We start from the raw sequence: 56,548 nt of genomic DNA, 5'->3' as shown, positions 1-56,548 counted from the left end.
TGTCCGACCGCAGCTACATCACGCGCGCGCGAATCGCCAAGAGCTTCGTGGTCAGCGACTACATCTTCAGCCGCGCGGCCAACCTTCCCACCATCATGACCGCGCTTCCGGCCGCCAACACGATCTCCGGCGATCATTCCGTGATGATCGCCGCGATCGATCTGAAATGGATTTCGGAATTGATGCGGCGGCGGACAGATCGCGCCGGCCTTTCCGCCCTGTTTGTCGATAACAACGGCATCGTTCTCGCCGCGTCGCGCTCGCAGGATGCATCCCTGATCGGAAAACCGCTTCAGGAGCAGGCGCTGCTGACGGCGGTCGCCAATCACGAGATCGATACCGCGAAGGATTCCGGGTCTCTCCTTTTTCAGTCCAGGGACGGAAAGAAGGAAATCACCTTCGCCCGCGTCGATGGCACGCAGGCGCGCATGATCGTCTCGATCGACGAAAGCGAGCTTCTCGGCGACATCGATCGCAGCATCCGCACCGCCTACATGCAACTCGGGATTCTGGTGATGTTCGCGTTGCTCGGCGGCTGGCTCGCGGGCGAGCGGCTGATCATCCGCCCCATCGGCATCATCACCAGCCTCGCCAACCGCGTCGGACAGGGAGATCTGTCCTCGCCGGAAAACGACATCCGGCTGCCGCCGGAATTCCAGCCGCTGGCGCGCGCCTTCGGCCGCATGGCGGTGCAATTGCGCGAGCGTGAGCGCGAACTCGTGGCCACCAACGATCGCCTTCAGGTGATGGCCTCGGTGGACATGATCTCGGGCCTCGCCAACCGCCGCGGCTTGCAGAACCGGCTCGAGTTCGAATGGAAGAAGGCCGAGCAGACCGGCGGGCCGGTGTCGCTCATCATGATCGACGTCGATCATTTCAAACTGTTCAACGACACCTATGGCCATCTCGAAGGCGACAAGTGCCTGCGCCGGATCGGCGAGGTCCTGGCGGCGATTGCGGGCGAGGCGGCGGGCTTCGCCGCGCGCTACGGCGGCGAGGAATTCTGCCTGCTGCTGCCCAAGACCAACGGCATCGCCGCGATGGAGATCGGCGAACGGGTCCGTGCGGCGGTCGAAGCCCTGAACGTTCCGCATAGCATGAGCGCCTTCCAGCAGGTTACCATCAGTGCGGGCATGGCCGCCGTGGCGCCGGGACAGGCAACCTCGGTGCAGGACCTGATCGAGGCGGCGGATGCCGCCCTTTATGTCGCCAAGCATCGCGGCCGTAACAATGTGGTCGCCCATGCCCTGATCCGGGCGGACGAAAAGCCGCTGTCGCTGGCGAGCTAGACCTTCCGGACGGCTCACAACCTCGCTCCGAGGCGGTTTCCTCAACCGCCGAAACCCTTTATGAGATGGTCTGCTTTTCTCCTCCGATGCAGGCCGCCTTATCCTTATGAGCACTGAACGCTACAACGCCCGCGAGGCCGAGTCTCGCTGGCAGCAGATCTGGGACGAAAAGGGCGTTTTCGCCTCCCGTAACGACGATCCCCGCCCGAAATACTACGTGCTCGAGATGTTCCCCTACCCATCGGGGCGCATCCACATGGGCCATGTCCGCAACTACACGATGGGCGATGTGGTCGCGCGCTATCGTCGCGCCAGGGGCCATAACGTGCTGCATCCGATGGGGTGGGACGCGTTCGGCATGCCGGCGGAAAACGCCGCGATGCAGAACAAGACCCATCCGGCGAAATGGACCTACGCCAATATCGCCGCGATGAAGAAGCAGCTCAAGTCGATGGGGCTGTCGCTCGACTGGGCGCGCGAGATCGCGACCTGCGATCCGAAATACTACAAGCACCAGCAGCGGATGTTCCTCGACTTCCTGAAAGCGGGGTTGGTCGAGCGCAAGCAGTCGAAGGTCAACTGGGACCCGGTCGACCAGACCGTGCTCGCCAACGAGCAGGTGATCGATGGCCGCGGCTGGCGTTCGGGTGCGCTCGTGGAACAGCGCGAACTGACGCAATGGTTCTTCAAGATCAGCGACTATTCGGAAGAGCTGCTCGCCGCCCTCGATACGCTCGACCGCTGGCCGGAGAAAGTCCGGCTGATGCAGAAGAACTGGATCGGACGCTCCGAAGGTCTGCTCGTGCGGTTCGCGCTCGAATCCAAAACCGCGCCCAACGGCGAGAGCGAAATCGAGGTTTTCACCACGCGCCCCGACACATTGTTCGGCGCGAAGTTCGTGGCGCTGTCGCCGGATCATCCGCTCGCGGCGGAAGCGGCCAAGGCCAATCCCGCGCTCGCCGCCTTCATCGAGGAATGCCGCCGCCACGGCACCGCGCAGGCGGAAATCGACACCGCCGAGAAGATGGGATTCGACACCGGCATCCGCGCGCGGCATCCGTTCGATGCAAACTGGCAGGTGCCGGTCTATGTCGCGAACTTCGTGCTGATGGATTACGGCACCGGCGCGATCTTCGGATGCCCCGCGCACGACCAGCGCGACCTCGACTTCGTCAACAAATACGGGCTCGGCAACACGCCGGTAGTCTGCCCCGAAGGACAGGACCCGAAAACCTTCGTCATCACCGATACCGCCTATGACGGCGATGGCCGCATGATCAATTCGCGCTTCCTCGACGGCATGACCATCGCGCAAGCCAAGGAAGAAGTGGCGAAGCGGCTGGAGAGCGCAACGCTCGGCAACGGCAACGCACCCGTCGCCAAACGTCAGGTGAACTATCGCCTGCGCGACTGGGGCATCTCGCGTCAACGCTACTGGGGCTGCCCAATCCCGATCATCCATTGCGAGACCTGCGGCATCGTGCCGGTGCCGGCGAAAGACCTGCCGGTGGAGCTGCCGGACGACATCAACTTCGACCGCCCCGGCAATCCGCTCGATCGTCACCCGACATGGAAGCACGTCGCCTGCCCGCAATGCGGCGGCCAGGCGCGGCGCGAAACCGACACCATGGACACGTTCGTGGATTCGTCGTGGTACTTCGCGCGCTTCACCGATCCGTGGAACGAAACCGCGCCGACCACACGCAGCGTGGCCGACAAGATGATGCCGGTCGATCAGTATATCGGCGGCATCGAGCACGCGATTCTGCACCTTCTTTATTCGCGCTTCTTCACCCGCGCGATGAAGGCGACCGGCCATGTCGGCATCGACGAGCCGTTCGCCGGCCTGTTCACGCAGGGTATGGTGGTACACGAGACCTACAAGAAGGCGGACGGAAGCTGGGCCGCGCCAAGCGAGATCGCGATCGAGGGCATGGGCGACGCCCGCCGCGCCACGCTGCTCGACGGCGGCGCGCCGGTCGAGATCGGCTCGATTGAAAAAATGTCGAAGTCGAAGCGCAACACCATCGACCCCGACGACATCATCGGTACCTACGGTGCCGACACCGCGCGCTGGTTCATGCTCTCGGATTCGCCGCCCGACCGCGACGTGATCTGGAGCGAGGAAGGCGTACAGGGCGCCAACCGTTTCGTGCAGCGGGTGTGGCGTCTGGTCAATCTCGCAGCACCACATCTGCCGAAAGCATCCGCCGCCGCAAGCGGGAGTAGCGATGTCAAACCCTTGCGCGCGAGCGCCCACCGCACGCTGGCCGACGTCTCGCAGGCCATCGAGCGGCTGCGCTTCAATACCGCCATCGCCAAACTTTATACCTTCGTGGGCACGCTGGCGGAGGCGATCGACGATGCCCGGCTAAAGACCGACCCGGCATGGGCCGCCGCCGTCCGCGAGGCGCTCGATATCCTGATCCGGATGATCTCTCCGATGATGCCGCACCTCGCCGAGCAATGCTGGGAGGTTCTGGGCGGTAAAGGGCTCGTCTCCGAAGCCGCCTGGCCGGAAGCGGACCCGGCGTTGCTGGTCGAGGACACCGTGACGATGCCGGTCCAGATCAACGGCAAGAAGCGCGCCGATGTCACGGTCGGCCGAAATGCGCCGAATCCGGAAATTGAGGCTGCCGTTTTGGCCCTCGATGCGGTAAAAACCGCCCTTGCTGGGGCCACCCCCCGCAAGATTATCGTGGTTCCGCAAAGGATCGTGAATGTCGTGGTTTAACGCCCGCATCGCCGCGCGGCTCGCGGCTGTTGCCCTGCTCGGGGCGCTGACCGCCGGCTGCTTCCAGCCGATGTATGCCGAACGGACCCCCAATGGCGGTCCCGGCCTGCGCGAGAAGCTGCAAGAAGTCGAGTTCGTGCCGCTCAACGTCAGCAACGGCTCGCGCGAGGCACGCATCGGCGTCGCGATCCGCAACGCGATGATGTTCAACGCCTATGGCGCGGCCACCGGCCTGCCGCCCCGCTACAAGCTGACGCTTCGCCTCAACACCCAGCGGCTGTCGATCATCATCAACCCGAACACTGCGCGGCCCGACGTCGAGAATTACGGCATCGACGCCACTTACGAGTTGCGCGAGATCGAGACCAACAAGCCGCTGGTGGCCGGCGCGACGACGGCTCGCGTCTCGTACGACATTCCGGGCCAGGAACAACGCTTCGCCCAGCAACGCGCCCAGCGTGACGCCGAGGACCGCGCGGCCAAGGAAATCGCCGACAATATCTCCACGCGCCTTGCCTCGTTCTTCTTCTCCAACATGTAACGCGCGGCCGTGACGGCGCTGCGCGGCAAAGAGATCGATTCCTTCCTCGCCCGGCCCGATCCGGCGCGACCGGTGATCCTGCTTTACGGGCCGGATGCGGGCCTCGTACGCGAGCGCGCCGATGCGCTGCTCGCTTCCGCCGTGGACGACCCCAACGATCCGTTCTCGATGGTGAAAATCGACGGCGACGAGCTGGCCGCCGATCCCTCGCGTCTCGTCGATGAAGCGATGACGGTGCCGCTGTTCGGCAGCCGGCGCGCCATCCGGATCCGCGCGGGCGCGCGCAATTTCGCCAGCGGCATCGACACGCTTGCCGACATGACGCCGAAGGATTGCCTCATCGTCATCGAGGCCGGCGAACTGCGCCCGGACGCGCCGCTGCGCAAGGCCTGCGAGCGTTCCCGCACCGCGGTCGCGATCGCCTGTTACGCCGACACCGAGCGCGACCTCGCCCGCCTGATCGACGAGGAACTGCGGCCCATTGGAGCGACCATCTCGTCCGATGCCCGCGCGGCTCTGGTCGGCCTGCTCGGCGGCGACCGGCAGGCCTCACGCAACGAAATCCGCAAGCTCGCGCTCTACGCCCACGGCGCGAAGGAAGTGACGCTGGCCGATGTCGCCGCCGTGGTTACCGACGCCTCCGCGCTGGCGCTCGATCCGATCATCGACGGCGCTTTCTCGGGGAAGGTCACGGTAATGGAAGCGGCCTACGCAAAGGCGATCGCGGCCGGCACCTACCCCGGCCAGATCATCGCTTCCGCCCAGCGCCATGCCGCGCAACTGCACAAGGCGCGGCTCGCGCTCGACGACGGCCGCAGCGAGGGCGACGCGCTCGATGGCGGCTTTCCCCGGTTGCACTTTTCGCGACGCACACCGGTCGAAGCCGCGTTGCGAAATCTCTCCTCCGAGCGGCTGCTGCGGATCATCACGCTTCTGGCCGATGCCGCCCTTGAGATGCGCCGGCAGGCCGACCTCGCCGCCACCATCGGCCAGCGCGCCCTGATGGCGATCGCGGTCAACGCCCGGCAACGCCGTTAATCCTTTCGGGGCACGGTGCGCCGCAGCACATTCAAAAGAATTGTCAGGGTTCCCGCGCTGTGATTGGCTGCGCGCGCCTGATCGCAGATCTGCCGGGGATCCCTTGTCTGCCTGTGTGCGTCGATGACCGCTCTCGAAAGGGACCGGCAGGAGAGTGATGGTGCGTTGCTGCGGCGAGCCGATCGATCGCCGAACGCCAACCCGTTTCTGTCCCGCTTCAATCTGTCCCGCCTCGACGGCTTCGACCTCGCCACGCTGGCGCTGCTGGCAACACTGTTCATTCTCGTGGTGCTGACCTTCCGCATCTACGCCGTCACCAACGACGAATGGGTGCAGCATCATTACGGCGAGCTGATCCTCAATTATTACAAAAGCGGTTTCACCGACCGCGCGCTGTTTCAGTTCGATAATCTCTATTTGTATGGCGGGCTGTTCGACATGGCCGCTGTGGCGCTGAGCCATATCGTGCCGATGGAGGTCTACGACCTGCGCCATCTGATGACGGGGCTGTGCGGCATCGGCGGCATCGCCGCGGCGGCCGCGCTTGCGCGTCAGATCGCCGGGCCGCGCGCGGGCTTCCTCGCCGCATTGCTGCTCGCGACCTGCGGAGCATGGTACGGCACCATGTTCAACCACACCAAGGACATCCCGCTCGCCGCGATGATGACCACGGCGAGCTACTTCCTGATCCGCACCGCGCGCGATCTGCCGAAGCCACGCTGGCGCGACGTGATCGGGCTGGGGCTTTTCACCGGCCTTGCGCTCGGCATCAAGGTGCTGGGCCTGCTGCTGATCGGCTATACCGGCGTGCTGGTGCTTGCGAGCATTCCGCGCCCGGCAACGGCACGCGAAGCGTCCGCCTTCATCGGCGCTTGCGTGCTGCGGTTCCTGCCCGCGCTGCTGATCGCCTATCCGATCATGCTCGCCGCGTGGCCATGGGCGGCGCTGTCGCCGCTCAATCCGGTGCGCGGCCTGTTTCAGTTCGCCGAATTCCACTACCACATCGAGACGTGGCTCGACGGCCAGCGCTACGAGATGGCGACCGCACCACGTCTCTACGTGCCGATCTATCTCGCGATCCGCCTTCCGCTGCTGGTGCTCGGCGCGGCCGCGCTCTCGCTCGCTCTCGTGATGCTGCCGCAAGCCATGGCGCGCGTACTGCCGCAACAGCGGCGGCGCGAAACCGCCATGGTGATTTTCATGGTGCTGTTTCCGCTCGCCTGCCAGGTGATCGGGCACGGGCCGGCCTTCACAGGCATGCGGCATTTCCTGTTCGTGGTGCCGCTGCTCACGGTGCTCGCCGCCATCGCGCTCGATGCCGTGATCGCCTCACTGGGGCGTCAACATCTCGCTTTGGCCGCTGCCGCCTTCGCTCTGGTGCTGGCAGATGCCGGCTGGAACACCCGTCAGCTCATCCGGCTGCATCCTTACGAATATCTCTATTACAACCAGATCGTCGGCGGCCTGAGCGGCGCGTCACGGCGTTACGTGATGGATTATTGGGTCGAGATCATGCCGGCCTCGGTGGCGCAGCTCGCCAGTTACCTGAAACGGACCGAGGCCCACAAAAAGCCGGTGCCGCCGGTTTACAATGTCGATGTCTGCGGCGACCGGCATGCTTTCGAGCGTGAACTCAGGGTGCAGCATCTGACTAATCGCCTGCGCTGGACGGACGACTGGGACCACGCCGATTTCTTCATCGCGCCGACCCACGGCAATTGCGACGAATTGCTCAAGGGCCGCACCATCGCCACCATCGAACGCGAAGGCACGCTGATCGGCGTGGTGAAGGACCGCCGCCGCATCACCCGTCCCGCTTTGGTGGAAGCGGAGTAACGCGCACAAAAAAGGCCTGGCAATCCGGGCCTTTTAATTCTCAACCAGGCAATGTCAGCGTCCGCCTTCGAGGCGCCGCAGAATCTCGTCGAGCTGATCGAGATCGCGATAGGCGATGTGCACGCTGCCGCCGGGATCGCGGTGATCGACGCTGACCTTCAGCCCGAGCACGTCGCTGATGCGCTTCTCCAGCGCCAGCGTGTCGGCGTCCTTCTTCGCACCGCCGGAGGATTTGCCGCGTGCCTTCTGCGCGCCGCGCGAAGGCACACCCTCTTCATGCGACAGCGCCTCGACCTGACGCACCGACAGGCCCTGCTCGACCGCCTGCCTCGCGGCGGCGGCCGGGTCCTTCGCATTGATGAGTGCGCGGGCATGACCGGCCGAGAGCTTGCCCTCGGAGATATAGGTCTGCACGCTGTCCGGCAGTTTGGTCAGCCGCATGGTGTTGGCGACATGGCTGCGGCTTTTGCCGACGAGTTTCGCGATGTCGTCGGCGCTATGATTGTAGCTGGTGGCGAGCGCGTGATAGCCGAGCGCCTCTTCCATCGCGTTGAGGTCCGAACGCTGCACGTTCTCGATGATCGCGATCTCGAGCGCCGCGCTGTCGCTGGCCTCGACCGTGACGATCGGCACCTCATGCAGACCCGCCCGCTGCGAGGCGCGCCAGCGGCGCTCGCCGGCGATGATCTCGAAACGATCCGCCGCGCCCTTGGCCGCACGCACCACGATCGGCTGGATCACGCCATGCTGCTTGATCGAGGCGGAGAGTTCGTCCAATTCTGCATCGGAAAACACCCGGCGCGGATTGTTCGGGTTGGCCTTGATGAATTCGATCGGCACCTTGCGCGCGGTGCGCGACGGACGCTCGACATGCGCGGCCTCACCGCCGACATCGCCGATCAGGCTTGCCAGACCGCGACCCAGTCGCGAACGCTCCTCGGCCATCGTCGCCTCCCTCGGACTCATCTCACGCACTCCAAACCAAGATTCTCAATTCGTCATTGCGAGGAGCATTTGCGACGAAGCAATCCATTTTATTTTTACTGTTCTGGATTGCTTCGCTTCGCTCGCAATGACGGCGAAACGATCGGCCTCAATGCACCCGCAGCGCGCGCTCGCGCTGGATCACTTCGGTCGCGAGCTTGAGATACGCATCGCTGCCGACGCACTTCAGATCGTAGACCAGCACCGGCTTGCCGTAGGACGGCGCTTCCGAAATGCGCACGTTGCGCGGGATCATGGTGTCGTAGACCTTGTCGCCCATGAACTGGCGCACGTCGGCGACGACCTGGTTCGACAGGTTGTTGCGCGAGTCGAACATGGTCAGCACGATGCCGTGGATCGACAATGTCGGGTTCAGCGTCGAGCGCACCTGCTCCACGGTCTGCAACAATTGCGACAGACCCTCGAGCGCGAAGAACTCGCACTGAAGAGGGACCAGGATCGCGTGCGACGCCGCCATCGCGTTGACGGTGATGAGGTTCAGCGACGGCGGGCAATCGACCAGCACATAGGTGTAGTCGGCTCCTTCCGCGGCATCGGTGTTGAGATCGGCGATGGCGTCGCGCAGGCGGAAAGCGCGGTCGCGCGCGGTGCCGAGTTCAAGCTCGAGGCCGGACAGATCCATGGTCGAGGCGGCGATATGCAGGCGCGGCACGGCGGTCGGCACGATGGCCTCGCGCAGCTTCGCCTCGCCGATCAGCACGTCATAGGTCGAGCAGTTGCGGTTGCGTCGGTCGATGCCGAGGCCGGTCGAAGCATTGCCCTGCGGATCGAGATCGACGATCAGCACCCGCTCACCGATGGCCGCCAGCGCCGTGCCGAGGTTGATCGCGGTCGTGGTCTTGCCGACGCCGCCCTTCTGGTTGGCGAGCGCGATGATTCGCGGCTGGCCCTTGCGATCCGATGGCGTGTCCTGAAAAATCCCGTCGATGCCGTTCATCTCGCCCCTCCCGCCGCAGTCATATTGCAGCGCAAAATTCCCGTTACCTCGACCACGCACCCGTCGCCGCCGGTGCGGCTCGGGTGCAAGGCGCTCTCAATTGTCCAATATTTAGTGGCTTCCGTCAATTCACTCTCTACATCTTGACCCTTGAGAAACAAGGCTTTGGCACCGTTCCGGACCAAGGGTTCCGCGAAGCCGAGCAACTGGTGTAGCGGGGCCAGCGCCCGCGCGGTGACGCAATCGACAGGCGCGGTACGACTATCCACGTAATCCACGATGTCCCTGTGATGAACTTCGCCCGCGCCCCCTGTGATTCGCAACGCCTCGCGCAGGAAGGCCGCCTTCTTGGCGTTACGCTCGACCAGATCGATGTGCGCGCCCGGCCGGTCCACCAGCGCGCAAGCCAGCACGATGCCGGGAAAGCCGCCGCCGCTACCGAGATCGGCGAAGGTTTTGGCATCGGACGCAAGCTCGAGAAGCTGGAGCGAATCGGCGATATGGCGAGTCCACAAAGTCGGCAGCGTCGAAGGCGCGACCAGATTGGTCACCGCCTGCCATTGCAGCAGCAGATCGACGTAGGCTTTCAGCCGCGCCAGTGTTTCACGTGAAACAGGCATCAGCGCCAGCGCGGCAGCCTTGTCGGCGGGATCGGGCATCGGGAGCCTGACCTTGCTCACGGCAAACCCCTATCCGGCCTTTGCGTCGCGCCGATGACGGGACTGCCGCCGCAGATAGGCGGCGAGGATGCCGAGCGCCGCCGGGGTCATCGCCTCGATACGCGCCGCCTGCCCGATGGTGCGCGGCTGCGCCGCTTGCAGTTTCTGCCGCGCCTCGTTGGATAGCCCCGGCACATCTGCGTAATCGACGCCGGTCAGGACAAGCGCCTCGTCGCGGCGGAAAGCGCTGACATCGGCGGCCTGTCGGGCCAGATACACGTCATATTTTGCATCGATTTCAATATGTTCGGCGATAGCCGGCGACACATCCGCGAGCTGCGGCCATATCCGCGCCACCTCCGCCCAGCCGATCTCGGGATAGGCCAGCAACTCGAAGGCGCTGCGGCGCTGGCCGTCGCGATTGAGCGAAAGGCCGTGGCGGATGCCTTCGGTCGGCGTCAGCGACAGCGACTTCGCGGCCTCCTTGGCGGCATTCAGCGCCTGCATCTTGGCGGCAAAACTCGCGGCGCGGGCAGGTCCAACGATGCCGAGCGCGAGACCGCGCTCCGTCAGGCGCCGGTCGGCATTGTCCGCCCGCAGGGTCAGGCGATATTCGGCGCGCGAGGTGAACATCCGGTACGGCTCGGTGATGCCGCGCGAGGTCAGATCGTCGATCATCACCCCGAGATAGCCGTCGGCGCGGTCGAACACCGCGCCCTCGCCGCCCCCGGCCGCCCGCGCCGCATTCAGGCCCGCCACAAGGCCCTGCGCGCCTGCTTCCTCATAACCCGTGGTGCCGTTGATCTGCCCGGCCAGGAAAAGCCCCGGCACGCGCCTCGTTTCCAATGTGGGTTCGAGTTCGCGCGGATCGACATGGTCGTATTCGATGGCATAGCCGGGCCGGATCATCCGCGCCCGTTCAAGTCCCGGAATCGTGGTCAGAATCGCCTTCTGCACTTCCTCCGGCAGCGAGGTCGAAATCCCGTTCGGATAGACCGTGGTATCCTCAAGCCCTTCCGGCTCAAGGAAAATCTGGTGGCTGTCGCGGTCGCCGAACCGGACGATCTTGTCCTCGATCGAGGGGCAATAACGCGGCCCGGTGCTCTTGATCTGGCCGGAATACATCGGCGAGCGGTGTACATTGGCCCGGATCACCTCATGCGTCGCTAGAGTGGTGCGGGTGATGCCGCACTCGACCTGCGGGGTCGTGATCTTCGCGGTCAGGGTCGAAAACGGCTCGGCCGGATCGTCTCCCGGCTGCCGCTCGACTGCATTCCAGTCGATGGTCGTGCCATCGAGCCGTGCCGGGGTGCCGGTTTTCAACCGCCCGAGGGTGAAGCCGATCCGCTCAAAAGACCCAGACAAGCCCATCGCCGGGGCCTCATCGATGCGCCCGGCCGGCCAGTTTTTCTCGCCAAGATGGATGATCCCGCGAAGGAATGTCCCAGTGGTGATGACCACCGCTCCGCAGCCGAACTCCCGGCCATCGGCCAGCTTCAGCCCCGCGATGCGGCCGTTTTCCAGCACAAGCGTGTCGGCTTCGCCTTCGACCACCGTGAGATTGGGCGTTCCGCGGATTTCGGCCTGCATCGCAGCCGCATAGAGCGCGCGGTCAATCTGGGCGCGGGGGCCGCGCACCGCCGGGCCCTTGCGGCGGTTCAGGACCCTGAACTGGATGCCGCCTCTGTCCGCCATCAGGCCCATCAGGCCGTCCAGCGCGTCGATTTCCCGGACCAGATGGCCCTTGCCGAGGCCGCCGATGGCCGGATTGCAGGACATCGCACCGATGGTCGCAAAACGATGGGTCAGAAGCGCTGTTTTGGCGCCGAAACGCGCGGAAGCCGCCGCCGCCTCAGTGCCGGCATGGCCTCCTCCCACCACAATGACGTCGAATGTCGCGCGCATGCGCCCTTCTACAGCGGGATCAGAAAACCGTCCAAAACAATATTGATTTCAGGAAATCGAGGCGTGTTTCACGTGAAACGGCAACCCAGTTCCATCTGTTTCACGTGAAACAGGCGGACGGTGCGGCGTAAAATGGGTGGAGGGCCTTATATCGTTTCACGTGAAACAACCCTTCATTTACCAATACAGAACTCCCGAAAGATCGAATCCAGAATCTCTTCCACATCCACGCGGCCCAAAAGCCGTCCTAGTGTGTGAATCGCGATTCGAAGCTCCTCCGCGACTATTTCGTCTCCCTCACCTGCCCGCTGACCGGCCCGCCCCAGCGCTTCGACCGTCTCCGTGAGCAAGGTCCGGTGCCGGGCGCGCGTCACCAGCACCGCCTCCCCGCCCCCGAAATAAGTCTGCGCGAATTCGACCAGAGCGCCGACCAGCGGATCGACGCCCTGCCCGGTTGCCGCCGAAATCGCGAACGTGCCCTCGCCTCCCGCTGGCACCGCCGCCAGATCAATCTTGTTGCGGACCACCCAGCGCGGCGCGCCATCCGAAAATGATGGCGGCACATCGTCGTCCGTCTCACACATCCACAAAACGAGATCGGCCGCTTCCGCGCGCGCGCGCGCACGGCGCACGCCCTCCTGCTCGACCGGATCGCTGGTCTCACGCAGGCCCGCGGTGTCGATCAGCGTCACCGGATAGCCGTCGAGATCGAGATGCACTTCGATCACGTCACGCGTGGTGCCGGCGTGCGGCGATACAATCGCGGCCTCGCGCCGCGCGAGACGATTGAGCAAAGTCGATTTGCCGGCGTTCGGCGGGCCCGCGATCGCGACCTGCAAGCCTTCGCGCAGGCGTTCACTTTGCGCCGATGCCGCAAGGGTTTCTTGAATTTTGTTTTTCAGCGCATCGACGCGCCGCAACGCCGGTGCCATCAACTCCGCAGACACATCGCCCTCGTCGGAAAAATCGATGCCCGCCTCGACCAGCGCCATCGCCTCGATGATCTGCCTGCGCCAGTCCTGCGCGCGATGCCCGAGCAATCCCTGCAACTGCCGCAGCGCCTGCCGCCGCTGCCGGTCAGTGTCGGCATGAATGAGATCGTCGAGACCTTCGGCCTCGGTGAGGTCGAGCTTGCCGTTCTCAAATGCGCGACGCGTGAACTCGCCGGGTTCGGCCGGACGCAGGCCCTCGATCTTGTCCAGCGCCGCGAACAGCGCCGCGATCACCGCCCGTCCGCCATGCAACTGGAATTCGGCGACGTCCTCGCCGGTCGCGCTATGGGGCGCCGGAAACCACAACGCGACAGCCTGATCGACCGGGCCAGTATCGGGCGAAGTCAGTGTCGCCAGTGTCGCGACGCGGGGGCCGGGCAGGCGGCCGCACAATGTCCCCAGCGCCGCCGACGCCTGCGGCCCCGACACGCGGACGATGGCGATGGCGGAAGGCGGGCGGCCCGAGGCCAGCGCGTAAATGGTTGGTGGTTGCAACGGCATGGCTTATTTGTTCGACAGCGCGGGCAAGGGCAACCGAAAACCGCGATTCGTCCGGTTTCGCCGCTTTGCTGCGGTGCAATATATTGCTGAGGGAGCCGCAGCATGGAAAATGTTGCATCGCACACAAACCGTCTGGCCGGGGAAACCAGCCCCTATCTGCTGCAACACCAGCACAATCCGGTCGACTGGTGGCCGTGGGGGCCGGAAGCCCTCGCCGAGGCGCAGAAAACCGGCAAGCCGATCCTGCTCTCGGTCGGCTACGCCGCCTGCCATTGGTGCCACGTGATGGCGCATGAAAGCTTCGAGGACGACGCCACCGCGGCGGTGATGAACGAGCTGTTCGTCTGCATCAAGGTCGACCGCGAGGAGCGGCCGGACATCGACCAGATCTACATGAACGCGCTGCACCTGCTGGGCGAGCAGGGCGGCTGGCCGCTGACGATGTTTCTCACGCCCGATGGCGCGCCGGTGTGGGGCGGCACTTATTTTCCGAAGACCGCGCAATATGGCCGCGCCGCCTTCGTCGATGTGCTGCGCGAACTGGCGCGGATTTTCCGCGACGAGCCCGGCAAGATCGCCGCCAACAAGAATGCCATTGAAAAAAGCCTGAGCCAGCGCGGCAGCGCCGACGCTGCATCCATCGGCCTCAAGGAACTCGACAACGCGGCGGTCTCGATCGCGCGCGCGACCGATCCGACAAATGGCGGACTGCGCGGCGCGCCGAAATTTCCGCAATGTTCGATGCTCGAATTTCTCTGGCGCGCCGGCGCGCGCACCGGCGACGAGCGCTATTTCATCACGACGAATCTGGCGCTGACGCAGATGAGCCAGGGCGGCATTTACGATCATCTCGGCGGCGGCTATGCGCGCTATTCGGTCGATGCCAAGTGGCTGGTGCCGCATTTCGAGAAGATGCTGTACGACAACGCGCAGATCCTCGACATGCTGGCGCTGGAGCACGCGCGCGCGCCAAACGCGCTTTATTGCCAGCGCGCCGAAGAGACCGTTAGCTGGCTCAAGCGCGAGATGCTGACGAAGGAGGGTGGCTTCGCATCCTCGCTCGATGCCGACAGCGAAGGCGAGGAGGGAAAATTCTACGTCTGGTCGCAGGCGGAGATCGCACATCTGCTCGGCCCTGACGACGCGACGTTCTTCGCCGCCAAATACGGCGTCACCGCCGAGGGCAATTTCGAGGGGCACACCATCCTCAACCGGCTTGATGATGGAAGTGAAACCGCGACGGAAGCCGAGCAGCTTGCAGCGCTGCGCGCGATCCTGTTCCGCGCGCGCGCGCAGCGCATCCATCCCGGCCTCGACGACAAGGTGCTGGCCGACTGGAACGGACTGACCATCGCAGCCCTTGCGCATGCGGCCAATGCGTTCGACCGGCCGGAATGGCTGACGCTGGCCGCGACCGCGTTCGGATTCGTCACCACCACCATGAGCCGGCGCGATCGTCTCGGCCACTCATGGCGCGCGGGAAAACTGCTGCAACCGGCCCTTGCCTCGGACAACGCCGCAATGATCCGCGCCGCGCTGGCGCTGCACGAAGCAACCGGCGACCATCTGTTTCTCGATCAGGCGGTGCTGTGGCAGGCCGACCTCGATACGCATTACGACGACCCGCAGCATGGTGGCTACTTCCTCACCTCCGACGACGCCGAAGGGTTGATCCTGCGGCCGCACTCCACCGTGGACGACGCAATACCCAACCATGTTGGACTCACAGCGCAGAACCTCGCGCGGCTGGCCGTCCTCACCGGCGATGAGCGCTGGCGGCGTCAGCTCGATATGCTGTTCAAGCATCTGCTGCCGGTCGCGGCCGCCAACATGTTCGGCCATCTCTCGCTGCTTAACGCACTCGACCTTTATCTCGCAGGCGCGGAGATCATCGTGACAGGGCAGGGCGAGGAAGCGCAGGCGCTGCTTAAAGCAGCGCGCGCATTGCCTCATGCCAGCACCATCGTCCTGCATGTGCCGGACCCCGCCAAACTGCCGTCGCACCATCCGGCCACCGACAAGATTACGCCAGGCGGAGGAGCGGCGGCGTTCGTCTGTCGTGGTCAAACCTGCTCGCTGCCGGTGACGAAGCCGGATGCACTGGCCGCATTGGTTCTTCGCGAGAGCGCGCCCGCGAGCCAGTTGTTGCAGTAATCAAAACAAAAGGCCCGGCACATAGCCGGGCCTTGAGAACGAACGGCATATGCCACTCAGGTGTTCATCGAATCGAAGAACTCGGCGTTGTTCTTGGTCGAGCGCAGCTTGTCGAGCAGGAACTCGATCGCATCCATCGTACCCATCGGGTTGAGGATGCGTCGCAGCACATACATCTTCTTGAGCAGCTGCGGATCGGTGATGAGCTCTTCCTTGCGCGTGCCGGAGCGCGCGATGTCGATCGCCGGGAAGGTGCGCTTGTCGGACACCTTGCGGTCAAGGATGAGTTCGGAGTTGCCGGTGCCCTTGAACTCCTCGAAGATCACTTCGTCCATGCGGCTGCCGGTATCGACCAGCGCGGTCGCGATGATGGTGAGCGATCCACCTTCCTCGATGTTGCGCGCCGCGCCGAAGAAGCGCTTCGGGCGTTGCAGCGCGTTGGCATCGACACCGCCGGTCAGTACCTTGCCGGATGACGGCACCACGGTGTTGTAGGCGCGACCAAGGCGGGTGATCGAATCAAGCAGGATCACCACGTCGCGGCCGTGTTCGACCAGACGCTTGGCTTTCTCGATTACCATTTCAGCGACCTGAACGTGACGCACCGCAGGTTCGTCGAAGGTGGAGGAGACAACCTCGCCCTTCACCGAGCGCTGCATATCGGTGACTTCTTCCGGGCGCTCGTCGATCAGAAGCACGATCAGATAGCATTCCGGATGATTGGTGGTGATGGCGTGGGCGATGTTTTGCATCAGCACGGTCTTGCCGGTGCGCGGCGGCGCCACGATCAGCGCGCGCTGGCCCTTGCCGATGGGCGCCACGATATCGATCACGCGCGGCGACAGATCCTTTCGGGTCGGATCGTCCAGTTCCAGCTTGAAGCGCTCGTCGGGAAACAGCGGCGTGAGGTTGTCGAAATTGACCTTGTGTTTGGACTTTTCCGGGTCCTCGAAGTTCAGCGTGTTGACCTTGAGCAGCGCGAAATAACGCTCACCTTCCTTTGGAGATCGAATCTGGCCTTCGATGGTGTCCCCGGTGCGCAGGCCGAAGCGGCGGATCTGCGAGGGTGAGACGTAGATGTCGTCCGGACCCGGCAGATAGTTGGCGTCAGAAGAACGCAGGAAGCCAAAGCCGTCGGAGAGGATCTCGACGACGCCTTCGCCGATGATGTCGGTTTCCTGGCTCGCCAGCAGCTTGAGAATGGCGAACATCAGCTCCTGCTTGCGCATGGTGCTGGCGTTTTCGACCCCGAGTTCTTCGGCGAACGAGACGAGTTCGGCCGGCGTCTTGGCCTTGAGGTCCTGAAGTTTCATTTCCCGCATGGGAGTATCCTGATGAGAAGTAGAGAAGGGGGTTTTCGCCTGCGAAATGCGAAAAGAAAGGTCTCGGTTAGCGCAGGGCCTGTCTGAAGGACTTGTCCGGAATCTCGGGCTGAGAAAGGTGCCGGGCGGCTTCGAGCTTGATGTGGCGACCGGTGAGAACCGGAGCGCATCACATCCGCCTGCGTTCGGAAGGATGAGACGAATATAGAAAATCAGTCCCCGCCGCGCAAGAACATCCTTGAGGCAGCGGAGCCATCAGTTTGCGCAGGATGAAGGCGAAAAGGCGGAGAAACCTTAAAACGGCTTCACCACCACCAGAATGACGATGCCGACCATCAAGGCGGCCGGCACTTCGTTGATTATCCGGAAATATCTGGCGCTGCGCGTGTTGCGATCGGCGGCGAAATCCTTCACCCGGCGCACCAGAATGCCGTGAATCGCCGACATCACGATGAGGAGAGCGAATTTGACGTGAAACCAGCCGGACATGTACCAGCCGCCCTGCCAGACCAGCCATCCTCCGGCAAGCCAGGTGACTACCATCGCCGGGTTGATGATGATCTTCAGAAGCCGCCATTCCATGATCTTGAAGGTTTCGGACTGCTGCGAACCGATCTCGGCGGCGCAATGATAAACCATCAGCCGGGGCAGATAGAGCATCCCGGCCATCCAGGAAATCACCGCGAGAATGTGCAGCGCCTTGATCCACTCGTACATCGGGACAGCCTTCGTCGGAAAAGAAGGACCTGATATCGCCAAAAATCCGGGACCCTGCAACCGCTCATCGTGACTTTCCGGAACGATCCCATCGCAAAGCCGTTACGGAGGAGAGCCACAGGATCGGGTCTTTCCGCATCCATTCCTTCCTCTATCAATCTTTTAGATTCTTAAGGTTTGAGTCTGTGTAACGGTGGATTGCGACGGTTCAAAACCGTCCTGTGTTTCTTGCACCGTTTTCAACATCTCCGGACATTATCCCCGATTCCGGCGCCATCGGCTGCGGTCGATAAAACCATATTTATCGCAACGCCTTGCCAGATTATCCCGGCCGCATTGTTCGAGACAAATCCACATAACCCCGTTACACTTTTTACGGACCGGACGGTTGCATCCCGAAAACAGCGATGTGAACAACCGGCGAGGTTTTACGCAAGCCCCTCCGGGCGACCGGCGAACATGCCGATCTGCCCACACGGATTCACAGCAATGCACAGAGCGAAAACGACGAACGCGGCAAACAGGACGGGAGGCTGAAACGCGATGCCGACCACCGCCAATAATTATTTTCATCTTCACATGATCTCGGACTCGACCGGCGAGACGATCATCATGGTGGCGCGTGCGGTGGCCGCTCAATATTCCAACGTCACGCCTGTGGAGCACGTCTACCCCCTGGTGCGCAGCCAGAAGCAGCTTGACCGCGTGCTCGCCGAGATCGAGGAGGCGCCGGGTATCGTGCTGTTCACGCTGCTGGAAAAGGATCTGGTGGAGCGGCTGGAAGCCAAGTGCAAGGAAATCAACATTCCGAGCCTGTCGATCATCGGCCCGGTGATGGAGTTGTTCCGCGCCTATCTCGGCCGCGAAACATCCCAGCGCGTCGGCGCGCAGCACACACTCAATTCGGATTATTTCAAGCGCATCGACGCGCTGAACTACACCATGATGCATGACGACGGGCAGCATGTCGAAGGGCTGGAAGAAGCCGACGTGGTGCTGGTCGGCGTCTCGCGTACCTCGAAGACGCCGACCTCGATCTATCTGGCCAATCGCGGTATCCGCACCGCCAATGTGCCGCTGGTGCCCGGCATCCCGATTCCGCCGCAGCTTGAGACGCTGGTAAAGCCGCTGGTGGTGAGCCTGCATGCCACGCCGGAACGGCTGGTGCAGGTGCGCCAGAACCGGCTGCTCGGCATGGGCGCGGCGGGTGGTCTCGGCCGGATCGGCGAGGATGCCTATGTCGAGCGCCAGTCGGTGGCGGAGGAGGTTGCGTTCGCGCGCAAGCTCAGCGCCAAATACGACTGGCCGCTGCTCGACGTCACCCGCCGTTCTATCGAGGAGACGGCCGCCGCGGTGATGAAACTCCACGCCGACCGGCAGCGGCAGCGCACGTAAAAGATGACGGAGATTTCCTCACCCCGGTTGATCCTGGCGTCGCAAAGTGCCGCGCGGCAGGCGTTGCTGCGCGGCGCGAACATCGAATTCGAGGCGTTGCCCGCGAACATCGATGAACGCGCAATCGAGCAATCGTCGGGCCTTTCTGATGCGGCCGCCGTGGCCGCATTGCTTGCAAAAGAAAAGGCACTGCATGTCGGCCGCGCGCATCGCGCCGCTTACGTGATCGGAGCCGATCAGACGCTGGCGCTCGGGTCACGGATTTTTGCCAAGGCCGACAATCGGGCGCAGGCGCGCGTGCAGTTGAAATCCATGTGCGGCCGCACGCATGAACTGCACTCGGCGGTGGCGGTCGCGAGAGGCGAGGAGATTTTGTTCGAATCCCTCTCGACCGCGCGGATGACCATGCGGCCTTTAAGCGATGCACAGGTGGAAGCCTATCTCGATCTCGCGGGGGAAGCGGTCACGGCGAGCGTCGGCGGCTATCAGTTGGAGGGCGCGGGCGTGCATCTGTTCGAGCGCATCGAGGGGGATTACTTCACCATCCTCGGCCTGCCGCTGCTGCCGTTGCTCGATTTCCTGCGCGGGCTTGGTCTCGCGCCATTGCGCTAGGGATTGCCGATGTTCGTGCTCGGATTGACCGGATCGATCGGAATGGGCAAGTCCACCACGGCGGAGTTGTTCATGGAACTTGGCGTGCCTGTCTATGACGCCGACGCCACCGTGCATCGCCTGTATGAGGACGAGGCGGTCGCGGCGGTCGAGCAGGCGTTTCCGGGAACGACCGGGGCAGGCGGGGTCGATCGCGAGAAACTGTCCGCGCATGTCGTCGGCAACGCGCCGGCCATGAAGCGGCTTGAGGCGATCGTGCATCCGATGCTGCGCGCGCACGAAAAGGAATTTCTCGCCGGTGCGGAACGGGCCGGCGCGCCGGTCGCGGTGCTGGATATTCCGCTGCTGTTCGAGACCGGCGCGGAAAGTCGTGTCGATGCCGTGCTGGTGGTAAGCGCGCCGGAAGATGTGCAGCATGCGCGGATTCTTGCGCGGCCGAACATGACGGCCGCCAAGCTTGAGACGATTCTGGCACGGCAGATGAGCGATGCCGACAAGCGGGCCCGCGCGGATTTTGTGGTGGATACGTCGAACGGGCTCGATTCCGCGCGCGAACAAATCCGCCATGTTCTGACGAAAGCCGCTACCATGCCGCAGCGCCGTTCCTGATTCCAAGAGATAGCAAAGATGCGCGAAATCGTTCTCGACACAGAAACCACCGGCCTCGATGCGCTGCGCGGCGATCGGCTGGTGGAAATCGGCTGCGTCGAGATGTTCAACCACATGCCGACCGGGCAGACCTATCACGTCTACATCAATCCCGAGCGCGACATGCCGCAGGAGGCGTTCGCGGTGCACGGCCTGTCGTCGGAGTTCCTGTCGGACAAGCCGCTGTTCGCCACGGTGGTGGAGGATTTCCTCGCCTTCATCGGCGACGCGCCGCTGATCATCCACAACGCATCCTTCGACATCGGCTTCATCAACATGGAGCTGGACCGGGTCAAGCGAGCGGCGATTCCGCGCGAGCGGCTGGTCGATACGCTTCTGCTGGCGCGCCGCAAGCATCCGGGCGTCTCCAACAGGCTCGACGATCTTTGTTCGCGCTATGCGATCGACAATTCGCGACGCACCAAACACGGCGCGCTGCTCGATGCCGAGCTTCTTGCCGAAGTCTATATCGATCTGATCGGCGCGCGGCAGTCCTCGCTCATTCTCGCGGAAACGCGAACCACGTCGGTCCGTGTGGTCGAGGTCGAACGGCGCGTGCGTGAGGCGCCGCTGCCGCCACGCGTGACGGCGCAAGAGATCGAAGCGCATCGCGCGTTTGTCGCGACGCTGGGCGACAATCCGGTCTGGCGGGAATTTTCCGGCGCGGAATAAAAAAGCGGGCCGTTGGGCCCGCTCTTCTTCAGTCCGGCTGAGCCTAGTTCGGCTTGGCCTGCTCGGCTTGGCGCGCCATGTTCTGGCGATAGAGGCTGACGAAATCCACCGGATCGAGCATCAGGGGCGGGAAGCCGCCATTGCGGGTCGCGGTCGCGACGATTTCGCGCGCGAACGGGAACAAAAGCCGGGGGCATTCGATCATCACGAACGGATGCAGGCTGTCCTGCGGCACGTTCTCGATCCGGAACACGCCGGCATAGGCCAGCTCGAATGCGAACAGCACCTTGTCGCCGTTGTTGGCCTTGCCCTCGATGGCGAGCAGGACCTCGAAATCGGTGCCGCCGAGATTGGTGGCGCCGACATTGATCTGGATCGAGATTTCGGGCTGCTTGTCCTGCTGCGACAATGATGCAGGTGCATTCGGATTCTCGAAGGAGAGATCCTTGATATATTGCGTCAGAACGCCAAGCTGCGGAGGACCGGCGGCCTCGGCCGGAGCGGCAGTGGTGTCAGTCATCGATCTCTCCTGCAATCTCGTTTGGGAAGCTGGTTTGGGCGCAGTGGCTATCATAGGGCTGCCGCTCTCGACAAGGACGGCTGTCCCGATCGGGGCCAAAAGCTTGGCTGGGAGCAAGGGATTGGGCTAGAATCATAATAATTACCGCAATCGGGAGCCTGACGGCCGCCACGTTAAGGATTTAAGACACGGTGGCGCGGCTATCTTTCGTGCTTACATAACCCCGTGCCGGACGGGAACACGCCAGATCGGAAGTGACGTAACGTGGACATTTACACCATCATCTTTTTGGCCTTGGCTGTCTTTATTTTCCTGCGGCTGCGCAATGTTCTTGGGCAGCGCACCGGCAGCGAGCGGCCGCCATACGATCGCGTGACGCGCGATGTAGCCCCCACGGGCAACGACAATAATGTGGTCCGCATGCCGGGCGCCGCCGTCGATCAGGCGACTTTGGCGCCTTCCGCCGATCCGGTTTCGCCGCGCGAACGCTGGAAGGGCATCGCCGCTCCCGATTCGGAACTGGCCACCGGCCTCGATCAGGTTGCCGCCGCCGATCCGTCCTTCAATGCGCAGCATTTCATCTCCGGCGCGAAAAGCGCCTACGAGATGATCGTGCTGGCCTTCGCCAATGGCGACCGCCGCACGCTGAAGGATCTGTTGTCCTCCGAGGTCTATGATGGGTTCGAGGCCGTCATCAAGGGCCGCGAGCAGCAGGGCGAAAAGGTCGAGACCAAGTTCGCTTCGATCGACAAGGCCGAACTCGTCAGCGCCGGTGTCCGGGACAAGCTCGCGCACCTCACCGTTCGGTTTGTTTCGCAGATGATCACCGCCACGCGCGACAAGGGCGGTGCGGTCATCGATGGCAACCCTGAAAAGCTCACCGATGTCACCGATGTCTGGACGTTCTCACGTGACGTTTCCTCCCGCGATCCGAATTGGAAGCTGGTTGGAACAGAAAGCGGACGCTGACGGACGCTTCCCCTACGGCTCCGCCGCGGCATTGGTGTTCGCGGCGGCGGTTCTGACATGCAGCGCGGTCGCGGATGCCCGCAGCCACCGCCGCGTTTCCCGGCCGGAGCTTGAGGCCACGCACCATGTGCGGCCGCGGCCCCAAAGCATCCACTGGCCGCTTGCCATCCCCGGCGTGCAATACAATCCCGTTGCCTGGAGCGATCTGCGCGGCTGGGCGGATGACGACCAGTTCAAGGCGTTCAGGACATTCAAGGCCAGCTGTGCGCCGGTCCTCGCGCGCAAGCCGAAAAAGCCGGACGATACGCCCGACAAGTTTCTGGGCGATGCGCTGCGCGAGCCTTGCCTCGCCGCGCGCGGAACGAAGGTGCATGACGTCGCGTCCGCGCGCGCATTTTTCGAAGAGCAATTCGCGCCGGTCACGATCTCGCGACTCGGCGAGGATGCGGGCTTCGTCACCGGCTATTACGAACCCATCGTCGAAGGCTCGCGTACCAGGACCGATGTCTACACGGTGCCGGTCTATCGCCGCCCCTCGAATCTGTTCGTGCGCGGATACAGTCAGGCCTCGCCGAGCCTGCCGAACAAGGGTGATGTGTTCCGCAAGATCGGCCGCCGCAAGCTGGTGCCGTATTACGACCGCGCCCAGATCGAGGATGGCGCGATCGCCGGGCGCGGGCTTGAGATCGTCTGGCTGAAAAACGAGACCGATCTTCTGTTCATCCAGATTCAGGGCTCGGCGCGGATCAAGCTGCCGGATGGATCGATGGTGCGGATCAATTACGATTCGCATAACGGGTTTCCATACACCCCGATCGGGCGCGTGCTGATCGAGCGCAACATCATTCCCAAAGACCAGATGTCGATGCAGCGCATCCGCGAATACATGGAACAGAATCCCGGCGCGGCGGATGAACTGCGGCGAACCAACCGCTCCTACATCTTCTTTCACGAAGTGTCGCTCAAGGCGGATGACGAGGCGATCGGCGCGCAGGGCGTGCCGCTGACGGCGGGCCGCTCGATCGCGGTTGACAAGGCGCTGCATGTCTATGGTACGCCGTTCTTCATCGACGGCGATCTGCCGATCGAGAGCGACACCTCGAACACGCCGTTCCGTCGCCTGATGATCGCGCAGGACACCGGCTCGGCGATTGTCGGCCCCGCGCGTGCCGATCTTTATTTTGGCGCGGGCGCGGAGGCGGGCAGGATCGCGGGGCGCATCAAGAACGCGGCACGGTTCACCATCCTGCTGCCGAAATCTCTGGACCCTGTCGCGCGCGGCAGGACCGTGCCGTTGCCGGACGCCCGCCCTGCCGAGGAGAAGCCCAGACCAAAGAAACGGCGCGGCCGCCGCCATGCGGACAACTCATGAAACGCGCGCGCCCGCCCGATTTGTCGCCGCCGCCTTCGCGCCGCCGCCGCGCGCTCGATACCGAGGAGCGTGCGTTGTGGGAGACGGTGACGAAACAGATCAAACCGCTGCGCAAGCGAAAACCAAAGGACGCCGCCGCACCGCCCGATGCGATGGAGACTGCCCCGGTCCCTGAGGCTGAAAAAACGCGATCGTTGCGCATGATCGAAACAGCAAAACCGGCCGCGCCCCAGCCGAAAGCGCCGCCGCCGCTGGTCGCGCTGGGACGGCGCGAGCGCTCGCATCTCGCGCGCGGACGCAAGGAGATCGAGGCGCGGCTCGATCTGCACGGCATGACGCAGGCGCGCGCGCATCGCGTCTTGATCGGGTTTCTGTCGCGCGCAAGCGAGGACGGACTGACCTTCGTGCTGGTGATTACCGGCAAGGGCCGCAGCGGCGCGGCTGATTCCGAGCGCGGCGTATTGCGGCGTCAGGTGCCGGAATGGCTGGGCCTGCCGGAATTCCGCAGCCTCGTCGTCGGCTTCGAGGAGGCCTCCATCGGCCATGGCGGCGCGGGCGCGCTCTATGTGCGGCTGCGGCGGGCGAGATAGATTTCGGCTTGGTGCGTCATTCCGGACATCCCGCGAAGCGGGATGATCCGGAATCTTTATGTTGTTCGCGAGAGATTCCGGGTTCGCGCGTTTCACGCGCGCCCCGGAGTGACATCTACAAAATAAACCGGCTCAAATCCGCGTTCTTCGCCAGATCGCCGATGTGCTTCTGCACGTAGGCGGCATCGATGATGACGGTCTGGCCGTGCAGATCGGGCGCCTGAAACGAAGCGTCGTCGAGCACACGCTCCAGCACGGTCTGCAAGCGGCGCGCGCCGATATTCTCCACGCTTGCGTTCACTGCCACGGCGACATCGGCCAGCGCGTCGATGGCATCGTCGGTGATGTCGAGCGTCACGCCTTCGGTCTCCATCAGCGCGACATATTGCTTGATGAGCGAACTTTCCGGCTCGGTGAGGATGCGGCGGAAGTCGTCCCGCACCAGCGCCTGCAACTCGACGCGGATCGGCAGGCGGCCCTGCAATTCCGGCAGCAGGTCGGAAGGCTTGGCGATGTGGAACGCGCCCGAGGCGATAAATAAAATATGATCCGTCTTCACCGGCCCGTGCTTGGTGGAAACCGTGGTGCCCTCGATCAGCGGCAAGAGGTCGCGCTGCACGCCTTCGCGCGACACGTCGCCGGTGCGCGCGCCGTCGCGCACGCAGATCTTGTCGATCTCGTCGAGGAAAACGATGCCGTTGTTCTCGACCGCATGGATCGCGTCGCGCGTCAGCGCCTCGTCGTCCAGCAGCTTGTCGGATTCCTCGTTGACCAGCACCTGATGCGAATCCGCGACCGTGAGCTTGCGCGTCTTGGTGCGGCCGCCCATCTTGCCGAAAATGTCGCCAATCGAGATCGCGCCCATCTGCGCGCCCGGCATGCCGGGAATCTCGAACATCGGGGCGCCTCCCGCGCTCTGCGTCTCGACCTCGATTTCCTTGTCGTTGAGTTCGCCCGCGCGCAATTTTCGTCGAAACGAATCCCGCGTGCTGGCGGAAGCGTTGGCGCCGACCAGCGCATCGAGCACGCGCTCCTCGGCGGCGAGTTCCGCCCGCGCCTCGACATCCTTGCGCTTCTTCTCGCGCGTCTGCGCGATGGCGACATCAACGAGATCGCGCACGATCTGTTCGACATCGCGGCCGACATAGCCGACCTCGGTGAATTTCGTGGCCTCGACCTTGATGAACGGCGCGCCCGCGAGCTTTGCCAGCCTGCGCGCGATCTCGGTCTTGCCGACGCCCGTGGGGCCGATCATCAAAATGTTCTTCGGCAGCACCTCCTCGCGCAGGCTGCCGGTGAGTTGCAGCCGGCGCCAGCGGTTGCGCAGCGCGATGGCGACCGCGCGCTTGGCGTCATGCTGGCCGACGATGAAGCGGTCGAGTTCGGAAACGATTTCGCGGGGAGAAAAGTCGGTCATCAGGTCGCCAGCGTCTCGATGGTCAGGTTACGGTTGGTGTAGACACAGATGTCGGCCGCGATTTCGAGCGAACGGCGCACGATGGCCTCGGCGTCATGCGCGGAATCCGACAATGCCCGCGCGGCGGCCAAGGCATAATTGCCGCCGGAGCCGATGGCGATGATGCCGTCCTCGGGCTCCAGCACGTCGCCGGTGCCGGTCAGCACCAGTGAGACATCCTTGTCGGCGACGATCATCATCGCCTCAAGGCGGCGCAGATAGCGGTCCGTGCGCCAGTCCTTGGCGAGCTCGACGCAGGCGCGCGTCAGTTGTCCCGGATATTGCTCGAGCTTGCTCTCCAGCCGCTCGAACAGCGTAAAGGCGTCGGCGGTCGCGCCGGCGAAACCGCCGATCACGTCACCTTTCCCGAGTTTGCGGACCTTGCGGGCGTTGGACTTGATGACGGTCTGGCCGATCGAGACCTGGCCGTCGCCGCCCACCACCACCTTGCCGCCCTTGCGCACGGTGAGGATCGTGGTGCCGTGCCAGCTCTCGGCTTGCGAATTCTGCATGGAATCTGTCCCCTGACTGGCTTCCATTTAGGAAAGGCGCGCCTGGGATGCAAACGGCGGCCATGGGAGCCCGGAATCCGGAAAAATCCGGTCACCATAGCGGCGATTGGGAGCCCTCCCGGCCACTGTTGCAGTAGCGAAGGCGTCATCTGCCTGTTAAAAGGCGCTCAAAATTGGGTTCTGGAGCGAATTTCATGCGCACGGCCACGATCAAGCGCAAGACCAAGGAGACCGACATCGCCGTCAGCGTCAATCTCGACGGCAAGGGTGTCTCCAACGTCGCGACCGGCATCGGTTTCTTCGACCACATGCTGGATCTGCTGGCGCGCCATTCCGGCATAGACATCACGGTGAAGGCGCAGGGCGACCTGCATGTCGATCACCACCACACCACCGAGGATGTCGGCATCGCGCTCGGTCAGGCGGTGAAACAGGCGCTGGGCGACATGGCGGGCATCACCCGCTACGCGGACGTGCATCTGCCGATGGACGAGACGCTGTCGCGCGTCGTCATCGATATTTCCGGCCGTCCCGTGCTGGTGTTCCGGGTGGAATTTCCGCGCGACAAGATCGGCGAGTTCGATACCGAACTGGTGCGCGAATGGTTCCACGCGTTCGCGATGAACGCGGGTATCACGCTGCATGTCGAGACCTTGTATGGCGAGAACAGCCATCACATCTCGGAGTCCTGCTTCAAGGGGCTCGCGCGCGTTCTGCGCGCCGCGGTCGCGATCGATCCGCGCGCGAATGGCGCGGTGCCCTCGACCAAGGGTCAGTTAGGCGGCTAGCGTATTCGCGCGCCGCCGGAGATGAATTATGCCGGTCTACACCGTTCACGCCCCGAAGAGCCTCGGCAACGATTTTCGCGCCGCGCCTGAAAAGATCGTGTTCGTGCGCGACGGCTTTCATGTCTGGGCGTTCCTGCTCGGCTTCATCTGGCTGATCTATCGCAGGCTCTGGCTGGTACTGCTCGGCTATATCGTGGTGCAGCTCGCGGCGGAAATCATGCTGCGCTTCACCCATGCGTCGGGCTTCGCCTATGCCGTCACGATGCTGGTGATCGCGCTGTTTCTCGGCAGCGAAGCCGGTGCGCTGCGCCGCTGGACGCTGTCGCGCCGCAAATGGCAGCAGATCGGTCTTGTGGCGGCGGATGACGAGGAAGCCGCCGAGCGGCGATTTTTTGAACGCGGTTCGGCGGACAGTTTTGCGTTTTCGCCCAAGGCATCGCCCGCGATCCCGATGCCGCGCTCGTCCATTGCCGCGCAGGATGCGGCTGGATTCTTCCCGATGCCGGACGGTTCGCGGTGAGCGTCGCGCTGATCGATTACGGCTCCGGCAATCTGCACTCGGCGGCGAAGGCTTTCGAGCGGGCCGCGCGCGCGCTTGAATTGCCGGAGAAAGTTGTCGTCACCCGCGATCCGGAGACAGTCTATCGCGCGGATCGTATTGTTCTTCCCGGCGTCGGCGCGTTCGCCGATTGCCGCAAAGGGTTGGATGCGCTCGACGGCATGGTCGATGCGATGACGCAGGCGGTGCGCGGCAAGGCGCGGCCGTTCTTCGGCATCTGCGTCGGCATGCAGTTGATGGCGACGCAGGGCAAGGAACATGTCACCACGCCGGGGCTCGACTGGATTTCCGGCGACGTCGAAAAGATCGCGCCGCGCGACGAGAGCCTGAAGATTCCGCACATGGGCTGGAACACCCTCGATCTTGCCCGCGAGCATCCGGTGCTGGAGCGTTTGCCGCTCGGCGACAAGGGCCGCCACGCCTATTTCGTGCACTCCTATCACCTGAACGCTGCGAGCGAGGGCGATGTGGTTGCGCGCGCCGATTACGGCGGGCCGCTCACCGCGATCGTCGCCCGCGACACCATGTTCGGCACGCAGTTTCACCCCGAAAAGAGCCAGCGCTTCGGCCTCGCTCTAATCGCCAATTTTCTGAAGTGGAAGCCGTGATCCTTTTCCCCGCCATCGACCTGAAGAACGGCCAGTGCGTGCGTCTGCAACAGGGCGACATGAATCGTGCGACCGTGTTCAACCTCGATCCGGCCGCGCAGGCCGCGACTTTCGAGCGGCAGGGATTCGCATATCTGCACATCGTCGATCTCGACGGGGCGTTCGCGGGCAAGCCGCAGAATGCGCAGGCGGTCGAGGCGATCCTGAAGGTCGTGAAAATGCCGGTGCAGCTCGGCGGCGGCATTCGCGACATGGCCACGCTTGAGGCATGGCTCGGTAAGGGTATCGCGCGTGTCATTATCGGCACTGCCGCGGTGCGCGATCCGGCGTTCGTGAAGGAAGCCGCGAAAAAATATCCCGGCCGCGTCGCGGTCGGGCTCGATGCGCGCGACGGCAAGGTCGCGGTGGAAGGCTGGGCGGAAACCTCGACCGTCACCGCGCTCGAGATCGCGCAGCGGTTCGAGGATGCGGGCGTCGCCGCGATCATCTTCACCGACATTGCGCGTGACGGCCTGCTCAAGGGCCTCAACCTCGACGCGACGATTGCGCTGGCGGACGCGATCTCGATTCCGGTGATCGCCTCCGGCGGTCTCGCGTCCATCGACGATGTGAAGGCGCTGCTCACGCCGCGCGCCAGAAAGCTCGAAGGTGCGATTTCCGGCCGCGCGCTTTATGACGGGCGGATCGATCCGGCGCAGGCGCTCGCTTTAATCGCGGCGGCAAAGGCGGCCTGAATGTTCAAGGCCCGCGTCATACCCTGTCTCGACGTCAAGGACGGACGTGTCGTCAAGGGCGTTAACTTCGTCGATCTGCGCGATGCTGGCGATCCGGTGGAAGCCGCGATTGCCTATGATGCGGCGGGCGCGGACGAGCTTTGCTTTCTCGACATCACCGCGACGCATGAGAATCGCGGCACCATTCTCGACGTGGTGAGGCGCACGGCGGAAGCCTGCTTCATGCCGGTCACGGTCGGTGGCGGCGTGCGCACGGTGAACGACATCCGCACGCTGCTCAATCACGGCGCGGATAAAGTCTCGATCAATTCCGCCGCCGTGTCCCGCCGCGAATTCGTCAAGGAAGCGGCGGAGAAATTCGGCAACCAGTGTATCGTGGTCGCGATCGATGCCAAGCGCGTGCCGCGCGCGGGCAATTCCGACCGCTGGGAAATCTTCACCCATGGCGGGCGCAAATCGACGGGCATCGATGCGGTGGAATACGCGCAGGAAGTCGTGTCGCTCGGTGCCGGCGAAATCCTGCTGACCTCGATGGACCGCGACGGCACCCGGCAGGGCTTCGACATTCCGCTGACGCGGCAGATCGCCGACAGCATTTCCGTGCCGGTGATCGCCTCGGGCGGCGTCGGCAATCTCGATCATCTGGTGGAAGGTGTGCGCTCGGGCCACGCCACCGCTGTGCTCGCGGCCTCGATTTTCCACTTTGGCGAATTCACCATCCGGCAGGCCAAGGAGCATATGGCCCGCGCCGGGCTGCCGATGCGTCTTGACCCGTGAACGCTGCCGGGTCTTTGGTAGGATGACAGAGACATAACGGGATTGGCCGCCCGGGCGGAAACCGGAAAGGCTCAAGGAACAATGCGATGAGCGGTTTCACCATTCACGATCTGGCTGGAATCATCGATGCCCGCGCCGCCTCCAGCGGAGAGGTGTCGTATACCCGCAAGCTTCTCGACAAGGGACCGGAACATTGCGCCAAGAAGCTCGGCGAGGAGGCGATCGAAGTCGTGATCGCGTCGGTCGAGAGCGATGGTGCGCGCGAACATATCGTGGCCGAGAGCGCCGACCTGCTGTTCCATCTTCTGGTGCTGCTGAAATCGCGCGGCATCGCGCTGTCCGAGGTCGAGGCTGAGCTCGCCCGCCGCACGCAGATGTCGGGTCTGGAAGAAAAGGCGGCGCGCAAGGCGGACTAATAAAGGCCGAGTGAGCGCCGAAGTGTTTGCGTATCCGTCGCGGTCCGCCGTTCCGGAATAAGAAAGAAGAGAGACGGGCCATGACGACCGGGGCCGAGCCGCAGAAATACGATCCTTATCGGTCGTTCACGCGCGCGCAATGGGCGAAGCTGCGCGACGACACGCCGATGACGCTGAAGGCGTCCGAGATCGAGAAGATGCACTCGATGCTGGACCGGCTCGATCTCAAGGAGGTCGAGGAAATCTACCTGCCGCTGTCGCGGCTCTTGTCCTATTACGTCAGTTCGGCCCAGCGGCTGTTCGAATCCGAACGCCGCTTCCTGCGCATCCGCGACCGCAAGATGCCCTACATCATCGGCGTCGCGGGTTCGGTCGCGGTCGGCAAGTCCACCACCTCGCGCGTGCTGCAAGCCTTGCTGGCGCGCTGGTCGCCGAAGCCGAAGGTCGATCTCATCACCACGGACGGCTTCCTGCATCCCAACGCCTATCTCGAGCGCGAAGGGCTGATGGACAAGAAGGGCTTTCCCGAAAGCTACAATCTCGGCGCGTTGCTGGCGTTTCTCTCCGACATCAAGGCCGGACGGCCCGGCGTGCGTGCGCCGGTCTATTCGCATCTCACCTACGACATCGTGCCGAACACGACGGTGGAGATCGACCAGCCGGACATCCTGATCGTTGAGGGCTTGAACGTGCTGCAAACTGGCCGCCTGCCCGCGGACGGCAAGGCCGTTCCGTTCGTGTCCGATTTCTTCGACTTTTCGGTGTTTATCGACGCCGATGAGGACATCCTGCGCGAATGGTACGTCACGCGCTTCCTGAGATTGCGCGACACCGCGTTCAACGATCCGCGGTCGTACTTCAACCGTTATGCGGGATTGAACGACGAGGAGGCGCGCAAGAAAGCGCTCTCGATCTGGAACACGATCAATCTCGTCAACCTGCATGAAAACGTGCTGCCGACCCGGCCGCGCGCCACGCTGATCCTGAAAAAGGGCAGCGATCATGTGGTGGAGAAAGTGTCGCTGCGGCGGCTTTGAGCCTTAGGCCGCGTGGCGGCTCGCATCCGGGCCGAAATGGCCGATATAGCGCGAGGCGATCGCCGCGACCGGCATCACCACCAGCACGTCGGTGGTGCCGAACTGATGATCGATCACGGCGCCGTCACCGATGAAGGCGCCGAGCCGCAGATAGCCCTTGATGAGCGGCGGCAGTTCGCGCAACGCCGCCTTGGCGTCGATCGCATCCTTCGCCATCCGGTTCATCGCGACATAGCGCGAGGCATGCGCCCGCGCGCGCCATTCCTCGGGTGCTGCCGCATGGTGGTGCAGGAACGACAGCGGCAGCGCCAGACGGTTGGGGTCGGTGCCGGGCAGGCTCGCGCAGCCGATCATCACATCCATGCGGTGACGGCGGACGTAGGTCCAGATGCCGTGCCACAGCAATTCCACGGTGCGCTTGGTGCGATAGGGCGGCAGCACGCAGGAGCGGCCGAGTTCAAGGAAGCGCAGCCCCGCGTGGCGTTCCATCAAAGCGGAGATGTCGAACTCGTCATCGGTGTAGAAACCGCCGTGGGGCCGCGCGATCTCCTGGCGCAGCAGGCGATAGGTGCCGACCACCTGCTGCTTGCCGCGCCGTGTCAGCGGCGCGTCGTGATCGATAACAAGGACATGGTCGCAGATCTTGTCGAACATATCCTTGTCACGTCGGGCCAGCAGCGTCGGTGCATCCGCGATCGCGGTGCCGTCCCGGTAGAAAACCTTGTAGCGCAGTTTTTGCGCGCGCTTGATGTCGTCGCGCGACGTGGCGAGCCGAACCTCGAGCGAGCCGAGGCGCCCGAGCGTGTCGATGTGGGGTGCCGCGAAATCGGGGCGGAGGATGTCGATGCTGCGGCGGGCGGGTTTCAGCCAGTTCGCGGCGGCCATCGCCGCAGTGCGCGCGAGTTCAGGTTTGAACCAGTTTTGCATCGCGCCGGGTATCAACCCGGCATCATTGTCGCCACGCATCCTTCTTCCCCGCGGCGCTTCTTTCGAATCGGTCAGAAGCGGTTTCGCGGCGGATTAAGCACGCCTAGTCCAATGGTTTTATGACAGCGGCGGCCAGGTCCGCATGCGACGTTTCGATGACAGATCAGGCGGCGAGGTGTGCCGGAACGATGTCGCTCAAAGCCTGCGCGAGTTTCTCGCGGTCCAGCGGCTTGACGAGGAAGCCGTCCATTCCCGCCTCGAAGCAGGCATAGCGGTCCTCGACCAGCGTGTTGGCGGTCAGCGCCAGAATTTTGGTGCGCGACAGGCCGCGCTCCGATTCGCGGGCGCGGATCATCCGCGTCGCCTCGATGCCGTTCATCTCGGGCATCTGCACGTCCATCAGCACGACATCGTAACGCGCGCCCGCCGTCTCCGCCGCGATCCAGGATTCCAGAGCCTCGCGGCCGTTGATGCAGATCACCGGCTGATGGCCGAGCCTGGTCAGCAGAGAGCGCATCAGCAGCGCGTTGATCTCGTTGTCCTCGGCGACGAGAATCGAAAGTTTCTTCGGCGCGGCAGGCGTCCGCGCGGTCTCGGGATCGTCCGGCAGTTCCGGCACGAACGTCGTTTCCGGTGCGAGCCGCGCCGCCAGCGAGGCCGCGCGCACCGGCTTGACGAGGTAGCCGGTGAAGGCCGCCATTTCGGCGGGCCGCAGGTCGTGGCGCTCCGCGGGCGTGAACATCGCGAGACGGTGCGTCGCGTGGGAGATCGCGCGTTCGCCGAGGGCCTGCACGGCGTCCGCGCCCAGTGCGTGGTCGATAATGACGGCGTGCCATGCGCGCTCAGGCAGCAGCGCCTCGGCGACGGCGAGGTCGGATGTCTCGCAGGTCTGTGCGCCCCAGCGCCCCAGCCGCCGCGTCACCAGCGATGCGCCGATGGTCTGCGGCATCACCACCATCACGGCCTTGCCGGTGAGATCCGGCGTGCGCCATGTGGTCATCGCCGAAGTGTCGGAAGCCTGCAACGGAATCGAGACTTCGAAGGTCGTGCCCTCGCCGGGCACGCTCTCCAGTGCGATGCGGCCGCCCATCCGGCGCACGATGCGCTCGCTGATGGCGAGGCCAAGCCCCGAGCCGCCGTATTGGAGCGCGATGTGTTCGTCGGCCTGCTCGAACTCGCGGAAAATCCGTTGCTGCGCGTCCGGCGGGATGCCGATGCCGGTATCGCGCACCATAAAGCTGATTTCGTTGGGCCAGATCCCCGGCTCGACGATCAGGGCGACGCCGCCCTTCGAGGTGAATTTCACGGCATTGCTGGCGAGGTTCAGCAGCACCTGCCGCAGCCGCGCCGCATCGCCCGTCACCTCGAGCGGCAGGCGCTCGTCGATATAGCAGGCGATCTCGATCCGCCGCGCCTGCGCGCGCGGGGCGAGCAATTCGGTGATCTCCTCGATCATGCCGGCGAGATGGAAGGGGCGATGTTCGAGGTCGATCTTGCCCGCCTCGATCTTGGAGAAATCCAGCAGTTCCTCGACGAGCGACATCAGCGCCTCGCCGGAGGTCTTCACCGCCTTGGCGTAGGCGGCCTGCTCGGGGTTCAGCGGGGTGTCGAGCAGCAAGGCGCTCATGCCGAGGATGCCGTTGAGCGGCGTGCGGATTTCGTGCGAGGCGACCGCGAGGAATTTCGATTTGGCGCGGTTGGCCGAGACGGCGTGATCGCGGGCAAGGCCGAGCGCGTGTTCGCTCTCGGCGCGGTCGGTGACGTCGCGGCCGACGCACTGGAATTCGGCGGACTCATTGGCGTGAGGGCGGATGAGGGTTTCGCGCCAGGCGATCCAGCGCGGACCGAACGCGGTCTGCGCTTTCTGGTCGTGGATGCGGGTGCCGCCGGATTCGGTGGCGTCGTCGCCCTGTTCGATTACCGGCAGACAGTAATTGCTGCCGATCAGCTCCGCGCGCGGCTTGCCGGCATAGGCGCAGAAGGTGTCGTTGACGAAGGTGAGACGCTTGCGCGCATCGCGCAGCACGACAAGATCGCTTTGCGATTCGAACAGGCTGCGCGCGCGCTCCTCGGCCTCCTTCAGTTCCCAGTTGCGATCGATCAGCGCCTCGTTGTGAAGCGAGACCTTGCGCATGCTCTTCCTCAGCCAGCGCATCCGCATGCTCAGGATGGCGAGCGCGAGGCAGGCGAGCGCGAACAGGAAGCTGATGCCGACGGCGAACGTCTGCGGATCGTAATTCGCCGATGGCGACAGGCTGCCACGCACGAAACCGTAACCGCCGCCGAACGTGGCGAAGAAGATCATGGACAGGCGGATGGCGCTCACGATCCGGCGGTGGCGGCGGGAAAACCGGCGCAGCCGTGCCTTCAAACGCTTCATTCCGCCAGTGTTCATGGCCGCATCCCCGTTGTCGTCGCCTCGCTCATTTGAAGGAAAGACTGCCGCCCCTCCCTTGCGAATGGCTTGAGGCGGCGGTCTCTCGCCGCGCGAGATGAAAAGATGGCTAATGAATCCTTAAAGCTGGGACAGGACCAGCTTGCCGGGGCGTGGCGCGGCTCCGATCAGCAGCGCTGCCGCATCGCGGATCGAGACCCTGGTTGAATTGACATAGAGGCGATAATCGCCGGGCTGTTCCGACAGATAGATGACCGGCTCGGATGCTTTTTCGTGGGCGGCGATGGTGACATAGCGCGTCGCCGCCGTGATCGGGCAGCCCTTGCGGGTGGGCGTGGCATCGGCGGACGCATCGACATCGTCGGCCACCGCGAAGTCCGCAAGCTCGGGGCGATCGACGAGCTGCACGCGCACGGTGGCGCGGTTGGCATCGTCGGTGAAGGAGACATGCTGCGGCGACTGCCACGGTGCGGTGGCGAGCTGCACGGAGGTGTGTCCGATTGCGATGCAGGGTTGCGAGGCGGAAGTGAATTGTCCGCCCGCCAGAACGCCGACGGCGAGGAGAGGAATGGCTGACGCCAGCATTCGAAGATGCAACATGGAACGCTACTCAACGCTTACACTACAACAGGCCGGACTGCGGCCATGGTTCGTAAAGTGTAAAGAGCGATCGTTACTTTCGCGTTATCAGGCGGCGCGTTGCAGGTCCTCGGCGAGCACGCGGTACGACAGCGCCTCGGCGAGATGCACGCGGCCGATCCTGTCCGCGCCGTCGAGATCGGCGAGCGTGCGCGCCACCCGCAGCACGCGATGATAGCCGCGCGCCGACAGCCGCATGCTGTCGGCGGCTTCGCGCATCAGCGTGGAGCCTTGCGTATCGAGCGTGGCGATCTCCTCCAGCACGGAGGCAGGCGCTTCCGCATTGGTGCGGATCTGCGGCAGGCCGAGCGCCGCGTAGCGCTTGAGCTGGATGTCGCGCGCGGCGGCGACGCGCGCCGCGACCTCGCGCGATCCCTCCGCCGGCGGCGGCAGGATCAGATCGGCGGCGGTCACCGCAGGTACCTCGATGCGCAGGTCGATGCGGTCGAGCAAGGGCCCCGACAGCCGCGCCTGATAATCGGCGCTGCAACGATCGACGCGCCCGCGCTTGCAGGAGTAACCCGGCTCATAGGCATGGCCGCAGCGGCATGGATTCATCGCCGCCACCAGCATGAAGCGGGCGGGATAGGTCAGGCGGTGATTGGCGCGCGACACCGAGACTTCGCCGTTTTCCAGCGGCTGGCGCAGCGAATCGAGCACGCGCGCGTCGAATTCCGGCAGTTCGTCGAGGAACAACACGCCGTGATGGGCGAGCGAAATCTCGCCGGGCCTGGCGCGCATGCCGCCGCCGGTGAGGGCGGCCATGCTTGCGGAATGATGCGGCGCGCGAAACGGCCGCTTCGATGTCAGCGCGCCGCCGTCGATCTGTCCGGCGACGGAGGCGATCATCGAAATTTCCAGCAATTCGGACGGCGACAGCGGCGGCAGGATCGAGGGCAGACGCGCGGCGAGCATCGATTTGCCCGCGCCTGCCGCGCCGACCATCAACAGGTGATGTCCGCCCGCGGCGGCGATCTCCAGTGCGCGCTTGGCGCTTTCCTGCCCCTTGATGTCGCGCAGATCGAGCGTCTCGCTTGTCTGCTCGGCGATCCTCGGTTCGGGGCGCGACAGCACCTGCGTGCCCTTGAAGTGATTGGCGATCTGAATGAGCGAGCCTGCGGCGACGATATCGAGATCGGGGCTGGCCCATGCGGCTTCCGCGCCGCAGGCCGCCGGGCAGATCAGCCCGTGCTCGCGCGCGTTGGCGCCGATCGCGGCGGGCAGCACGCCCGCGACAGACGCAATCGAGCCGTCGAGGCCGAGTTCGCCGAGCACGGTGAAATCCGCCAGCGCGTCGGGCGGGATCGCGCCGATCGCCGCCATCAGGCCGAGCGCGATGGGCAGATCGTAATGGCTGCCTTCCTTCGGCAGATCGGCTGGCGCGAGATTGACGGTGATGCGGCGCGCGGGCAGCGCAAGGCCCGAGGCGATCAGCGCCGCGCGAACGCGCTCGCGGGCTTCGGAGACGGCCTTGTCCGGCAGCCCGACGATGGAGAAAGCGGGCAGCCCCGGCGCGACCTGCACCTGGACATCGACGGCGCGCGCCTCGATGCCCTCAAAGGCCATGGTGGAGACGTGCTGAACCATCCGAAAGCCCACCTCGCCGAAACGAACTGGTGGAACTCTACCCCTTTGGCGGATCAGTGCAAGAACATTAAAAGAACAAATGCAGATTGTGTGACCTGAAAGACTCAGGCTCCGGCAGGCGCCAGAGTCACATTCCCGGCCGCGAGATTCGGCATCCTGGGCCGCAGTTTCAGGCCGAAAACGTGCGGAAAGCGCATCAGCTCGATATCGAAACCGGCAGCGGAAATCGGGATCGCCTCGTGGGCGGCCTTCGGGCCGTAGAGCCGGCCCCAGACGTCGATCCCGGCGAATTGCGGTACCTGGGAGAGGCGCAGATTGCCGATGCTGCCGGTGAAGTTCAGCATCTCGCGGGCGCGGTCGTTCATCATGATGATCCAGCCATCCTTGGTGTGGCCGACATCGTTGGCGATCGGGCAGGCCACTACCATGGCGTCCGGCGCGGTCTTGAACAACTGGTCGTAGACTTCCCGGTGGTGATCGATCAGTTCCGAATAGACCACAAGGCAGACGGCCGCCTCGGCGATCGGGACCGGCAGCACCAGGCGCTGCCAGATCTTGCCGTTCTGCGTGGTCGGCAGCGTGTAGCGCAGGCAGGCGGGGATCAGGTTGTCGGCGACCTTGCGATAGACCTGCGCGTATTCGCGGCTCATCGGATTGCCGCTGGCCGACAGCAGGACCCCGGCGCGATCGCGGCCGATCGCCTTCTGCACGGCGCCGCCGACATAGGTGTAGACGAAGTCGTCGCCCGTGGTCATCAGGTAGACGAGGTTCTCACGCAGCGGATAGTTCGATTCCTCGGTGAGGCGCTGCAATGTCAGGTCGCCGGTCGCCTGCAAGGTTTTCCATTTGGCCCACAGGAATTCCATCGCGGCCGTCGTGAGCTCGCGCGGAATCGATGTGCCGCTGAAAACCTCGAGGGACATAAATCAACAATCTGCAATTAAAGACGGCGCCGCTTACCAGCAATAAACCCAAGATAAGGGCGGGCAATAATCTGGCAGATGATTATCAGTAATTCCTTAAAGTGGAATCGAAAAAAACTATCGTCGCCGCGCCTCGATGGCATTCCAGATATGGGCGGCAACGTCCGGCCCGCCGAGATTGGCGATGGCGCGAATACCGGTCGGCGAGGTGACGTTGATCTCGGTGAGATGGCCGTCGATCACGTCGAGGCCGACGAATAAAAGGCCCTTTTCCTTCAGGCTGGGGCCGACGCGTTCGCAGATCTCGCGCTCCCGGGGGGTGAGGTCGGTCGCCTTGGCGGCGCCGCCGCGCACCATGTTCGAGCGCAGATCGTCCGGTGCCGGAACGCGGTTGACCGCGCCGGCGAATTCGCCGTCCACGAGAATGATGCGCTTGTCGCCCGCCTTCACGCCGGGCAGGAATTTCTGCACCACCCAAGGCTCGCGGAAGGTGACCGAGAAGAGATCATAGAGCGAGCCGAAATTCATGTCCTGCGCGGCGATCCTGAACACCGCCGCGCCGCCATGGCCATAGAGCGGCTTGAACACCACGTCGCCGTGTTCTTTCCTGAACAATTCGATTTCCGCTTTGTCGCGCGAGATCAGCGTCGGCGTCATCAGGTCGGAAAATTCCATCACGAAGATTTTTTCCGGCGCGTCGCGCACGCTCCTGGGATCGTTCACCACCAGCGTCCTGGGGTGGATGCGTTCCAGCAGATGCGTGGTGGTGACGTAGGCGAGATCGAACGGCGGGTCCTGCCGCAACAGCACCACGTCGAAGGATTGCATGTCGGTGCGTCTGGCGTCGCCCAGGGTGAAATGGTTGCCCGGTTCGTCGCGCACGCTCAGGGCCTGCACCGGCGCGACCACATCCCGGCCCGAGAGCGAGAGAAGCTCCGGCGTGTAGTAGAACAGTTGATGTCCGCGCTTCTGCGCTTCGAGCAGCATCGCGAAGGTCGAATCGCCGCGCACGTTGATGCGCGCGATCGGGTCCATCTGAACGGCAACTTTCAAGGTCATGGTCGGTCCGGCTGTGGGATGAATTCGGTTATCAGAATGAGGAAGTCTCGAACGCCGCTTCCAGATGGCGCGGAAGCCGCCTCGGCGCAATCAGTATCACGTCGAATCGGCAGTCCAGATTTGCATGGTCGGGATGCGCGGCGAGCCAGAGCGAGGCGGCGGCGGCGATGCGCTGCTGCTGGCGCGGCGTGACGCTGGTGGCGGCATCATCGAGCGTGTTGCGCGCCTTGACTTCGACGAATGCCAGCGTCGCGCGCCGCTTCGCCACCACGTCGATCTCGCCATGCGGCGTGCGGTAGCGCCGCGCCAGAATGCGGTAGCCTTTCGCTGCGAGATAAAGACAGGCCCGCCGCTCGGCCGAGAGGCCGGTCTGAAACGCGGTGACGCGTTCGGTGTCTGCCGCGGAATCTCCGGACGGCGCGCTCATTCGGGCTCGTCCTTGCGGGCGAGCGCCAGCGCGCGGGCATAGACCTCGCGTTTTGGATGACCTGACAATTCGACGGCCGTGGTGACGGCATCTTTCACGCTGCCATGCGCGAGCTGTTCGCGTAAGAGCGCATCGAGCTGGTCCTCGCTCATGCGCCCGGTTTCCTCCGAAGGCGGGCCGATCACCAGCACGAATTCGCCGCGCGTCTCCAGTTGAGCGGATTGCGTGTCCGCGTCAGCCAACGAGAAGCGGCGGATGTCCTCATGCAGCTTGGTCATCTCGCGGCAGATCGCGATGTCGCGGGCCCCGAGAATGTCGGCGAGATCGCGCAGGGTCTCCTGCACCCGCGCGCCGGATTCGAACAGCACCAGCGTGACGCCGATCCGCGCCAGCTCGTGAATGCGGTTGCGGCGCGCGCCGTCCTTCGCGGGCAAGAAGCCCTCGAAGAAGAAACGGTCGGTCGGCAATGCCGCGACCGACAGCGCGGCGAGAATCGAGGAAGGGCCCGGCAGCGCGTGAACCGGAAAGCCGGCGGCGCAGGCCTCGCGCACCAGTTTGAAGCCGGGATCGGAAATAAGCGGCGTGCCGGCATCCGACACCAGCGTGACCGACTCGCCCTGCGCGAGGCGGGCGAGAATCTTCGGCCGCACGAAAGCCGCGTTGTGCTCGTGATAGGGCGACAGCGGCGCAGTGATGCCGTAGCGGTCCAGCAGCTTGCGGGTGACGCGGGTGTCCTCGCAGCAGATCACGTCGCTGCCCGCCAGCGTCTCCAGCGCGCGCAGCGTGATGTCGCCGAGATTGCCGATCGGCGTGGCGGCGAGATGCAGTCCCGGTGGCGCTTTCGGAACGATGATGGCGTGCCCCGCCACCAGAATCTGCCGCGAAACTGTGGTGGTGTCGGTATTCGGGCGGGGGGAGGGGCGAGCCATGCGGACAGTGTAGCCTGTCCGCGCGCGATCGTCTTGCTGCATGGGCAAGGAATGAACGATCCGGACTTCAGAATTCCAAAACTTCAGAGTTCAAAGGCTTGAGAAGTCCAGGGACTTGGAAATTTCAAGGGCTTGGAAATTCGCAGGGGTCACAAATTCTTCGTTTTCCCGTATGGTGGCCGCCAAGAAGTCTGAATTTGGCTCCAGATCGGTCCGTCATGGTGTCCGGGCCGATCAGGGAGCCGGTCTGAAAGAGAGTTGATGACGGTCCCGACCCATCCTTCAAAACCCAGCCTGTTGACCACCCGCCGCAGCGCCGTCGGGCTCATTCTCGGCGCGCCGCTTCTGGCCGGATGCGCCGGCATGTCCGGGCTGACAGGCACCGACCAGCCGCCGCCGGGTCCTTCCGGCCCGCAGCAGGAAGCGATTGCCGTCGGCAAGGGGCAGGTGAAGGTCGGGCTGATCCTGCCTTTGTCGGGCGCGGGCAATGCGGGCATCGCCGGTAATTCGATGAAGAACGCCGCCGAGATGGCGTTGGCGGAATTCCAGAATCCCGACATTCAGCTTCTCATCAAGGACGATGCCGGCACGCCGCAGGGCGCGCAGACCGCCGCGCAACAGGCGCTCGGCGAAGGCGCGGAGATCATTCTCGGCCCGCTGTTCGGGCTTTCGGTGGCGGGCGTCGCGCAGCAGGCGCGGCCGCGCAACATTCCTGTGATCGCGTTTTCCACCGACGCCAGCGTCGCCGGACAGGGCGTCTATCTGTTGAGCTTCCTGCCGGAAACCGACGTCAGCCGCATCATCGATTATTCCACGGGCACGGGTAAGCGCTCCTTTGCGGCGCTGCTGCCGGAAAACGCTTACGGCAATGTCGTCGAGGCCACCTTCAAGCAGGCCGTGCCGCGCAAGGGCGCGCGCATGGTGGCCTTCGAGAAGTACACCACCGATCCGAACCAGGTGCAGACCGCCGTGCGCAACATCGCGCAGGCGCTGGGGAGCGCCGATGCGCTGCTGCTCGCCGATGACGGCGACGTGCTGGTGCAATTGTCATCGCAACTGGCGGCGGCGGGCGCGGACCTCAAGCGCGTGCAACTGCTCGGCACCGGGCTGTGGGACAATCCGAAGGTATTCGCCGATCCGCATTTGCAGGGCGGTTATTACGCGGCACCCGATCCGTCCGGGTATCGCGCCTTTGCCAAGCGCTATCGCGGCAAATACGGACAGGACCCGGTGCGCACCGCGACGCTGGCCTATGACGCGGTGGCGCTGGTGGCGGCTTTGTCGCGCGTGAATTCCGGCGGCCCGCGCTTCTCGCCGGATGTATTGACCAACGTGTCGGGCTTCACCGGCATCGACGGGCTGTTTCGCTTTCGTCCCAACGGCACCAACGAGCGCGGTCTCGCCGTGCTGCGCGTGGCGGCGGGCGGCGGACAGATCGCGTCGGCCTCGCCGAAAAGTTTCGGGGCGTAATTTTTACGATTACGCCGCGAGATCGGCGACGACGGCATCGAGCAGTGGAAAGCCATCCTGCGTCACGCGCAGCCGCCCGTTGTCGTCCATCACGATGGCGCCGTCGTTCTTCAGCGCGGCGATGCGATGCGGATCGAGCGGGCGTCCGGCGAGCGCCGCATAGCGATGCGGATCGATGCCTTCCGCAAGCCGCAGGCCCATCAGCAAAAATTCATCGGCGCGCTGTTCGCTGTCGAGCAAATCTTCTGTCGCGATGCCGTGGCCGTTGTCCTCGACGCGCAACAGCCACGCTTCCGGGCGTTTGTCGGTTGCGGTGGCGTGACGGCGGCCGCCGATGTCGAGACGGCCATGCGCGCCGGGACCGATGCCCGCATATTCCTGTCCACGCCAGTAGACGAGGTTGTGGCGGCACTCCGCGCCGGGGCGCGCGTGGTTGGAAATCTCGTAGGACGGCAGGCCGTGCGCGGCGCAGACCTCCTGCGTCACGTCATAAAGCTGGCGCGCGAGATCCTCGTCGGGCGTTTTCAGTTTTCCCGCGCGGTGCAGACCGAAGAACGGCGTGCCTTCCTCGATGGTCAATTGATAGAGCGACAGATGCTCGGCGGCTTCCGAGATCGCCACTTCAAGTTCTTGCGTCCATGCTTCCGCGCTCTGGCCCGGCCGCGCGTAGATCAGGTCGAACGAATAGCGGTCGAACGAACGGCGCGCGATCGCCACCGCATCGAGCGCCTCCTGCGCGCTGTGCATGCGGCCCAGTGATTTCAGCGAGGCATCATCGAGCGCCTGCACGCCGAGCGAGACGCGGTTGACGCCCGCTGCGCGATAGCCTGCAAAGCGCGTCGCCTCGACGCTGGTGGGGTTGGCTTCGAGCGAGACCTCGACACCGCTGTCGACATTCCAGTGTTGTCCGATAGCGTCGAGGATGGCGCCGACCGTCTGTGGCTTCATCAATGACGGCGTGCCGCCGCCGAAGAAGATCGAGGTCACCGTGCGGCCCGGCGTGCGCGCGGCGGTGGTTGCGATCTCGCGCGCGAAGGCGCGGGCGAAGCGCTCCTCGTCGATCGCGGTGTGGCGGACATGGCTGTTGAAATCGCAATACGGGCATTTCGACAGGCAGAACGGCCAGTGCACGTAAACGCCGAAGGCATTTTGTGCGTCAGCGCCCAAGACAGATCTCCGCGAGCTTTACGAAGGCCTTCGCCCGATGCGACAGACCGAGGCCCAGCGGCGGCAGTCCGTGCTTCTCGACGCTGGTCATCTCGCCGAAGGTGCGCGTATGACCATCAGGCAGAAATGCCGGATCGTAGCCGAAGCCCGCGTCGCCGCGCGGCGGCCACACCATCGTGCCGTTGACGCGCTCCTCGACTTCCTCGATGTGGCCATCGGGCCAAGCCACGCACAGCGCGGAGACGAAATGCGCCTTGCGTTGCGCGGGCTCTGTCGCGCCGCGCTCCTGCAACAGCCGCTCGATCTGCGCCATCGCCGCCATGAAGTCTTTCGAGGGCCCAGCCCAGCGCGCCGAATAGATCCCCGGCTGGCCGTCGAGCGCATCGACGCAAAGACCCGAATCGTCGGCGAATGCGGGCAGTCCCGTGGCGTTCGCCGCGGCCGCCGCCTTGATGCGCGCATTGGCGGCAAACGTGGTACCGGTTTCGTCCGGCTCCGGCAGGTTCAACTCGCCCGCCGACACCGCCTCGATGCCGTAAGGCGCGAGCAGCTCGCGCATCTCGGCGAGCTTGCCGGAATTGTGGGTGGCGATGACGAGGCGTCCGGTGATGGGGCGGTGATTGGGCATTACGCCATCGCGATCTTCTGCAATTCCACGAGACGGCCGATGCCGCTTTGCGCCAGCGCCATCAGTTTCAGGAATTCGTCCTGCGAGAACGGCGTGCGCTCGGCGGTGCCCTGCACCTCGACGATGCGGCCGTCGCCGGTCATGACGAAATTCGCATCCGTCTCGGCTTCGGAATCCTCAGAATAATCGAGGTCGAGTACCGGCGTGCCGTTGTGGATGCCGCACGAGATCGCGGCGACGTTGTCGCGCAGCACATTCTCGGTCTTGAGCATGTTGCGCGCCTTCATCCATTGCAGGCAGTCCGCGAGCGCGACCCATGCGCCGGTGATCGAAGCGGTGCGGGTGCCGCCGTCGGCCTGGATCACGTCGCAATCGACGGTGATCTGACGCTCGCCAAGTGCGACGAGATCGACGGTGGTGCGCAGCGAGCGGCCGATCAGGCGCTGGATTTCCACGGTACGGCCGCTCTGCTTGCCGGCGGAAGCCTCGCGGCGGACGCGGTCATGCGTGGCGCGCGGCAGCATGCCGTATTCAGCGGTGACCCAGCCGCGCCCTTGGCCCTTGAGCCACGGCGGCAGCCGCTCTTCAAGCGTAGCGGTAACGAGCACATGGGTGTCGCCGAATTTCACCATGCAGGAACCTTCGGCGTATTTCACCACGCCGCGTTCGAGCGAGACGGGACGCAGTTCGTCGGGCGCGCGGCCGCTGGGACGCATATGTTTCTCCAAAGCAGGAAAGGATGTTGGGCTGCTTTTAGGGGCCCGCGCCGGGCGCGGCAAGGCCGAACAGGCATTCGGCCTTGTCAGCCGTGCGCGGCGGGAACACATTGAAGCCGCGAACAGATAAGTCCTAAAATGGATCGAGACCTCCAAAGGAGCAACGGTTGTCGCATCACGACCCGAAAGATTCGCTGATTACGCCGGGCGCGGCGCTGTCCCAGCTCAACGAGCGGTCCCGCGATATTTTCCGGCAAATTGTCGAGAATTATCTCGCCACCGGCGAGCCGGTCGGCTCGCGCAACATCTCGCGGATGATCTCGGTGCCGCTGTCGCCCGCCTCGGTGCGCAACGTGATGGCGGACCTCGAACATCTCGGCCTGATCTATGCGCCGCACACCTCGGCGGGACGGCTGCCGACCGAACTCGGCCTGCGTTTCTTCGTCGATGCGCTGATGCAGGTCGGCGACCTCACGGAAGACGAGCGGCAATCGATCCAGGCGCAGTTGGCGGCGATCGGCAAGCCGCAGTCGATCGAGGCCACGCTGAGCGATGCGATGACGCGGCTGTCGGGTCTCACCCGCGCCGCCGCCGTGGTGTTGACGGGCAAATCCAACACGCGGCTCAAGCATATCGAGTTCGTGCGGCTGGAGCCTGAACAGGCGCTCGTTGTTCTGGTCGCCGAAGACGGCCAGATCGAAAACCGAATCCTCGCGCTGCCGCCCGGCGTGCCGTCCTCGGCGCTGGTGGAAGCCTCGAACTTCCTCAATGCGCGCATTCGCGGCCGCACATTGAGCGAGGCGCGCGCCGATCTCGAAGCCGCATTGGCGCAAAGCCGCAATGAACTCGATCAGTTGACGCAGAAGATCATCTCGGCCGGCGTCGCCTCATGGTCGGGCGGCTCCAGCGACGAGCGCCGCCTGATCGTGCGCGGCCACGCCAATCTGCTCGAAGACCTCCACGCCATGGAGGATCTGGAACGGGTGCGCCTGTTGTTCGACGATCTGGAGACCAAGAAGGGCGTTGCCGATTTGCTGGGCCTCGCGGAACGCGGCGACGGCGTGCGGATATTCATCGGCTCGGAAAACAAGTTGTTCTCGCTGTCGGGCTCCTCGACCATCACCGCGCCCTACCGCGACGGCTCCGGCCGCATCGTCGGCGTGCTCGGCGTGATCGGCCCGACGCGGCTGAACTACGCGCGCGTCATCCCGATGGTGGATTATGCCGCGCGCATCGTCAGCCAGATGCTCGGCAAATAGGTATTTTGGGCGCGTGGCCGCGCTTGATTTTTGGCCGCCAAACGACGATATGCCAGCCGTACACCTTTAATCAGACAGTGGAAGCGTGATGACCGATAACGACGGCCAGAAGGAATATTCGGAAGCGGCGGAGAACGCAGGGACCAAGCCCGCCGAACCGCGCGTCTCCAAGCCGTACATCATGCCCGACGATCCGGAGGAGACGCCCTCCGAGGCACTCGTCAAGGAAGCCGCTGAAGCCAAGGACAAGATGCTCCGCACGCTGGCGGAGATGGAAAACCTGCGCAAGCGCACCCAGCGCGAGGTCGCGGATGCGCGCGCCTACGGCATCGCCGGTTTCGCGCGCGACATTCTGGAAATCGCCGACAATCTGCAACGCGCGCTCGACGCTGTGCCCGCGGAAGCACGCGCCGGGGCCGATGCGGGCCTCACCGCGCTGATCGAGGGCGTCGAGCTGACCGAGCGTTCGCTGCACCGTTCGCTCGAGAAGAACGGCGTGAAGAAATTCGATCCGATGGGCGAGAAGTTCGATCCGAACCTGCATCAGGCGATGTACGAGGTTCCGGATAACTCGGTTGCACCCGGCACCGTCGTGCAGGTGATCCAGACCGGTTACATGATCGGCGAGCGGATGCTGCGCCCGGCGATGGTCGGCGTCTCCAAGAACGAGCCCAAGCCTGCGGCCTGAGACGTCCCGGTCTTACTTCGCGCTGATGCCGTCGCGCACGGCGCGGAAGCGGGTGAAGGCGTCGGACCATTCGGACTGCGGGGCGCTCGCGACAATACGCAGCGTCGCGGAGCCTGAGCCGAAGCGCAGCCACTGCACCACCCGCACCGGGGTGTTGTCTTTTCCAGTGACTCCCTCAAGGCGGGTTTCGTAGCCCGCCGTGCTGTCGATCCGCAGCGGCTCGTTGTTGGTCATCTTCACATCGCGCAGGCCCGCGATGTTGGCGGCGAGATCGCGCGCGAAGCGGCCGCGATCCTCCGGCTGGGTGGGGGCGCCCTGCATGATCCCGACCATGATGTAGGCGGAGCTGTCGAGCCTGGCGTCGTCATCGCCGTCACTGAGCAGCACCGCCGAGCGCGGCGCGATGGTGCGCACATGCTTGAAGCCCGCGAGATCGCCGAGCTTAAAGCCGAGTTGGGCAAGCTGCTCCTCGACCGGAATTTCGGCGCGCGTCACCGCGCTCGCGAGCATCTTGCGGATATTGGCCTCGGAATAGGCGTCGCCCGCGTCGCCGCGCACCTGCACGATGACGTAGCCGGTGAACTTGTTGCCGGGCAGCAGCAGCGTGTAGTTCGATACCTCGTCGTCGCCGTCCTTGCCGGTTTCGGTCAGCAGATAGCCCTGCCGCGCGGTGGTGGGGAAGACTTGCGGCTTCGGCGAGCCCGCCGGCGTGGAATTGTTCTTCACCGCCGTCTCGACGGCCGTGAACGCGGCCTCCGGGATTTCCGACAGGCCGACCCGAACCTTCTGGTCGGAACTGATGAAGCCGGAAAACTGGGGCGAGGCTGTCAGCCCTTCCAGCGGCACGAGGCCGACGCGGACGCCCGCCGGGAAAACGGCGTCGGCGGCGCGCGCCCGTGTGGCCGGGGCGAGGAGCATCGCCAGCAGGAGCGCGGTCGCGGCGGCCACGCGGCGGAGAGTAAGGGGCATCTTTGTCATCGCTAGGCTCCCTGACGCGCGATTGAGGCGGATCGATGGATGGGGGGTTCGATAGCAGCTTCCGGGATACGCCGACAGGCCCGGCGCGCCGTTCCCGAAACGGCCTCTCCGGAATGTTAACCGGTGAAAACAAATGCCGCCGAATAACGGCTTTCTCGTCCCTCGGTCCTTGCGGCCCCTACCGCCCCTCCTATATGAGGCGGAGCGTCGCAGAGCGGCGCGCTTGGATTCTCAGGGGGTTGGGTGCGGTGCGCCGTCAGGGCCCGGCCAATCCGCCGAAAAAAGAAGGATAGAGAGACAATGGGAAAGGTCATTGGGATCGATCTCGGCACCACCAATTCGTGCGTTGCCGTCATGGATGGCAAATCGCCGAAAGTCATCGAGAACGCGGAAGGCATGCGGACGACCCCGTCCATCGTCGCCTTCACCAATGACGGCGAGCGCCTCGTCGGTCAGCCGGCCAAGCGCCAGGCTGTCACCAATCCGGAAAATACGATTTTCGCCGTGAAGCGCCTGATCGGCCGCCGCTACGACGATCCGACCGTCGAGAAGGACAAGAAGCTCGTCCCCTACAAGATCATGAAGGCATCGAACGGCGACGCCTGGGTCGAGGCTTCGGGCCAGACCTACTCGCCCTCGCAGGTGTCCGCTTTCATCCTTCAGAAGATGAAAGAGACCGCCGAGGCCCATCTCGGCCAGAAGGTCGAGCAGGCGGTCATCACCGTTCCCGCCTATTTCAACGACGCCCAGCGTCAAGCCACCAAGGATGCCGGCAAGATCGCCGGCCTCGAAGTGCTGCGCATCATCAACGAGCCGACCGCCGCGGCGCTCGCCTACGGCCTCGACAAGTCGAAGCAGGGCACCATTGCGGTCTACGACCTCGGCGGCGGCACCTTCGATGTGTCGATCCTTGAGATCGGCGACGGCGTGTTCGAGGTGAAGTCCACCAACGGCGACACCTTCCTCGGCGGCGAGGATTTCGACATGCGCCTCGTCGGCTATCTCGCCGATGAATTCCAGAAGGAGCAGGGCATCAACCTGCGCAACGACAAGCTCGCTTTGCAGCGCCTGAAGGAAGCCGCCGAAAAGGCCAAGATCGAGCTGTCCTCGACGACGCAGACCGAAATCAACCTGCCGTTCATCACGGCGGATGCGACCGGTCCGAAGCATCTGACCATGAAGCTCACCCGCGCCAAGTTCGAGGCACTGGTCGACGATCTCGTGCAGAAGACGATCGAGCCTTGCCGCAAGGCGCTGAAGGATGCCGGTCTTTCGGCCGGCGAGGTCGGCGAGGTGGTTCTGGTCGGCGGCATGACCCGCATGCCGAAGATCCAGGAGATCGTGAAGCAGTTCTTCGGCAAGGAGCCGCACAAGGGCGTCAACCCGGATGAAGTCGTCGCCATCGGCGCGGCCATTCAGGCGGGCGTGTTGCAGGGCGACGTCAAGGACGTGCTGCTGCTGGACGTGACCCCGCTCTCGCTCGGCATCGAGACGCTGGGCGGCGTGTTCACGCGCATCATCGAGCGCAACACCACGATCCCGACCAAGAAGAGCCAGGTGTTCTCGACCGCCGAAGACAACCAGAACGCGGTGACGATCCGCGTCTTCCAGGGCGAGCGCGAAATGGCGGCCGACAACAAGGCGCTCGGCCAGTTCGACCTGATGGGCATTCCGCCGGCGCCGCGCGGCATGCCGCAGATCGAGGTCACCTTCGACATCGACGCCAACGGCATCGTCAACGTCTCGGCGAAGGACAAGGCGACCGGCAAGGAGCAGCAGATCCGCATTCAGGCTTCCGGCGGTCTGTCGGAATCCGAGATCGAGAAGATGGTCAAGGATGCCGAGGCGAATGCCGCCGAGGACAAGAAGCGCCGCGAGGCGGTCGATGCCAAGAACCATGCCGACGCGCTGGTGCATTCCACCGAGAAGGCGCTGGCCGAGCATGGCGACAAGGTGTCCGAAGGCGACCGCAAGGCGATCGAGGACGGCCTGGCCGATCTGAAGGAAGCCCTGAAGGGCGACGATTCGGAAGCCATCAAGGCCAAGTCCAACACGCTGGCGCAGGCGTCGATGAAGCTCGGCGAGGCGATGTATCAGCAGCAGGCCGAAGCCGACGCCAAGGCCGACGCGGCGAAGGACGCCGCGCATGATGACGTGGTCGATGCGGAGTTCACCGAGGTGGACGACGACAAGACCAACAAGAAGTCAGCGTAAGCGCTTCACTGAAAACCTCCCCTTCGCAGGGGAGGTTTTTGCAGGGCGAGTTCCTGTTCTTAAGATTTCTCAGGCTCAGATACCCATGCACCTGATCGCTCATGACTAAGACTTGCTATTACGAAACGCTGGAAGTCGAGCGCACCGTCGATGAAGCCGGACTGAAGTCGGCCTTCCGCAAGCTCGCGATGAAATGGCATCCGGACAAGAATCCGGGCGATCCGTCCTGCGAACACAAGTTCAAGGAAATCTCCGAAGCCTACGAGGTCCTCAAGGACGGCAACAAGCGCGCCGCCTATGACCGCTACGGCCATGCCGCGTTCGAGCAGGGCGGCGGTGGCGGCCACGGTTTCGGCGCGGGCTTTGCCTCCTCCTTCTCAGATATTTTCGAGGATTTGTTCGGCATGGCCGGGCGCGGCCGGGGCGGCGGCGGCCGCGAGCGCGGCGCCGACCTGCGCTACAATATGGACATCACGCTCGAGGAAGCCTTTACCGGCAAGACCGCGCAGATCAATATTCCGGTCGCGGTCGCCTGCGAGGCCTGTTCCGGTTCGGGCGCCAAGCCCGGCACCAAGCCAAAGGTCTGCACGACCTGCGGCGGTGCCGGCCGCGTGCGGCAGGCGCAGGGCTTCTTCACGCTGGAACGGACCTGCCCGAGCTGCCATGGCCGTGGCCAGACCATCGATACGCCATGCCCGTCCTGTTCGGGTCAGGGCCGGGTCCAGAAAGACCGCTCGCTGTCGGTGAACATTCCCGCCGGCGTCGAGGACGGGACCCGCATCCGCCTCTCCGGAGAGGGCGAGGCCGGGGTGCAGGGCGGTCCGGCGGGCGACCTCTATATTTTCCTGTCGGTTGGCTCGCATCAGCTATTCCAGCGCGACGGCGCCGATCTGCATTGCCGGGTGCCGATTTCGATGGTGACGGCGGCCATTGGCGGCGAGTTCGAGGTTCCCGCGATCGACAGCACCAAGGCCCGGATCAAGGTTCCCTCCGGCACCCAGTCGGGCCGCCGGTTCCGCATCACCGGCAAGGGGATGCCGGTGCTGCGCTCGCGCCAGACGGGTGACATGTACGTCCAGGTTGTGGTCGAAACGCCCCAGAATCTGACCAAAAAACAGAAGGAATTGCTGGCGGAGTTCGAAAAACTGTCGTCCGGTGAAACCCAACCCGAGGCTGCGGGTTTCTTCAAAATGGTCAAGGACTTCTTCGGCAACCGGGCGGATACCGCCTGAGCCGGAACTTGACCGTTCCGGTCTGTCTCCTGTACGTCTTTATGAAGAAAATTTGAAAAAGCCCGTGCTCGTCGGGCTCCCCGCTGGTACCCCCGCCATGACTCTAGAGTCCGCGCGCGTCCTCAAAAAACCTCTCCGTCTCGACGATGAGGTCCGTTTTCTTCGCTCGTGGATCGAAAAGCCGCTGCACATGGGCGCGGTGATGCCATCGGGCAAGATGCTCGCGCGCACGATGGCGGGCTATGTCGACAAACATTCCGAGGCGCCCGTCATCGAACTCGGGCCCGGCACCGGCGCGATCACCGACGCGCTGGTGGCGCATGGCGTCGAGCAGAAACGCCTCGTCCTCGTCGAGTTCAACCCCGGCTTCTGCGCGCTGTTGCGCGAGCGCTATCCGCAGGCGACCGTCGTGCAGGGCGATGCCTATCAGCTCGACAAGACGCTCGCGGCGATCGCGCAGCCCGCGAGCGCTGTAGTGTCGGGCCTGCCGCTCGTCACCAAGCCGATGCTGATGCGGCTGCGGCTGATGCGCGAAGCCTTCATGAAATTGATTCCCGGCGCGCCCTTCGTGCAGTTCACCTATTCCGTCGCGCCGCCGATTCCGAAATCGCTGCCGGGCGTGCTGACGCAGGCTTCCGAACGGATCTGGATGAACGTGCCGCCGGCCCGCGTGTGGGTCTATCGCAAGGCATGAGGCCGCAGCCGCGACCTGGCTTCATGTCAGCGAAAGGCGGGCGGTCATTGCTGGCGGCTCCCTTATATCAAAAGAAAAAATGCGCGGACTTATCGTTATCCTGAATCCGGGATTGCGCGAGGAAGGGATGTCTTGATGTTGCCCGAAACTGTCCGCGGCGGATTTGTATCGAGCGCATCTTTCGAAGAGCCACGATATATTCCGGCAAGCGCCTGGATCGGACATGGCCCATTCGCGTTCTGGCTTGTCGAAAACCTGAAGCCTTCGGTCCTGGTCGAACTGGGCACCTATCTCGGCTATTCCTATTTCTGCTTTTGCCAGCAGGTTGCGAAGCAAGGTCTCGCCACTCAATGCACTGCGATTGATCTATGGGGCGGCGACGAGCATTCCGGATTCTATGGCGAAGAAATATTCAATACCGTCAAGCGGATCAACGACCAGAACTATGGCGCGTTCTCCCGGCTGATGCGTTCGACCTTCGTGGAGGCAGCCGGGAGTTTTGAAGACGGATCGATTGATCTGCTTCATATCGATGGGCGCCACCGCTACGAGGACGTGAAGGAGGATTTTGAAACATGGCTCCCGAAACTGTCCGATCGCGCGGTTGTTTTGTTTCACGACACGCAAGTCGAAAAAGACGACTTTGGCGTGTTTCGCTACTGGCCTGAAATCACGGCGGCCTATCCGAATTTTGAGTTCACTCACGAACACGGTCTTGGTGTGCTGGGCGTGGGAAAAAATCTGCCGCCTTCCCTGAAGGCGCTTTTCAATGCGTCGAAGGCGCAGCGCGCGGCCATCAAAAGATTCTATCAAAGTCTTGGAGGGACGCTGCCTCGTAAGAATCTTACCTGGATGAAAGCCCTGTCGTTGTGGATCAGGCAGGCGCTTCATGCGCCGTCGCGGCCGCCTCACTGACGCGGCACGGGCGCGAGGCGGGATATCCTTCTTTCCTTGCCCGGGAAAACGCTCTACTCCTGTCGCCATGGCAGCCGTCAAAATTCTCGTGATTCCGGGATCGGTTCGCGAAAGCGCGGCGGATGTGCGTCTCGCCGCCGCCATCGTCAAGGAGATCGCGCTTGCCGATCACGAGGCGACGCGAATTTCGCTCGCGGACTTTATGCTGCCATTGCATGATGATTCTCACGGCGGCGAGACGCCGCCTGCCGCGCTCGATCTCAAGCGCATGGTCGGCGCGCATCACGCCGTGATGCTGGTGACGCCGGAGCGCCATGCGCTGCCGCCGCCGCTGTTGCTCAACGCGATGAGCTGGCTTGCCTCGGTGCGTGAGCGCAGCGAGCCTGCGTTGCAGGTGGTTCGCGGCAGGCCGTTCGCCATCGCGTCCGTATCGGACCGCAATGACGGCATCTACGCCGCGCTGACGCTGCGCCAGATGTTGACCGCGGGTTTCAATGCGGATGTGATCGCGCCGCAATTGATCGTGGCGCGCGGGAATGACGCCTTCGACCGGATGGATCGTTTGCAGGACGAAAACGAATTCGCCGCGATGCAGAATCTGGTGCGGGCGTTGATCGACGCCGCGCAACGCATGATGTGAGGAGATGACGTGACCATAACACCGACCGATCCGCGCGACCGGATGATCGTGGCTCTCGACGTGCCGGGCGTGGCGGAGGCGGAGAAGCTCGTCGCCACCTTGGGCGACAGCGCGACGTTCTACAAGATCGGCTACCAGCTCGCTTATGCGGGCGGGCTGCCGATGGCGCACGATCTGATCCGCGCCGGAAAGAAGGTGTTCATCGACCTCAAATTGCACGACATCGGCAACACGGTGGCGAACGGTGTCGCGGGTATCGCAAAACTCGGCGCGGCATTCCTCACGGTGCACGCCTATCCGCAGACCATGAAGGCGGCGGTCGAGGCGAGCCGGGGCTCGGGTCTTCAGATCCTCGCGGTTACGGTGCTGACCTCCTACAACAACGATGACCTCAAGGAAGCGGGCTATACGCTGGGCGTGGCCGATATGGTGGCGCAACGCGCGCGGCAGGCGCGGGCGATCGGCATCGACGGCATCGTCTGCTCGGCCGAGGAGTCGGCCAATCTTCGCGCCATTCTGGGGCGCGACATCGCGCTGGTGACACCCGGCATCCGCCCCGCCGGAAGCGCGGTCGGCGACCAGAAGCGGGTGATGACGCCCGCCCGCGCCATCGCCGCCGGGTCGGATTACCTCGTGGTCGGCCGCCCGGTCGTTGCGGCCGCCGACCCGAAAGCGGCGGCGCAGGCCATCGTCGCGGAGATCGCTGCGGCGTCCTGAGCCGCTTCCCCGAAATATCTGCGCCGGATAGCGGATTGCCGCCGCAACCCGCCCCCGCTATACCCGAAAGACATGTGAGGCCGGGATATGTCGGATATGCGTTTGATCGTTGCGGGTGCGGGTGGCCGGATGGGCCGGACGCTGCTCCGTGCGCTGCACGAAACCGAGGGCGCGACGGTCGTCGGCGCGCTGGAAGCGCCGGATTCCGAACTGCTCGGCGAGGATTCCGGCGTGCTGGCAGGGCTCGCGCCGAACGGCATTCCGCTGTCGGCCGACCTGTGGACCCTGTCGAAAGACGCCGACGGTATTCTGGATTTTACCGTGCCCGCGGCGACCATCGCCAATGTCGCGATCGCGGCCGAGCGCGGCCTCGTGCACGTCATCGGGACCACCGGCCTGTCGGCTTCCGACAATGCGGTGATCAAGAGCGTCACTTCGCGCGCCATCGTGGTGCAGTCCGGCAATATGAGCCTCGGCGTCAATCTGCTTGCCGCGCTGGTGAAGCAGGTCGCGAAATCGCTCGACGACGATTTCGACATCGAGATTCTGGAAATGCATCACCGCGCCAAGATCGACGCGCCGTCCGGCACGGCCTATCTGCTCGGCCAGGCTGCGGCGGAAGGGCGCGGCATCGCGCTCGAAGGCAAATCGGTGCGCTCGCGCGATGGCTACACCGGCGCACGCAACCGTGGCGATATCGGTTTCGCGACGCTGCGCGGCGGCACCGTCACCGGCGAGCATAGCGTGATCTTCTCGGGCCCCTATGAGCGCATCGAACTCACCCATCGCGCCGAGGACCGCATGATCTTCGCGCGCGGTGCGATCAAGGCCGCGTGCTGGGCGCGCGGCCGCAAGCCCGGCCATTACTCGATGGCCGACGTGCTTGGCATCGGCGGCTAATCCAGTTATTGAGACAGAGTAAGAAACGATGAATGACCGCCTTCTCGTGCTCGTCCGTCACGGTCAGAGCGAGTGGAATCTGAAGAATCTTTTCACCGGCTGGAAGGACCCCGACATCACCGCGCAGGGCGTCGAGGAAGCCATGCGCGCGGGCAGGCTTCTCAAGGAGAAGGGCTTCGCCTTCGATGTCGCCTTCACCTCGGAACTGACGCGCGCCCAGCGCACGTTGTCGCTGATGCTCGACGAGCTTGGGCAGGCCGGCATTCCCGTGACGAAAAACATCGCGCTGAACGAGCGCGACTATGGCGATCTCTCCGGCCTCAACAAGGACGAGGCGCGCAAGAAATGGGGCGATGAGCAGGTGCATATCTGGCGCCGCTCCTACGATGTCGCGCCGCCGGGCGGCGAAAGCCTGAAGGATACGCTGGCGCGGACGCTGCCTTATTATGTGCAGGAGATTCTCCCCTGCGTGCTGCGCGGAGAGCGCACGCTGATTACCGCGCATGGCAATTCGCTGCGCGCGCTGATCATGGTGCTGGAAAAGCTCTCGCCGGAGGCAATCCTCAAGCGCGAGGTCGGCACCGGCGTTCCGATCATCTACCGGCTCAGGGCCGATGCGACGATGGAATCGAAAATGGATCTTGCTGGTTAATCGCAGCCGTTGGTGCGCGCGGTTTCCCAGCCCAGCATCGCGCGCTTGCGCGTCAGGCCCCAGTGATAACCGGTAATGGCGCCGCCCTTGCCGAGCACGCGATGGCACGGCACCACGAACGAAATCGGATTGCGCCCCACCGCGGAACCAACCGCGCGCGACGCCTTCGGCGCGTTGATGGTGCGCGCGACGTCGGAGTAGGTGGTGGCCTTGCCCATCGGGATGCGCAGCAGCGTCTCCCACACCCGGATCTCGAAGTCCGTTCCGATCAGCACCACGCGCAACGGCCGCTCCGCATGCCACTCCGATGATTCGAAGATGCGCTTTGCGAGCGCGGCGGTGCCCGCGTGATCCTCGATATAGGTGGCGAGTGTCCAGCGCTGCTGCATGTCGCGCAGCGCCGCGATTTCCTCGCCGGCGTCGGCGAAGGCCAGACCCGCCAGTCCGCGCTCGGTGGCGATGATGACGGCGGTCCCGAACGGAGAAGGATGGAAGCCGTAACGCAGCGTCAGCCCCGCCGCGCCTTTCTTCCATTCGCCCGGCGACATCGCTTCATGCGTCACGAACAGATCGTGCAGGCGGCTTGGGCCCGACAGCCCGGAATCATAGGCGACATCGAGGATGTTGCCGGAATCGCGCAACAGCCGCTTGGCGTTGTCGAGCGTCACCGCCTGCATGAAAGCCTTCGGCGTCAGCCCGGCCCAGCGGCGGAACAGATGGTGCAGCTCGTCCGGCGTCACGCTGACGGCTTCCGCCATCTCCTCGATGGTTGGCTGGCCGCGCCAATGCTCCGAGATGAAGGCGATGGCGCGATGCACGGTCTCGTAATCGCGCAACGCATCGCTTGCAGCCGGCGTCTGCGCGATCTGGGCACGCAGCGATTTTGCGGGGGCGGGCTCGAACGAGGTCATGGGGTTTTGTATCATCATCGGGCAAAGCTAGGCGCGCTATCGCCGCGCCTCCACCCGATTCCCGATAACGCTCAATTCAGCGGATTGTACACCGCGCCGCGCCGGGCATCCTGCAAGGCGAGGCGCAAGGCTTTGGCGAAGCTCGCTTTTTCGTCAGGCCCTAGAAATCTGCCGACCGCGACGCTGTGCCCGCGCGAACGCAGGTAAAGCCGCTGGATACCGAATTCCTCGTGTTCCTCCTGATCGAGCCGGACCCAGTGCGGATTGAAGGTCCATTCCATCACATCCCCGCGATGGCTGATACGGCGCAGCCGCAGTTCGTGCGGCGTCAGCACCAGATGTTCGGAGGCCCGCGCGTGGGCATAGTTCACGCGGAACGCCCAGTAGATCAGCAACACGTCGAGGCCGAAAAAGCCGAACACCGGCCATGCGCCCATGCGCAGGAAGGCGATGCCAGCAATGAAGCTGACGATGCTCAGAAACAGCATCAGCGCGAGAAAGCCGCTGCGCCCGAGCGAGCGATGCGGCGTCAGCTCCGCCGTGAAAATCGGCTGCTCGAAGGCGTCCTGAAAATCGTTGCCGTCTC

The 56,548-nt window shown here is 64.1% G+C and carries 55 protein-coding genes (2 of these 55 only partly in view); 31 read left to right on the top strand and 24 right to left on the bottom strand.

Features of this window, described 5'->3' with window-relative positions:
* From AFIC_RS01045 to AFIC_RS01025, 5 genes are all read left to right on the top strand, one after another.
* A protein-coding gene (locus tag AFIC_RS01045; RefSeq protein WP_275247350.1) for a diguanylate cyclase domain-containing protein crosses the window boundary here: on the top strand, window positions 1-1,289 show its 3' portion. The gene continues 403 nt to the left of window position 1, outside the view; only the last 1,289 of its 1,692 coding nucleotides appear in the window; its start codon lies off the left edge, out of view; it ends in the stop codon at window positions 1,287-1,289.
* 106 nt (window positions 1,290-1,395) lie between these two features.
* Entirely contained in the window at window positions 1,396-4,023 is a 2,628-nt protein-coding gene (gene leuS / locus AFIC_RS01040) for a leucine--tRNA ligase (protein ID WP_275247349.1), read from the top strand.
* Window positions 4,010-4,564, top strand: coding sequence for an LPS assembly lipoprotein LptE (lptE, locus tag AFIC_RS01035; protein WP_275247348.1), 555 nt, complete (start codon window positions 4,010-4,012; stop codon window positions 4,562-4,564). Before leuS ends, lptE begins: the two co-directional genes overlap by 14 nt.
* A 9-nt stretch (window positions 4,565-4,573) precedes the next feature.
* A complete protein-coding gene (gene holA, locus AFIC_RS01030) occupies window positions 4,574-5,602 on the top strand; it encodes a DNA polymerase III subunit delta (RefSeq protein ID WP_275247347.1) in 1,029 nt (342 codons plus the stop codon).
* Between the two features lie 123 nt (window positions 5,603-5,725).
* Window positions 5,726-7,438 carry a glycosyltransferase family 39 protein gene (locus AFIC_RS01025; RefSeq protein WP_275247346.1) on the top strand — a complete coding sequence of 571 codons (1,713 nt, stop codon included), beginning with the start codon at window positions 5,726-5,728 and terminating at the stop codon, window positions 7,436-7,438.
* Window positions 7,439-7,492: 54 nt separating this feature from the next.
* On the opposite strand, the gene AFIC_RS01020 is transcribed toward AFIC_RS01025, so the two are convergent.
* The 5 genes from AFIC_RS01020 to mnmE form a co-directional block, all read right to left on the bottom strand.
* Entirely contained in the window at window positions 7,493-8,404 is a 912-nt protein-coding gene (locus AFIC_RS01020; RefSeq protein ID WP_420833352.1) for a ParB/RepB/Spo0J family partition protein, read from the bottom strand.
* Between the two features lie 127 nt (window positions 8,405-8,531).
* Window positions 8,532-9,380: a ParA family protein gene (locus tag AFIC_RS01015; RefSeq protein ID WP_275247345.1), complete on the bottom strand. Its 849-nt coding sequence runs from the start codon at window positions 9,378-9,380 to the stop codon at window positions 8,532-8,534.
* Window positions 9,377-10,039: a 16S rRNA (guanine(527)-N(7))-methyltransferase RsmG gene (gene rsmG, locus AFIC_RS01010; RefSeq protein WP_275247344.1), complete on the bottom strand. Its 663-nt coding sequence runs from the start codon at window positions 10,037-10,039 to the stop codon at window positions 9,377-9,379. The genes AFIC_RS01015 and rsmG overlap by 4 nt, the downstream gene beginning before the upstream one ends.
* Window positions 10,040-10,069: 30 nt before the next feature.
* Complete coding sequence (mnmG, locus tag AFIC_RS01005) at window positions 10,070-11,944, bottom strand: tRNA uridine-5-carboxymethylaminomethyl(34) synthesis enzyme MnmG (RefSeq protein WP_275247343.1); 1,875 nt, start codon at window positions 11,942-11,944, stop codon at window positions 10,070-10,072.
* 173 nt (window positions 11,945-12,117) lie between these two features.
* Window positions 12,118-13,437 (bottom strand): tRNA uridine-5-carboxymethylaminomethyl(34) synthesis GTPase MnmE, encoded by a 1,320-nt coding sequence (gene mnmE / locus AFIC_RS01000; RefSeq protein WP_275247342.1) that lies wholly within the window; start codon window positions 13,435-13,437, stop codon window positions 12,118-12,120.
* Window positions 13,438-13,539: 102 nt separating this feature from the next.
* Between mnmE and AFIC_RS00995 the strand changes: the two genes are divergently transcribed.
* A complete protein-coding gene (locus AFIC_RS00995) occupies window positions 13,540-15,591 on the top strand; it encodes a thioredoxin domain-containing protein (protein WP_275247341.1) in 2,052 nt (683 codons plus the stop codon).
* A 56-nt stretch (window positions 15,592-15,647) separates the two neighbouring features.
* On the opposite strand, the gene rho is transcribed toward AFIC_RS00995, so the two are convergent.
* The gene (gene rho, locus AFIC_RS00990; protein ID WP_009338589.1) at window positions 15,648-16,913 is read right to left on the bottom strand and encodes a transcription termination factor Rho; all 1,266 of its coding nucleotides are present in this window, start codon (window positions 16,911-16,913) and stop codon (window positions 15,648-15,650) included.
* 294 nt (window positions 16,914-17,207) lie between these two features.
* Window positions 17,208-17,630 carry a protoporphyrinogen oxidase HemJ gene (hemJ, locus tag AFIC_RS00985; RefSeq protein WP_275247340.1) on the bottom strand — a complete coding sequence of 141 codons (423 nt, stop codon included), beginning with the start codon at window positions 17,628-17,630 and terminating at the stop codon, window positions 17,208-17,210.
* Window positions 17,631-18,173: 543 nt separating this feature from the next.
* Between hemJ and AFIC_RS00980 the strand changes: the two genes are divergently transcribed.
* From AFIC_RS00980 to dnaQ, 4 genes are read left to right on the top strand one after another with little or no spacing between them, the layout of a single operon-like run.
* Window positions 18,174-19,025: a pyruvate, water dikinase regulatory protein gene (locus AFIC_RS00980; RefSeq protein WP_275247339.1), complete on the top strand. Its 852-nt coding sequence runs from the start codon at window positions 18,174-18,176 to the stop codon at window positions 19,023-19,025.
* Between the two features lie 3 nt (window positions 19,026-19,028).
* Window positions 19,029-19,637 (top strand): Maf family protein, encoded by a 609-nt coding sequence (locus AFIC_RS00975; protein WP_275247338.1) that lies wholly within the window; start codon window positions 19,029-19,031, stop codon window positions 19,635-19,637.
* A gap of 9 nt (window positions 19,638-19,646) precedes the next feature.
* Entirely contained in the window at window positions 19,647-20,246 is a 600-nt protein-coding gene (gene coaE, locus AFIC_RS00970) for a dephospho-CoA kinase (RefSeq protein WP_275247337.1), read from the top strand.
* Between the two features lie 18 nt (window positions 20,247-20,264).
* Window positions 20,265-20,957, top strand: coding sequence for a DNA polymerase III subunit epsilon (gene dnaQ / locus AFIC_RS00965; protein WP_275247336.1), 693 nt, complete (start codon window positions 20,265-20,267; stop codon window positions 20,955-20,957).
* 43 nt (window positions 20,958-21,000) lie between these two features.
* Here the strand turns inward: dnaQ and secB are convergent, their stop codons facing one another.
* A complete protein-coding gene (gene secB / locus AFIC_RS00960) occupies window positions 21,001-21,477 on the bottom strand; it encodes a protein-export chaperone SecB (RefSeq protein ID WP_275247335.1) in 477 nt (158 codons plus the stop codon).
* A gap of 264 nt (window positions 21,478-21,741) precedes the next feature.
* Between secB and AFIC_RS00955 the strand changes: the two genes are divergently transcribed.
* Genes AFIC_RS00955 through AFIC_RS00945 form a run of 3 tightly spaced genes read left to right on the top strand, consistent with a single transcriptional unit; the run spans window position 21,742 to window position 24,408 of the window.
* The gene (locus AFIC_RS00955; RefSeq protein ID WP_275247334.1) at window positions 21,742-22,446 is read left to right on the top strand and encodes a Tim44/TimA family putative adaptor protein; all 705 of its coding nucleotides are present in this window, start codon (window positions 21,742-21,744) and stop codon (window positions 22,444-22,446) included.
* On the top strand, window positions 22,424-23,818 hold the full coding sequence (gene mltA, locus AFIC_RS00950; protein WP_275247333.1) for a murein transglycosylase A: 1,395 nt from the start codon (window positions 22,424-22,426) through the stop codon (window positions 23,816-23,818). Before AFIC_RS00955 ends, mltA begins: the two co-directional genes overlap by 23 nt.
* On the top strand, window positions 23,815-24,408 hold the full coding sequence (locus tag AFIC_RS00945; RefSeq protein WP_275247332.1) for a Smr/MutS family protein: 594 nt from the start codon (window positions 23,815-23,817) through the stop codon (window positions 24,406-24,408). Before mltA ends, AFIC_RS00945 begins: the two co-directional genes overlap by 4 nt.
* Before the next feature lie 115 nt (window positions 24,409-24,523).
* Here AFIC_RS00945 and hslU read toward each other — a convergent pair whose 3' ends face one another.
* On the bottom strand, window positions 24,524-25,825 hold the full coding sequence (gene hslU / locus AFIC_RS00940) for an ATP-dependent protease ATPase subunit HslU (RefSeq protein WP_275247331.1): 1,302 nt from the start codon (window positions 25,823-25,825) through the stop codon (window positions 24,524-24,526).
* Window positions 25,825-26,376: an ATP-dependent protease subunit HslV gene (hslV, locus tag AFIC_RS00935; RefSeq protein WP_275247330.1), complete on the bottom strand. Its 552-nt coding sequence runs from the start codon at window positions 26,374-26,376 to the stop codon at window positions 25,825-25,827. The genes hslU and hslV overlap by 1 nt, the downstream gene beginning before the upstream one ends.
* A gap of 194 nt (window positions 26,377-26,570) precedes the next feature.
* Here hslV and hisB point away from each other — a divergent pair, with 194 nt between their 5' ends.
* The 7 genes from hisB to coaA all read left to right on the top strand — a co-directional run bounded on the left by hisB (window position 26,571) and on the right by coaA (window position 31,295).
* On the top strand, window positions 26,571-27,164 hold the full coding sequence (gene hisB / locus AFIC_RS00930) for an imidazoleglycerol-phosphate dehydratase HisB (RefSeq protein ID WP_275247329.1): 594 nt from the start codon (window positions 26,571-26,573) through the stop codon (window positions 27,162-27,164).
* A gap of 28 nt (window positions 27,165-27,192) precedes the next feature.
* Window positions 27,193-27,684 (top strand): DUF2628 domain-containing protein, encoded by a 492-nt coding sequence (locus AFIC_RS00925; protein WP_275247328.1) that lies wholly within the window; start codon window positions 27,193-27,195, stop codon window positions 27,682-27,684.
* The gene (gene hisH, locus AFIC_RS00920) at window positions 27,681-28,331 is read left to right on the top strand and encodes an imidazole glycerol phosphate synthase subunit HisH (protein ID WP_275247327.1); all 651 of its coding nucleotides are present in this window, start codon (window positions 27,681-27,683) and stop codon (window positions 28,329-28,331) included. The genes AFIC_RS00925 and hisH overlap by 4 nt, the downstream gene beginning before the upstream one ends.
* Window positions 28,328-29,065 carry a 1-(5-phosphoribosyl)-5-[(5-phosphoribosylamino)methylideneamino]imidazole-4-carboxamide isomerase gene (hisA, locus tag AFIC_RS00915; RefSeq protein ID WP_275247326.1) on the top strand — a complete coding sequence of 246 codons (738 nt, stop codon included), beginning with the start codon at window positions 28,328-28,330 and terminating at the stop codon, window positions 29,063-29,065. Before hisH ends, hisA begins: the two co-directional genes overlap by 4 nt.
* Window positions 29,066-29,842, top strand: a complete 777-nt coding sequence (gene hisF / locus AFIC_RS00910; RefSeq protein ID WP_275247325.1) for an imidazole glycerol phosphate synthase subunit HisF — start codon at window positions 29,066-29,068, stop codon at window positions 29,840-29,842. It begins immediately after the preceding gene.
* Window positions 29,843-29,928: 86 nt separating this feature from the next.
* A complete protein-coding gene (locus AFIC_RS00905; protein ID WP_275247324.1) occupies window positions 29,929-30,258 on the top strand; it encodes a phosphoribosyl-ATP diphosphatase in 330 nt (109 codons plus the stop codon).
* An 80-nt stretch (window positions 30,259-30,338) separates the two neighbouring features.
* Window positions 30,339-31,295, top strand: coding sequence for a type I pantothenate kinase (coaA, locus tag AFIC_RS00900; protein WP_275247323.1), 957 nt, complete (start codon window positions 30,339-30,341; stop codon window positions 31,293-31,295).
* 3 nt (window positions 31,296-31,298) lie between these two features.
* Here coaA and olsB read toward each other — a convergent pair whose 3' ends face one another.
* The 8 genes from olsB to rsmI all read right to left on the bottom strand — a co-directional run bounded on the left by olsB (window position 31,299) and on the right by rsmI (window position 40,181).
* Entirely contained in the window at window positions 31,299-32,261 is a 963-nt protein-coding gene (gene olsB / locus AFIC_RS00895; RefSeq protein WP_275247322.1) for a l-ornithine N(alpha)-acyltransferase, read from the bottom strand.
* Between the two features lie 124 nt (window positions 32,262-32,385).
* Window positions 32,386-34,617: a PAS domain-containing hybrid sensor histidine kinase/response regulator gene (locus AFIC_RS00890; protein WP_275247321.1), complete on the bottom strand. Its 2,232-nt coding sequence runs from the start codon at window positions 34,615-34,617 to the stop codon at window positions 32,386-32,388.
* A gap of 120 nt (window positions 34,618-34,737) precedes the next feature.
* A complete protein-coding gene (locus tag AFIC_RS00885; RefSeq protein WP_275247320.1) occupies window positions 34,738-35,217 on the bottom strand; it encodes a hypothetical protein in 480 nt (159 codons plus the stop codon).
* Between the two features lie 87 nt (window positions 35,218-35,304).
* Entirely contained in the window at window positions 35,305-36,843 is a 1,539-nt protein-coding gene (locus AFIC_RS00880) for a YifB family Mg chelatase-like AAA ATPase (RefSeq protein ID WP_275247319.1), read from the bottom strand.
* A gap of 104 nt (window positions 36,844-36,947) precedes the next feature.
* Entirely contained in the window at window positions 36,948-37,766 is an 819-nt protein-coding gene (locus AFIC_RS00875) for a hypothetical protein (protein ID WP_275247318.1), read from the bottom strand.
* A 117-nt stretch (window positions 37,767-37,883) separates the two neighbouring features.
* Window positions 37,884-38,825, bottom strand: a complete 942-nt coding sequence (gene gshB / locus AFIC_RS00870) for a glutathione synthase (RefSeq protein ID WP_275247317.1) — start codon at window positions 38,823-38,825, stop codon at window positions 37,884-37,886.
* 31 nt (window positions 38,826-38,856) lie between these two features.
* Entirely contained in the window at window positions 38,857-39,252 is a 396-nt protein-coding gene (locus AFIC_RS00865) for a YraN family protein (protein ID WP_275247316.1), read from the bottom strand.
* Window positions 39,249-40,181 carry a 16S rRNA (cytidine(1402)-2'-O)-methyltransferase gene (gene rsmI / locus AFIC_RS00860; protein WP_275247315.1) on the bottom strand — a complete coding sequence of 311 codons (933 nt, stop codon included), beginning with the start codon at window positions 40,179-40,181 and terminating at the stop codon, window positions 39,249-39,251. Before rsmI ends, AFIC_RS00865 begins: the two co-directional genes overlap by 4 nt.
* A 261-nt stretch (window positions 40,182-40,442) precedes the next feature.
* On the opposite strand from rsmI, the gene AFIC_RS00855 reads away from it, so the two are divergent.
* Window positions 40,443-41,651: a penicillin-binding protein activator gene (locus tag AFIC_RS00855; protein ID WP_275247314.1), complete on the top strand. Its 1,209-nt coding sequence runs from the start codon at window positions 40,443-40,445 to the stop codon at window positions 41,649-41,651.
* A 9-nt stretch (window positions 41,652-41,660) separates the two neighbouring features.
* Here AFIC_RS00855 and hemW read toward each other — a convergent pair whose 3' ends face one another.
* From hemW to rph, 3 genes are read right to left on the bottom strand one after another with little or no spacing between them, the layout of a single operon-like run.
* The gene (hemW, locus tag AFIC_RS00850) at window positions 41,661-42,818 is read right to left on the bottom strand and encodes a radical SAM family heme chaperone HemW (RefSeq protein ID WP_275247313.1); all 1,158 of its coding nucleotides are present in this window, start codon (window positions 42,816-42,818) and stop codon (window positions 41,661-41,663) included.
* Complete coding sequence (gene rdgB, locus AFIC_RS00845) at window positions 42,808-43,446, bottom strand: RdgB/HAM1 family non-canonical purine NTP pyrophosphatase (protein ID WP_275247312.1); 639 nt, start codon at window positions 43,444-43,446, stop codon at window positions 42,808-42,810. Before rdgB ends, hemW begins: the two co-directional genes overlap by 11 nt.
* Window positions 43,446-44,162 (bottom strand): ribonuclease PH, encoded by a 717-nt coding sequence (gene rph, locus AFIC_RS00840; protein WP_275247311.1) that lies wholly within the window; start codon window positions 44,160-44,162, stop codon window positions 43,446-43,448. The genes rdgB and rph overlap by 1 nt, the downstream gene beginning before the upstream one ends.
* 167 nt (window positions 44,163-44,329) lie before the next feature.
* On the opposite strand from rph, the gene hrcA reads away from it, so the two are divergent.
* Both hrcA and grpE read left to right on the top strand, forming a co-directional pair.
* Complete coding sequence (gene hrcA, locus AFIC_RS00835; RefSeq protein WP_275247310.1) at window positions 44,330-45,421, top strand: heat-inducible transcriptional repressor HrcA; 1,092 nt, start codon at window positions 44,330-44,332, stop codon at window positions 45,419-45,421.
* 88 nt (window positions 45,422-45,509) lie between these two features.
* A complete protein-coding gene (gene grpE, locus AFIC_RS00830) occupies window positions 45,510-46,109 on the top strand; it encodes a nucleotide exchange factor GrpE (protein ID WP_275247309.1) in 600 nt (199 codons plus the stop codon).
* 12 nt (window positions 46,110-46,121) lie between these two features.
* Here the strand turns inward: grpE and AFIC_RS00825 are convergent, their stop codons facing one another.
* Window positions 46,122-47,087 (bottom strand): hypothetical protein, encoded by a 966-nt coding sequence (locus AFIC_RS00825; RefSeq protein ID WP_275247308.1) that lies wholly within the window; start codon window positions 47,085-47,087, stop codon window positions 46,122-46,124.
* 300 nt (window positions 47,088-47,387) lie between these two features.
* On the opposite strand from AFIC_RS00825, the gene dnaK reads away from it, so the two are divergent.
* The 8 genes from dnaK (at window position 47,388) to AFIC_RS00785 (ending at window position 55,051) form a co-directional block, all read left to right on the top strand.
* On the top strand, window positions 47,388-49,301 hold the full coding sequence (dnaK, locus tag AFIC_RS00820) for a molecular chaperone DnaK (RefSeq protein ID WP_275247307.1): 1,914 nt from the start codon (window positions 47,388-47,390) through the stop codon (window positions 49,299-49,301).
* Between the two features lie 101 nt (window positions 49,302-49,402).
* Window positions 49,403-50,533, top strand: coding sequence for a molecular chaperone DnaJ (gene dnaJ, locus AFIC_RS00815; protein WP_275247306.1), 1,131 nt, complete (start codon window positions 49,403-49,405; stop codon window positions 50,531-50,533).
* 97 nt (window positions 50,534-50,630) lie between these two features.
* Window positions 50,631-51,227, top strand: a complete 597-nt coding sequence (locus tag AFIC_RS00810; RefSeq protein ID WP_275247305.1) for a class I SAM-dependent methyltransferase — start codon at window positions 50,631-50,633, stop codon at window positions 51,225-51,227.
* Window positions 51,228-51,362: 135 nt separating this feature from the next.
* Window positions 51,363-52,142 (top strand): class I SAM-dependent methyltransferase, encoded by a 780-nt coding sequence (locus AFIC_RS00805; RefSeq protein WP_275247304.1) that lies wholly within the window; start codon window positions 51,363-51,365, stop codon window positions 52,140-52,142.
* Window positions 52,143-52,209: 67 nt separating this feature from the next.
* Window positions 52,210-52,782 (top strand): NADPH-dependent FMN reductase, encoded by a 573-nt coding sequence (locus AFIC_RS00800; protein WP_275247303.1) that lies wholly within the window; start codon window positions 52,210-52,212, stop codon window positions 52,780-52,782.
* A gap of 9 nt (window positions 52,783-52,791) precedes the next feature.
* Complete coding sequence (gene pyrF, locus AFIC_RS00795) at window positions 52,792-53,499, top strand: orotidine-5'-phosphate decarboxylase (RefSeq protein WP_275247302.1); 708 nt, start codon at window positions 52,792-52,794, stop codon at window positions 53,497-53,499.
* Window positions 53,500-53,586: 87 nt separating this feature from the next.
* A complete protein-coding gene (gene dapB / locus AFIC_RS00790; RefSeq protein ID WP_275247301.1) occupies window positions 53,587-54,399 on the top strand; it encodes a 4-hydroxy-tetrahydrodipicolinate reductase in 813 nt (270 codons plus the stop codon).
* Window positions 54,400-54,427: 28 nt separating this feature from the next.
* Window positions 54,428-55,051: a 2,3-bisphosphoglycerate-dependent phosphoglycerate mutase gene (locus AFIC_RS00785; protein WP_275247300.1), complete on the top strand. Its 624-nt coding sequence runs from the start codon at window positions 54,428-54,430 to the stop codon at window positions 55,049-55,051.
* Here the strand turns inward: AFIC_RS00785 and AFIC_RS00780 are convergent.
* Window positions 55,048-55,962 (bottom strand): bifunctional helix-turn-helix domain-containing protein/methylated-DNA--[protein]-cysteine S-methyltransferase, encoded by a 915-nt coding sequence (locus AFIC_RS00780; protein WP_275247299.1) that lies wholly within the window; start codon window positions 55,960-55,962, stop codon window positions 55,048-55,050. The genes AFIC_RS00785 and AFIC_RS00780 overlap by 4 nt on opposite strands.
* 71 nt (window positions 55,963-56,033) lie before the next feature.
* Window positions 56,034-56,548, bottom strand: partial view of a DUF2244 domain-containing protein gene (locus tag AFIC_RS00775; RefSeq protein WP_275247298.1) — the 3' portion only. Its footprint extends 4 nt past the window's final position; only the last 515 of its 519 coding nucleotides appear in the window; its start codon lies off the right edge, out of view — the gene reads right to left on this strand; its stop codon occupies window positions 56,034-56,036.

It is taken from the genome of [Pseudomonas] carboxydohydrogena (assembly GCF_029030725.1).
Classification (GTDB): domain Bacteria; phylum Pseudomonadota; class Alphaproteobacteria; order Rhizobiales; family Xanthobacteraceae; genus Afipia; species Afipia carboxydohydrogena.
The sequence above is the reverse complement of the archived record's forward strand: the minus strand, read 5'-3'. Positions and strand labels throughout refer to the sequence as shown.

Bases quoted from the DNA above. Each gene is read 5' to 3' on its own strand.
- secB (WP_275247335.1), bottom strand. From the start codon at position 21,477: ATGACTGACACCACTGCCGCTCCGGCCGAGGCCGCCGGTCCTCCGCAG.
- AFIC_RS00945 (WP_275247332.1), top strand. From the start codon at position 23,815: ATGAAACGCGCGCGCCCGCCCGATTTGTCGCCGCCGCCTTCGCGCCGC.
- AFIC_RS01025 (WP_275247346.1), top strand. From the start codon at position 5,726: ATGACCGCTCTCGAAAGGGACCGGCAGGAGAGTGATGGTGCGTTGCTG.
- AFIC_RS00880 (WP_275247319.1), bottom strand. From the start codon at position 36,843: ATGGTTCAGCACGTCTCCACCATGGCCTTTGAGGGCATCGAGGCGCGC.
- dnaQ (WP_275247336.1), top strand. From the start codon at position 20,265: ATGCGCGAAATCGTTCTCGACACAGAAACCACCGGCCTCGATGCGCTG.
- AFIC_RS00780 (WP_275247299.1), bottom strand. From the start codon at position 55,962: ATGACCTCGTTCGAGCCCGCCCCCGCAAAATCGCTGCGTGCCCAGATC.
- rsmG (WP_275247344.1), bottom strand. From the start codon at position 10,039: ATGCCCGATCCCGCCGACAAGGCTGCCGCGCTGGCGCTGATGCCTGTT.
- AFIC_RS00905 (WP_275247324.1), top strand. From the start codon at position 29,929: ATGAGCGGTTTCACCATTCACGATCTGGCTGGAATCATCGATGCCCGC.
- lptE (WP_275247348.1), top strand. From the start codon at position 4,010: ATGTCGTGGTTTAACGCCCGCATCGCCGCGCGGCTCGCGGCTGTTGCC.
- AFIC_RS00805 (WP_275247304.1), top strand. From the start codon at position 51,363: ATGTTGCCCGAAACTGTCCGCGGCGGATTTGTATCGAGCGCATCTTTC.
- AFIC_RS00975 (WP_275247338.1), top strand. From the start codon at position 19,029: ATGACGGAGATTTCCTCACCCCGGTTGATCCTGGCGTCGCAAAGTGCC.
- rsmI (WP_275247315.1), bottom strand. From the start codon at position 40,181: ATGGCTCGCCCCTCCCCCCGCCCGAATACCGACACCACCACAGTTTCG.
- AFIC_RS00890 (WP_275247321.1), bottom strand. From the start codon at position 34,617: ATGAACACTGGCGGAATGAAGCGTTTGAAGGCACGGCTGCGCCGGTTT.
- dapB (WP_275247301.1), top strand. From the start codon at position 53,587: ATGTCGGATATGCGTTTGATCGTTGCGGGTGCGGGTGGCCGGATGGGC.
- hemJ (WP_275247340.1), bottom strand. From the start codon at position 17,630: ATGTACGAGTGGATCAAGGCGCTGCACATTCTCGCGGTGATTTCCTGG.
- hisB (WP_275247329.1), top strand. From the start codon at position 26,571: ATGCGCACGGCCACGATCAAGCGCAAGACCAAGGAGACCGACATCGCC.
- AFIC_RS00865 (WP_275247316.1), bottom strand. From the start codon at position 39,252: ATGAGCGCGCCGTCCGGAGATTCCGCGGCAGACACCGAACGCGTCACC.
- mnmG (WP_275247343.1), bottom strand. From the start codon at position 11,944: ATGCGCGCGACATTCGACGTCATTGTGGTGGGAGGAGGCCATGCCGGC.
- AFIC_RS01015 (WP_275247345.1), bottom strand. From the start codon at position 9,380: ATGAACGGCATCGACGGGATTTTTCAGGACACGCCATCGGATCGCAAG.
- grpE (WP_275247309.1), top strand. From the start codon at position 45,510: ATGACCGATAACGACGGCCAGAAGGAATATTCGGAAGCGGCGGAGAAC.
- rdgB (WP_275247312.1), bottom strand. From the start codon at position 43,446: ATGCCCAATCACCGCCCCATCACCGGACGCCTCGTCATCGCCACCCAC.
- dnaJ (WP_275247306.1), top strand. From the start codon at position 49,403: ATGACTAAGACTTGCTATTACGAAACGCTGGAAGTCGAGCGCACCGTC.
- rho (WP_009338589.1), bottom strand. From the start codon at position 16,913: ATGCGGGAAATGAAACTTCAGGACCTCAAGGCCAAGACGCCGGCCGAA.
- leuS (WP_275247349.1), top strand. From the start codon at position 1,396: ATGAGCACTGAACGCTACAACGCCCGCGAGGCCGAGTCTCGCTGGCAG.
- rph (WP_275247311.1), bottom strand. From the start codon at position 44,162: ATGCGTCCCAGCGGCCGCGCGCCCGACGAACTGCGTCCCGTCTCGCTC.
- gshB (WP_275247317.1), bottom strand. From the start codon at position 38,825: ATGACCTTGAAAGTTGCCGTTCAGATGGACCCGATCGCGCGCATCAAC.
- hslV (WP_275247330.1), bottom strand. From the start codon at position 26,376: ATGCAGAATTCGCAAGCCGAGAGCTGGCACGGCACCACGATCCTCACC.
- AFIC_RS00825 (WP_275247308.1), bottom strand. From the start codon at position 47,087: ATGACAAAGATGCCCCTTACTCTCCGCCGCGTGGCCGCCGCGACCGCG.
- AFIC_RS01020 (WP_420833352.1), bottom strand. From the start codon at position 8,404: ATGAGTCCGAGGGAGGCGACGATGGCCGAGGAGCGTTCGCGACTGGGT.
- dnaK (WP_275247307.1), top strand. From the start codon at position 47,388: ATGGGAAAGGTCATTGGGATCGATCTCGGCACCACCAATTCGTGCGTT.
- hisF (WP_275247325.1), top strand. From the start codon at position 29,066: ATGTTCAAGGCCCGCGTCATACCCTGTCTCGACGTCAAGGACGGACGT.
- AFIC_RS00995 (WP_275247341.1), top strand. From the start codon at position 13,540: ATGGAAAATGTTGCATCGCACACAAACCGTCTGGCCGGGGAAACCAGC.
- AFIC_RS00810 (WP_275247305.1), top strand. From the start codon at position 50,631: ATGACTCTAGAGTCCGCGCGCGTCCTCAAAAAACCTCTCCGTCTCGAC.
- AFIC_RS00800 (WP_275247303.1), top strand. From the start codon at position 52,210: ATGGCAGCCGTCAAAATTCTCGTGATTCCGGGATCGGTTCGCGAAAGC.
- AFIC_RS00925 (WP_275247328.1), top strand. From the start codon at position 27,193: ATGCCGGTCTACACCGTTCACGCCCCGAAGAGCCTCGGCAACGATTTT.
- AFIC_RS00855 (WP_275247314.1), top strand. From the start codon at position 40,443: ATGACGGTCCCGACCCATCCTTCAAAACCCAGCCTGTTGACCACCCGC.
- coaE (WP_275247337.1), top strand. From the start codon at position 19,647: ATGTTCGTGCTCGGATTGACCGGATCGATCGGAATGGGCAAGTCCACC.
- AFIC_RS00785 (WP_275247300.1), top strand. From the start codon at position 54,428: ATGAATGACCGCCTTCTCGTGCTCGTCCGTCACGGTCAGAGCGAGTGG.
- AFIC_RS00980 (WP_275247339.1), top strand. From the start codon at position 18,174: ATGCCGACCACCGCCAATAATTATTTTCATCTTCACATGATCTCGGAC.
- AFIC_RS00875 (WP_275247318.1), bottom strand. From the start codon at position 37,766: ATGTCCCTCGAGGTTTTCAGCGGCACATCGATTCCGCGCGAGCTCACG.
- coaA (WP_275247323.1), top strand. From the start codon at position 30,339: ATGACGACCGGGGCCGAGCCGCAGAAATACGATCCTTATCGGTCGTTC.
- hslU (WP_275247331.1), bottom strand. From the start codon at position 25,825: ATGACCGACTTTTCTCCCCGCGAAATCGTTTCCGAACTCGACCGCTTC.
- AFIC_RS00885 (WP_275247320.1), bottom strand. From the start codon at position 35,217: ATGTTGCATCTTCGAATGCTGGCGTCAGCCATTCCTCTCCTCGCCGTC.
- mnmE (WP_275247342.1), bottom strand. From the start codon at position 13,437: ATGCCGTTGCAACCACCAACCATTTACGCGCTGGCCTCGGGCCGCCCG.
- olsB (WP_275247322.1), bottom strand. From the start codon at position 32,261: ATGCGTGGCGACAATGATGCCGGGTTGATACCCGGCGCGATGCAAAAC.